The organism is Ruminococcus sp. AF17-22AC (assembly GCF_003460065.1).
GTDB lineage: Bacteria > Bacillota > Clostridia > Lachnospirales > Lachnospiraceae > Blautia_A.
Genome location: NZ_QRXT01000005.1, coordinates 1 through 57,671 on the forward strand (window position 1 = coordinate 1; position 57,671 = coordinate 57,671).

Below are 57,671 nucleotides of genomic sequence, written 5' to 3' on the forward strand. Positions count from 1 at the left end.
CGCTTTTTTCAAAACTTTTCAAATTGTTTGTTCAGAAGAAACAATTCTTCGTGACAGCTTATTTAGAATAACACTTTCTAACCGGGCTGTCAACACCTTTTTGAAGTTTTTTACAAAAACATCGACATGTATCAACAAAAGGTACCATAGACCTTTTCGGATCCATGGCACCTTTATTAATCATATATTAATTCAGAAATGTAAAATCTTATTCTGCCGTTTCTTCTGCTGCTACATCATCTGTTGTTTCTGTCACTCTGAGTGAAATAAACAGATTCTGTGCAATTTCTGCATTCTCATCAGAAATCTCACCCATCTGTACATTATACATAATTCCATTGTCATCCAGGAAAGCAAGGCCATATGTAACGTCGGTATTAAACACAACTGCCTCGATTCCGTTGATGATTACTTTTTCGATATCTGTATATCTTTCTTCTGTTTCAAGTTCCGCTTTCATCTTGTCTGTATCGTAGTCTTTACCGATATCGGTAGCTGTCACTACCATATTGTCGCCACTGTCATCCGGTGCTTTTGCCTGGAACATCAGTCCATGTTCTTTTTGATCTTCTTCAGAAACTTCAAGAACTTCCCAGTCTGACGGAACATAAAGATCGAATCCAGGTTCAAAAGAAAGCCAGGTACCTTCATATGCCTCTTTTTCCAGCATATCATAAGTATACTCGGTAACTTCTGCTGCTTCTGCCGCAGTCTCTGTATCATCAGGCCCATACAGGAGCTGATGCTCCGCTGATCATTGCTGCTGTACACACCATTGCCATAATTTTTTTCAAAATTTCGAAACTTTTCGGTATTCTTTTGGTGTGATTCCATATCGTTTCTTAAACTGTCGGTTAAAATTTGACAAATTTGCAAAACCAACATCCTGTGAAACAGACAATATTTTATCATCGGTTCGGCGCAATGCTTCTGCCGCATTTGCAAGCCGACGATCATTTATATAAGAAGCAAAACTATCCCCCGTCATTTTTTTGAACCAGCGCATGAAATGACTCTCACTCAATCCGCAAAATTTTGCCATATCCGAAACATTCAGACTCTGATTGATCTTCTCACCAATCTCCTGAAGCACTTCTTTCAGCCGTTCCCGATCAGGAGAGGAAATTTCTTCTATAGAAGGATATTTTCTGATCAGCAGGAAAATCATCTGAAGTACGGCAGCTTTTACTCCCAGTTCATAGCCTTTCTCCTTTTTTTCACATAACTCTTCCATCTGGACAAGACACCTTTTGAGTGCTTCATAGTGCTCCTCCCCCTTCCGAATACATGCAGGAGGAAGCAGGCGGCCCGATGCAAGCGGCACTAAAAACTCTCCTGCACAGAGATCTGCTGCACCTTCTCCGAGAAAATCCATCTCAAAGATAATATTTTCGTACTCCATGGCATATCCTTTTATTCTGTGAATGGAATGCAGCGTACCCGGAGTCACCACAAAAATATCACCGGGATTCCCCTCATAATTCTCAGTTTCGAGTTGAATCTGCCCTTTTCCTTTTTTTACGTAGATCAATTCCATCTCTTTATGCCAGTGAAGTGAAACAACCGGAAAATCTAGCGGGATCGTACATGGATATATATTAAATGGAAACAGGCGACTTCCATGTTGTTTCGTTTCCTGATACTCTGCGCTGTTTTGTTTTTCTCTCATGTGTCCGGTACCTCCTGTAACCGATTTTTCAAGTCCAAATGATAGGATAGTATCATTTCCTGCAAGCTTTTTACAAGAAATGACGAACGACATATGCTATAATCATAATAACTTCTGAAGTTAGAACAATTTCAACTTTTTATATAAAGAAAGGAGCGACTCTTATGAGTAAATCCATGAAAGCAACTCTTACTGATCTTTGTCAAAAAGAAATCTCTACGGCTACAGATGCCGAACTTTATACTGCCCTTTTGAAGCTTGTGCATGAAAAGAGCCAACAGCAGGTCAAACCTGTCACCGGAAGAAAACTGTATTATATTTCTGCTGAATTTCTGATTGGCAAACTACTGTCCAACAATCTGATCAATCTCGGTCTTTATGACGATGTGCGTGATACACTTGCCGAAGCAGGTAAATCTCTTGCTGATATTGAAGAACAGGAACCGGAACCAAGTCTCGGAAACGGCGGACTCGGTCGTCTTGCTGCCTGCTTCCTGGACAGCCTTGCAACCTTAAACCTTCCCGGCGACGGTGTCGGCCTTCGTTATCACTGCGGACTGTTCCATCAGAATTTCAAAAACAATGTCCAGAATGAAACACCTGATTTCTGGCTGACTGATCAGTGTGCTGCCAAAGCGACCGATACAGTCTTCCCTGTTTCTCTTGCCGGAAAAACATATTCCGCAAGACTTTATAAACTTCCGGTGACAGGATACGAAGGGCGCACCAATACCTTAAATCTCTTTGATCTCGATACTGTCGATGAGTCTGTGATCGGTGACGGTATCTCTTTTGACAAAAAAGATATTGCCAAAAACCTGACACTGTTTCTTTATCCGGATGATTCCGATGAAGATGGTCGTCTGCTCCGCATCTATCAGCAGTACTTTATGGTTTCTGCCGGTGCACAGCTGATTCTTGATGAATGCATGACCCGAGGCTGTAACCTGCACGACCTCGCAGATTATGCGGCAATCCAGATCAACGATACTCATCCGAGCATGGTAATTCCGGAACTCATCCGTCTTCTCGGACTGCATGGAATCGAATTTGAAGAAGCTGTTCAGATTGTTACTGACACCTGCGCGTATACAAACCACACAATTCTGGCAGAAGCACTTGAAAAATGGCCGCGTCATTATCTTGACACCGTTGTACCGCAGCTTATGCCGATTATCGAAAAGCTGGATGCAATTGCAAAAACACGTACTGATAATGCCGCACTTGCTATCATCGACCAGAATCAGGTTGTACACATGGCACATATGGATATTCATTTTTCCCATTCCACAAATGGTGTTGCCACACTGCACACTCAGATTCTGAAAGAAAGTGAACTCGCCGGATTTTATCAGATGTATCCTGAAAAATTCAACAACAAAACAAACGGTATCACTTTCCGACGCTGGCTTTTAAAATGCAACCCTGCATTAACCAGTGAAATTGAAAACCTGATCGGAGACGGATTCAAAAAAGATGCCTCTGAGCTCAAAAAACTCCTTGCTTATACCGATGATACCGAGGTACTGTCCAAAATCCGCACAATCAAAAAAGATAATAAAAAACAGCTTGCAGCATGGCTCGCTGACAAACAGGGACTCCAGCTGAACACAGATGCAATGTTTTCTATCCAATCCAAACGACTTCACGAATACAAACGCCAGCAGCTGAATCTTTTATTCCTGATTCACGAATATCTGGAGATCAAAGCCGGTCATGTGCCTGCCACCCCACTTGTCAGCATTTTCGGTGCCAAAGCAGCACCTGCTTATATCATTGCAAAAGATATCATCCACGGTCTTCTGACTCTGTCTCAGGTAATCAGCGAAGATCCGCAAGTTTCCAGATGGCTTCAGCTTGCATTTGTGGAAAACTATAATGTATCTGCCGCAGAAAAAATGATTCCGGCATGCGACCTTTCCGAGCAGATCAGTCTTGCTTCCAAGGAGGCATCCGGAACCGGAAATATGAAATTTATGCTGAATGGCGCACTGACACTCGGAACTATGGATGGCGCCAATGTCGAAATCGCAGAAGCAGTCGGAAATGACAACATCTACATCTTCGGCCAGAGCAGTAAACAGGTCATCCACCATTATGCTGCTGCCGATTACTGTGCCCGTGACTGGTATGAAGCTGATCCGAATCTGCGCCGTGCTATCGACTTCCTCACAAGTGAGGAAATGTTGAAATATGGCGATGAAGAACATCTGAAACGACTTCAGCATGAATTGATCAATAAAGACTGGTTCCAGACTCTTCCGGATTTCAACGCTTATGTGGTTCGCAAAGAACAGGCGATGAAAGACTATGCAGTCAACCCGGAAGACTGGAGCCGCAGAACACTGATCAATATTGCAGAAGCAGGATTCTTCTCATCAGACAGAACGATTGCCGAATACGATCAGGATATCTGGCATCTGGGAAAATAAGTAACCCGATACATTCAGAAAATCACTCACCGGGGTTGGAGCGACGGATCTGTTCCGTCAGCTCCTCACCACCCTGCTCATACCATTCTTTTACAAACGTATCAAAATAAGAAACCGGCTTCACGCCCATAATAATCTGGATGAACGAATCTTTTTCAAGCTGCTGCAGAGATTTCGGCAACTCACCATCTGTATCATCCAGATACTTCTGCTCCTGTGACTGATAGCCGCCATCTATAAGGAGTCCCACTGCGGAAATTCTTGATTTGTAGGCAGCCCAGTCTTCCGGAGTCGATGATTTGCCGTGAAGATAATTCTCACATGCGATATAGTAAGATTTTTCTAAGCCCCATAAACTTTCTTTTTTGTCTGTACCATTCTGAACCGCACGTATATCCTTTGTAATCTGAAATGTTGCTTCTTTATAATCGACATTGATGACCAGTGGTCTCGCTGTCGGCTCTACATTCAACGCAGAATATTCATTGACGTCATCTGCATCTTCTGCTTCATATCTTGTATAATCAAACAATACACTGATGATTTTCATCACAATTTCCGGATGCTCATACCCCTTACGCACAACCACATATTTATTATCACGAAAAGAAGCATACACATTATCATGTTCCGGCTGCTGCAGATAGTATGGTTCCCAGTCTGCATTTTTATCTTTTTCATATACATCCATTAACGGATTATTCGGTGTCCACCATAGTCCGAAAAATGCTCCACATTTTCCACTTACCACAAGATCACGCAGATTGTTCTGGGCACGCAGTGCAAAATTTTGATCAATGACACCTCTTTCATATAACTCATGAAGATAGCTCAATGCATTTTTGGTCTGCTGTGTCACGGAACCATATACAATCTCACCATTTTGATTTACCCAGCGTTGCGGGCTCGCATGATACCTGTCAAACACCGGCTCTACCGAATAACTGGAGCTGGTACTTCCGACAAGATTTGTGTCGCATACCAGCCCCACCGGATCTTCACCCTCTTCTGCTCCCATCCCGTTTTCCACAAATGCTTCGATAATTTCAAAGGCATCGTCCAGCGTCTTCGGTTCGTCAAGCCCAAGTTCATCCATCCAGTCTTTTCGAAGCCATAGAAGTCTCGGACCATGATCGATCACAGTTTCCGGGATTGCCATCAGCTTTCCGTTGAACTTCCCCGCATCCAGAAGGTCACTGCCATAACTCTCGAACATCTCCTTGATTCTTGTCGTTGTACAGCTTTCATAGACATCCGACAGGTCTTCTACAAGATCATTTTCTACCAGTTCTTTAAGTGTCTCTCTGTCAGAAACAACAAGTACATCCGGCAGTGTCTGGTCTTTTACCAGAATATTGATAAACTCATCATAACGGTCTTCCCGTTCCATATATGCGTTGTCGTTCTGGATATTCAACATCTTCCGAAGATATCTCGTATAGACATTATCTTCGTAGGTGTCTCCATCCGGGAGGTTTGAATTGTTTACCCCGCTCATCTGACCAAGTGTATAGCTCACCAGTTCAGGATATGCTGCATATGGACTCTCTTCTGCTTTTTGCCATGCTTCTGTGTCCCCGGCAGCATCTGCACTCTGCGTTTCCTGTGTCTGCTCTTTGTCCTGCCGGCCTGCACCACCACATCCACTCAATGCAAAAGCGCAGGAAAGTATCAGTGCTGTTATTTTTTTATACTTCATCTTTCCTGCCCTCCTTCGGAAATCTCATCACAACTGTCGTCCCCTCATCCGGTGCACTTAAAATCCTTATTCCATAATTTTCTCCATATAAAATCCGGATGCGGTCATTGACGTTTTTAAGTCCATAGCCTTTTGCCTGATAAGTTACAAGCGTCTCTGCTTTTTCCTGCGGCATTCCCATTCCATTATCCCGGACTGTGATTACTACATCATCACCATTCCCCCGGAAAGACAGGAAGATTTTTTTGTCTCCGTCTTCTTTTTCATCAATGCCATGCTCAATCGCATTTTCAACAACCGGCTGCAGGAGCAGTTTCGGCATTTTTTCATTTTTGATTGTCGGATCAATATCCCAGTCCACTGTAAAATTGTTATCGTGCATAGTTAGCTGGATTTCAAGATATGCCTGCATATTCTGAATACAATTCTCAACCGTAACTACGTCCTCGCCTTTGCTGAGTGCCGTACGGTAAAATGTCGACAAGGCAAGTGTCACCTTGCTGATTTCCATCTGATTGCTGCGGATTGCCATCCAGTTCATCATCGAAAGTGTATTATACAGGAAATGTGGATTAATCTGCGCCTGTAGTGCTTTCAGCTCATATTCTTTGAGCGCAATCTTATTTACATACACTTCATCAATCAAACGGTTGATCTCATCCATCATATTGTGGAAACTATTAATCAGGATACCAACTTCATCTTCAGAATCGCTGCTTACCGTAACTTCGCGGCTTCCATGATTGACCTGATCCATATTTTTTGTAAGTTCTTCAATCTTTCGTGTAAAAATTCTTGAAAAAGAAAGTCCCAGAAACAAAATAATAAAACCACAGGCAATAATCAGCGGAATCTCCTCAAGAAGAATTCTCCGTACAGACCCCGAGATCGCATCCTGACTTTTGTAAAAGTAAAATACCCAGTCATTTTCCTCACTTTCGGTTTGCGTCCAGGTACATGTCTGACTGATTTTACTGAGCAGTTTGTCAGCAGTCTGCGAAGTATCCTTTTTGTTATCGTCGGACAACTTAAGTTCTTTCAAGCCGGTTTTGTTATACAGCACATTGCCATCTTGATCCGCTACAATTCCACCATTTTCATCGGTCAGAATATTCGTCAGCGGCTGAAATATCTTATCATAATCCAACGAAATACAGAGAACCGCATTCAACTTCTGCTGGGCATAGATCATACGTACAGCTACAACTTCTCCCCTCGTCCGATCTACTTTCCACTGAATCCGTACATCATCTTTCAGCCCTTCACTCCACCACTCTTCCTGCATTTCGTCAAGTGGAACAAGTGTATATTCATGTTCGACCTGAATACTGTCGGCAAAAAGCTGAATCCGGTTGATCGCATCGTGATAAGATTTCGGTACGGACAAAAGCGGATCTGCAATCTCCGTATACTTCTCGTAAGCAGTATAATTATCGATATTTTTTTCTTTAATGATCTCTTCAATATCCGGCGAGTACGTCAGATAGTTCAGAAGACTCGCATATACTGCGGTCTGGCTGTCGATACTCTCTTTGGTCTGCTCCATAATTGACTGCATATCTTCCAGTTCACTACTTCGTACCATCGTACTCTGACGGCTGTGACTGTACAGTGCAAGCACCGTCATCGGCACCAGGCTCGTCACGACAAGAAGAATCGTCAGCTTGTGGCGGTATTTCATATTTTTGAATATCTTACGAAGTCTGTTCATCCTCTCCGGTTCCTTTCCTGTATGACTCCGGACTGCTTCCGTAATATTCACGAAAACTCCTGCAGAAATAAGAAACATTTGCAAATCCTACGCGTTCGCTGATCTGAGCCACCTTCATATTGGTACTGCAAAGAAGCTCTTTTGCTTTTTCCATGCGGAACACACGAATGTATCGGTTCAGATTCATGCCTGTCTCTTTCTTAAAAATAAAGCTCAGGTATCCGGACGACAGATAAACTTTCTCAGCCAGCATTTCCAGATTCAGATCTTCTTCATAATGCTGATAGATATAGTTCTTGACTGTTGCCACTTCATTCCTTGATGTGCTCATAGAACGTTCCAGAAAAGCCTCGTACTCTTTGATGTTATCTTCGGTCACTGCAAGGATTTCCATAATATTTTTGCACTTGTACAGTCTTTCTACTTCCTGTTCCAGGCGGTGCTCTCCTGAAAACTGGTTTTCCTGAAAAAGTTCCTGAATGACATTGGAAAATACAAATTTGATATACATTGCAGAATACTGTGTATTATCGTGATATTTTTCTTTGAGGCATTCGAAATGTCTGCGCAACTGCTCTGTATCTTTACGTGTGATATCCTCTGAGATCATCTGCATGATCTGCGAATCCTGCACCTCGCCCACAGATAATTTCAATACATCATCCTCATTTGAAAAAACATGTTTTTCCGGATGATAGAATTTTTCTTCCATCTGCTGTTCCAGCTGTTCCAAAATCTCCGGCAGACATTCACAGCCCTCAAACTTCCTGCTGACTGCCAGATAAAAACTGTCCCTGTACTTTCGCTTCATATAGTTATAAAGATGATTTGCAACAAGCTGATAATCACAGTAAACATCCTGAAACAGAAGCAGTGACTGTCTCGCATTCAGGTTCAGATAAAAATAGACCCTCCGCAGTTCTTTCTGAATTTCATTCTCGAGGTTTTCTTCTGCCGTATCAAAAAAAGCCACATCAGACTCGATCAGGATTCCGCAATGCCAGCCGTTCCATTTGTCAAGGTCGATCATATCCTTTGCTTTTTCCAGTGTTTCTGTCTTTCCGGAATAAAGATAGTTCTGGAGAAAATACTGCTGCAGGAAATTTTTCCCCTTAATCTCCTGGCTTTCTTTTTTCTTCCGGCGGTCAATCTCTTTCTCGGCCTTCTGGATCACTTTGTGGAAATCATCTGGATTAACCGGCTTCAGAATATATTCTGTCACTCCGTAGCGGATTGCTTCCTGCGCAAAACTGAAATCACTGTAGCCGCTGAAGATCACGATCTGTAATGCCGAATTTTCTTCTTTGGCACGTCTCGATAACTCCAGTCCATCCATATGCGGCATCTTGATATCAGTCAGAATAAGCTGAATATCCTCTGTACGGATAATCTGCAGTGCCTGTTTGCCATTCGAAGCTTCAAATACTTTTCGTTCCCCTTCTTCTCTGGACAAAAGGTATTTGAGACCTTCTCTTTCAATTTTTTCATCGTCTACAATCAGAACGTTTGTCATTTCCATACTCCTGTTTTTGAAGTTTTTTATAATTATAGCACGAAGCCTCAGGAAAGAATATCTTCCCGGAGACTTTTTATAAAGGTCTTTTTTATAGTCTGTATCAGCCTTTTACGGCACCGGCTACAACACCTTCAATGATATATTTCTGGCATACAAGGTACACGATGATGATCGGAATGATATCAATCATGATACTTGCCATCATCGGTCCCATCTGTACATGTCCGTAACTTCCTCTGAAGTACTGAACTGCCATTGGAATGGTACGGTATTTCTTAATATCCAGAACCAGTGTCGGCAGGAGGTAATCGTTCCATACCCACATCAGTTCAAGAATTGCTGTAGAAATAATGGTTGGCTTCAAAATCGGAATCAACACTTTGAAATAAACCTGCAATGGACTACATCCATCGATCAGAGCTGCCTCTTCTATTTCAAGCGGAATACCTTTTACAAATCCGGTAAACATAAATACTGCCAAGCCTGCACCAAATCCAAGATAGATGATGCAGATGTTGTACGGATTGTTGAGATGTAAGGTATCTGCTGTTTTTGCCAGTGTAAACATAACCATCTGGAACGGTACTACCATACTGAATACACAGAGGTAATAGAAAACCTTGGATAATGCTCCGTTTACACGAACAATATACCAAGCCGCCATAGAGCAGCACAGCATGATCAGAACAACGGACATGACTGAGATCACAAGACTGTACCAGAAAGATTTGAGAAAATCCATCTGTGTAACACTTGCCACAAAGTTTGCAATGCCGTTCCAGGTTTCACTTGTTGGAAGGCCGAATACACCTGCGGTTGTAATTGCCGTCTCTTTTTTCAGTGAGTTGATCAGAATCAGTACGATCGGATACATCCAGAGGATGCAGATAATTGTCAGTATAATTGTCGCAACAGGACTTTTCTTCTTATTTTCCATTACTGCTGAACCTCCTTAGATGATGTAGCCCGAAGCTGGATCAGCGCGATCACTACAACGAGAATAAAGAATACAACGGCTTTTGCCTGGCCGATACCCTTCCACTGTGGTCCGCTTCTTGCATAGAATGTATCGTAAATATTGAGTGCCAGTAACTGGGACTGTTTTCCCGGATCACCGCCGGTCAGTGAGAGGTTCTGGTCGAACATCTTGAATCCATTTGTCAGTGTCAGGAATGTACAGATTGTAACAGACGGCATGATCATCGGAAGTTTGATCTTAAATAAGATCTGTCTGCTTGTCGCGCCGTCGATCTGAGCAGCTTCGACCAAATCCGGAGATACGTTGTTCAGACCGGCAATGTAAATGATCATCATATATCCGATCTGCTGCCACATCAGAAGAATCAGCATACCGATAAATCCGTTTCTCGCGGAAAGTGAAAGCAGCGGCTGTCCCCATTTGGACAGAAGACCATTTAACAGAGTCTGCCAGATGTATCCAAGTACGATACCACCAATCAGGTTCGGCATAAAGAATACTGTACGGAAAGCATTTGTTCCTTTGTATCCTTTTGTCAGTGCCAGTGCAATAAAGAATGCCAGTACGTTGATCAGAATACTGGATACGAATGCAAATACAACCGTCAGCCAGAAGGAATGGCTGAAAGTATTATCCAGTAAAATCTTGGAATAGTTCGAAAATCCTACAAATGTCACATCCTGTACAGTGGTAAACTTACAGAATGAAAGATAAATGCCCCAGATGAAAGGCCAAAGAAAACCAATTACGAATGCCGCAAAGGTTGGCAGTACAAAAATCGGCCACCACTTTTTGATTGTTCTTCCTACCATGATGAATCTCCTCTTCCCTGTTCCGCAAAAATAATTATTACGGTTTTATGACTGACAGAAGGAGGCAAGAAATTCTGCCTCCTCCTGCTAATTACATGCTATTTTCAAAATCAAATTATTCAGAAAGAGCTTTTTCTGTAGCCCATCCGTCAACGAATGCACTTACAACATCATCCCAGGAACCAGTGCCTGCTGCATATGCGGTAAGAGCTGTTCCAAGACCGTTTTTCCACTCTTCAGACGGCATTGTTGTGAAGTTCCATGATACAGGTGTAAGACCTGCTTCTGTGTACTCAGCATCCTCTTTTACAAATACGTTTGTAGACTCCTGTGCTGTTTTGAAAGGAAGTGTGAATCCCATATCATCTGCCATGGATTTTGTTCCTGTTTCAGAGGTTACACACCAGTTCATGAAATCCAGAGTTGCCTGAATGTCTTCTTCAGATGCATTCTTGTTTACGCACCAGTAGTTCTCTGTACCTGTTGCAAGTCCCTCGTTCTCATCATCTACACCAAAGTAGATCGGGATCATTGCCATTTCATCATCACCGTATGTTTTGGACAGTTCTGCATATTCCCATGTACCATTCTGATAGAATACTGCTTCGCCGTTTACAAATTCGTTTCTGGAGTCATCTGCTGTCTTTGCAGAAAGTTCAGCTCCGTCACAGGTAGAATCTGTGATGTACAGGTCAAACAGGTTCTTGTAGTTGTCAAGATATGTTCCTTTGATTGCCTCTGTATCATCGATTCCGTCTTCTTTGTATTCATAGTAGATCGGAAGGTTTGCAAGATGTGTTTTGAATCTCCAGTCAGAGGAGCCGTCCATACCTGCTGATGTGAAAGCACCTTTTACTCCGAGTTCGTCTTTTCTTGCCTGAATGTCATCAGCTACTTTCTTCAGATCATCATAGCTCTTGATGTCGTCCAGTGAATAGCCTGCTTTTTCAAGTAAAGTCTTGTTTGTAATAAGACCATAGGATTCGATTACGTATGCGATACCATCTACTGCATCTCCGTCTTTCAGTTCGTATGTATCAGATGTAAGACCTTTTGTGATTTCTGCATCTTTCAGATCATAGCAGTAATCTTTCCAGCTCTTAAGTCCAACCGGTCCGTTTACCTGGAACAGTGTCGGTGCATCGCTTTTAGCCATTTCAGACTGAAGTGTTGTCTCATACTGTCCTGATGCTGCAGTTACAACAGTTACTTCTGTTCCTGTTTCTTCTGTGTAAGCTTTTGCCAGGTTCTGCCATGCTTCATCTGCTTCCGGTTTGAAGTTCAGATAATAAACCTTTCCGCCACCGTCTGCCATAACCGGTACTGACGGAATCATTGTTGCTGCCATTAAAGCTGCCATACCCATTGCTGTAACTTTTTTCATTTTCATAGTGATTGTCCTCTCCTTTTCTTGTAAGGTTTGTTCTTTCTTAAGCTGGTTTTATTATAGTTTTTGTTGATTTTTTATACCATGATAAAAAATCAAGATTTATGTTCATTTTTCAATTTTGATATATAAAATTTTTTAATCAAGTCACCATTTTCGGGGTGTCGGTTGATGGAATTAGGATTTACTTTTCTCCAGGTCATCCATTTTCGACAAAATTGGTTTGCTCTTATTCCAGATAGTTCCTACTGAGTCATCCGATTGCAAAATTTTGGTTGTTCTATTTACAACATATAAAAAATCAAGTCACTCTTCAGGCAATTTTCTGATGACCTTAGTACGAGTACCGTAACACTAAGTCACCATGCTCCATCGAAATGACTTGATTCTATTTATTTTCTACTATTCATTTTCTTTCCTACTGTCTTTGCGTTTGCGGGAAATCACATCCAGAAGGCTCTCATCTTTCATATCGGAAAGGTCTTCGTCGGTGATCGTCGGCTGAGATACGGTATAAGCCCCTCTGCCAGCTGGCGGAATGTCTTCCTCTGCCTCAGCGAAAAAATTCTCTGTTTCATCTGACGTTACATCTTCTTCATTTATCTGTGCCGCATCGAGTGATTCCTCCATCCGGGAAACTTCCTCTTCTTCAAAATGTCTTTCTTCTGATGCTGCGTTCTCTGCAGCATCTGCGAAGTCATGCATTTCCTCCGGTGCGTCTTTCTTCTTACGGGAGCTCCACGGTGCGTACTCCGGTTCAGGCTGAATGTCTTTCTCTTCCTGTACAAAATCCTCCGCATTCATGCCATCCACATCACTGTCTGTTCCGTCAGACAGGATTTTTCCATCTGCGTCTACTGCTTCTACATCCTGTTTCAGCTCTTTGAGACCTTTTTTCAGAAGAACCAGATAGATCAGATCAATGATTCCGTTGCACAGGAAAATCCATCCTGCAAAAATTACTGTGTATTTTACCATCGTAAACGGATTGACCACAAGTGAAATACCAAGCGCAATAAAAATCAGGCTTCCAAACAAAAGGAATCTCCATGTATCGACTCCACGTTTCTTGAGTTTGAAGCTGCCCTTGAGTGTCCAGATGCTGTCAACCAGAATAAATGTACCGAGTAAAATCGGGAGAAGTTTGACCACGATCTGTGGATTCATAAACAGGAAAATTCCGAGTACCATCAGGATACCGCCGGAAAACAGATCGAAGATCGTTGAATTTAATTTCTCGGCAACATAGATCAGGATGTGATACAATCCGACCAGAATCAAAAGGATTCCAAACACAAATTTACAGATGACATTGATCATATTAACCGGCATAAATACGAGACATATGCCAAGAACAATATAGATCAGAGAAGTCACGATCTGACCTTTTAAAAAGTTATTGATTTTTTCCCACATTGGTTTCCGCTCCTTTCGCCCAGTGGATATCTAAGGAACAGTATACCGTCTTTTGGGCTGTTCGTCTATAGGACATTCTGTGCCGGATGTCACTAATTCTACCCATACGGCTTCGACTTTTATCAGGTACAGTAACGGAAGGTTTTGTCGGTCAGTATCCTTGCAAAAATCAGTCCGAGCGGCAGTGCTGCGATGATCAGGATTGCTGCTGCAAACCACGATGCCGCAACAGAAAGTGACATCATACCCAGATTATAAATTCCACGGTACAGATAAAGTCCCGGAACCATAATTACAATAGAAGGAACCGTCAGGGAGATTCTCGGGTAACCTGCTTTGTTTTTTATCAGAGAAGCAAAAATCCCCGCAGTCAGTGCGCCGATAAACGCAGCCACTGCCGGTGGCATTCCTGCCAGATCCACAAGTTCGAGACGAAGTGTATTTGCAACTGCACCGATCAGGGCTGCCATCGTTGCAAGGCGCGCCGGACTGTTAAACATGATGGAGAATCCAAACACGCCACAAAAGCTTGCCATAAGGCGGAACAGAATCCACATTTCCACCGGCATGGACACCTTGATAAAGTCAACCGGTTTCAGGTGCAGGATCAGAGCCATGATCCACGCTGACATAGTTGCAACCAGAATGATGATCAGCGCGTACATCAGACGTTCCATCCCAGAGCGCATATCAAGCTTTGCAAGGTCAATTCCGCTGGTAATAAACGGAAAGCCCGGAATGATAAATAACATCGCGCAGATATACCCCGCCTCATGCTGAATGGAAATACCCCACAGCATTTCTCCGATTTTCAGAAATCCTGCATATACCAGACATGCCAGTGAAACGGATGACACAATGCAAAGGAAAAGTGTGAAGTGATGCTTTGTCAGTTTGCAGCGAAGAAAGTTTCCAAAGCCTGCACCGACAAAAGCACAGAACATTTCCACCGGTCCTCCGCCGAGGAGAAATGTAAATCCGCAGCATGCAAGCGCAGCGGCAAATCCAAGGGCAATCGGAGAGTACAGCCCATGAATCCTTTCGATATCATCCAGAAGAGAATGCAATTCTTCTCCTGACATGTCTTTTCCATCAATTTCAAATTCACGGATAAAATTTTCCAGACGATTCAGCTTTGAAGTGTTGACTCCTGTATTTGTCAGGCACAGAGACTGTGTAAATCCGTCCTGTCCGTCAAAGCAGGTATACTCAATGGACATCAGCCCAATATCTGCCGTACAGGTAATTCTCATCACTTCCGCAAGTGTATTCATAGAGCTTCTGACACGCCACGCTCCTGTACCACAGGACAAAAGCATGATTCCGACTCGCCCGATGATGGATGCCTTTTCTGTCAGGCTTGCCTGCGTAACAGGTATATTCCCTCCATTTTCGTCCGTATATTCATGCCACGCAATATCCATGTGGTTTTTTCTGATCATCTGCCGCATATTTTCCACATCCCTGCTGATTTTTCAGCTGTTAAAATCATTTATCCTGCGCCTTCATTTCCGCCAGAATTGCTTCACGGCATCCCAGTCCGATACCGTTTGCAAGCTCAATATTTTTTTCCATTTCACGTTCAAAATGACAGAAGGGAAGAAAGATTCCGAGTGTACTGGTGTGTTTTTCAACGCCATGTTCGTCCCTTTTTCCGTAGTACATAAGCGAACGAGGAAGTTCTTCCTGCAATTTCATCAATGCGTCCCATACTATGCTATATATTTTTTCTTCATTGATCTCAAACTCTACAGATTCCGGGAAATTAAACATCAGAAGGATTCCTCTGTGTTCGGAAATCTTTCTTGTCTCAATTTCTCCCTCCTCACTGTAGAAATGATTTTCTCTGAAACCGTCTGCCATATACATCTGGTAATCCGGAATTTCATCCTGCTGTTCAAATAATTTGCGGAACATTTTGTATTTTTTCTCCCAGAGGTGAAGTTCGGATTCATCGAAAAATTCCCCGTTTTCATCCGTCAATAAGATTGGATTTTCCACACCTTTGTCATTGAAACGGATCGGAATCAAAAAGGAATTCCGAAGCAGATCAAAGACGCTGTTGTTGCATACTGCCATCATAAATGCTGATAAATCTTTGTTTTCGTATGCATTAAATAAAGCTGCTGCAAAAACTGTTCCCGGAATGTCGGTTCCGGCACCTTCGCTTTCTTCCGCAGATGGAATTGCAGCAAAAAAAGTATTTTTCAGGCGGTCGCATGCGCGGGGATTTTTGAGTATCTCATCGAAAATCTGCTCCGCCTTTTCTTCTCTTGGGAATATTGTGCCCATAATAAAGCCTCCTTTTGAGGCTTATTATAGGAGGATGGGTGGGGAATGTAAAATTCATATCTTCTATATTTAATATAATAGATTGATATATAAAAACAGGCCGGGAGTTGTGTCCCGACCTGCTGTGCATCATAAGCTTCTGTGCTGACAGGCACAGAGGCTTACAGGCATGTTGTGTGATTATTTTACAGTTACTGTAATTACAAAGCTTTCTCTTCCTGATCTTACGGTAATCTTCGCAGTTCCTTTTTTGCGTGCTGTGATGACACCATTACGATTTACAACTGCTACATCTCTGTTGGAGAAAGTATAGGTGATTCCATCCTGGGAGGTAACAGGTCCAAGTACCGGTTTCAGTGCCAGTTTCTGACCAACCTTCAGGGTTTCGCTGGATCTCAGGCCGAAAATCTTTGTTGTTATAACTTTTGTAGGCTGTACTTTTACAACCAGGCTTGCCTTCTTGCCGCTCTTGAGTGTTACAGTAACCTTGGCTGTTCCACTTGTTGTACCGGCTGTGATCACGCCTTTGTTGTTAACAGTTACGATCCGCTTATTGCTGGAGGTCCAGGACTTCACGGAATCGCCATTTGCCATTGTGACTTTGATCTTGTTGGTGCTGTGCTTATACTGCAGTCTGATGCCGGTTGCATTCAGTTTGACTGTTGCTGTAAGCTTCTTTCCATAGTTTCTTGTAACTTTCTTACCACATACAGAGCATGTTCCCTGCTGTTTTGCCGGCGCAAATACAGTTGCTTTCGCAATTGTCTTCCATGTATATTTGTGGTCATTTGTCTTTGCAATGGACTCTGTCTTTGTTGTTTTGCAGACTTTACATGTGTAAGTCTTTTCCCCGGCTTCTTTACATGTTGGTTTTTTCGTTACTTTTCCTTCATCGAAGGTATGCTCTTTTGCTGTAAGCTCAGCAAGTGGCGCAACAATATATTTGTGTGATGTCTTTGTAACTGTGAGCTGGTATTTTCCGGCTTTATCAGCTTTTACATTGGCAATTCCTTCATCATTTGTTACAAATTCTGATGTTTCAGCAGTATCAAGGTTTTTCAGTTCAACGGTGCACTCTTTCTCATTCTCTACTGGTGTCATCATTGAAAGACCTTTTACTGTTACTGCAAATTCTTTACCAGCACAGATTTCTTCCGGAACATTTTCAAAATAAATATACTCGTCTGTGTATCCGCTTGTATCTGCCAGCACATAAAGGCTCAGTGTATCGCCATTCTTTAATGCAGTTGTGTTTGCAACGGTTCCCTGTCCGTTTTCGTCTACCGGATATTTATTATTTACATAATAGCCAAAATTTCCGGTAGTATTTTCAAGCATAGCATAAATCCATCCATTTGATCCTACATTAAGATATTTAGACGGATTTTCATCAAATGCATCTCCATACATTGTTTTGTGCAGAACATAAAGTGCATCAGCTACTGTTACCTGATTCTTCATTGCTTCCGGTTTTTCATATCCGTAAGCGGCTGCATCTTTAGATGTAACATCAAATGTTCTCAGCTGTGCCGCTTCACCAGCCATATTTACTCTGACTGTTACAGTCGCAACAGCTGCATTCTGTGCATCTTTGGCTGCATCAATAGCTGCCTGAAGTGCCAGTGTTGCATCACTTACTTCTTTTTCTGTAAGATTTTCTTTGTTCAGGACATCTTTTGCTGTGGCAATTGCCGCCTGAAGTGTTGACTTTGTTCCTTCCGGATACTGTCCCGCTTCTGTCCCTTCTGTCATTCCATCCAGAAGTGTCTGTGCTTCGTTGATCAGCTTCTGAAGTCCCTCTGTTGCCGGTCTGGTTCCCTTGATGGTAACAGTTACGGAAACAGGCTGTTTGTAAAGTTTCTGAAGAACTGTATTTTCCGGATGCTTTGCAGCAGCATCTTTGTAAAGTTCACTGCTGAGTACGGAAGAGATTGTGATCTGTGTGTCTGTTTCTCTTCTGGTAACAACAAGGTTTTCATGCTGTACTACTGCATTGTTGGAAGATTTAAATAATCTGTAACTTGATGCCATTGGATCGTACTCCGGGAAATCATCCGGGATGATTCCTGTACCGGTTCTGTCAGCATTATCATAAATCCATTTTTCGCCTGCTGTCAGTTCCTGGAATGCATGCAGATTTCCGGTGATAGAATCCTTATCTGCATACAGTCCATCGTTGATTCCATCAAAGTAATGTGCTTTTGCATACTCCATCAGATCAAGCTGAGCCTGAACTTCTGCCTCTGTAATGGCTTTGACCGTAACCGGAATCTTCTTGCTTACGGTTACATTATCACGGGTAAAGGTAACAATAAGATTTACAGCAAGATCTTCATTGCTTGCAAAACGGTCTACGGCTGCTCTGTAACCATTAACCTTAATCACATTCTCATTATCTGAAGTTACTGTAATTTCTTTGTTAGCGAATACGTATTTGTTATTGTCGTCCTTTATTTTGGTGTATCTTGGAAGCTGAAGATCATAGGTGCAGTTCTTAAGATCTGCTACCTGACTCTGATCATTGAAATTTTTAATCTGATCTGCTGTATAATATTTATTCAGAATTGCCTGAAGTTCTTCTTCTGTAGGTCCTGTCTGCCCGGTGCCTTTAACAGTTACTTTGAATTCTTTTGTCAGAGTAGCAAAATCAGATACCTTTTCTACATAAGAATTCAGCAATGTGTCATTGGCGTTAAAGGTAGCTGTCAAAGTTACTTCTGTATCTTCCGGCTGTGGTTTGATCACGCCTTCTTTGGCATCGATCAGGGATCCCCATCCTGTATCCTTGAAGCTGATCACACTTTCATTAGAGGACTCCCATGCAATGCTGGACCAGGTTGTTCTTGCACTGGTGCCCATGCACTGTGGAAGTGTCAGATTGGATGTTACCTCTGCTGCATCTGTGTTTGATCCTTTGATCTTGGCCCAGGTAAGACCGTCCTTATCTGCTTGCATCTGCCTGTTAAAGTATTCGCAATCCCATCCAATTGTAGCAGTACGTTCTTTTGTTTCTGCCTTTGCGCCATTCTTCTCAAATACATAGATAAGACTTACATTCTTAACATTAGAACCTGTGGAAGGAGCCTGTGCCCTGTAATGAATGATTCCATCAGTGCCAACCCAGTCTGTATCGCCACTGTATTTAACAGAAACAGTCACACCGGTTGTATCAATATCTGTGTATGCACCAATTCTGGTTTTTACAAACTCGCAAATATTCTTGTCCGTTGCAAACTTCGGACGAAGTGCTCCCATCTCTGCATCAAATTTCGCTTTGATAGCATTTACGGTTTCTACATCTGCCGGATTAATGCTTGATACCATCTTGACATTTAAGGAAATATTCTCATCATCGCCGGACGGTGCGTAAGTATTTTTCACATCATTGTAATCCGGTGCTGTCACAGTGTAAGTGTAAGTAACACCTTTCTGCATGGTGTAGGTTCCATTGTCATTTGCCTTGAGTTCTACAGTCTCTGTTTCATCTTCATCCCACGGATCTTCCTCTTCGTAGGTTACTTTAATGGATGCATTCTCGACTGCTTTATTGTCTTTGTCTACCGGATTAATGGTTACTGTATAATTGCTGATGTTTTTCTCAAGCTGAACATTGATCGTATCGTCTTTGTCCGGGGTGAACTCCTGATTTGAAACGGATTTATAATTTGGAGCTTCTACGCTATATTTATAAGTAGTTCCATCAATCAGATTATAACTTCCGTCTGCTTCTGGTTTTATGGTATCGTACCAGCCTTTTTTGACGGTTACTGTGGCACCATTGACCGGATTGCCGGATTTGTCTGTTACGTTGAATCTGACGTTTCTTGTGATGATCTTCTTCAGTGTAACGGTTTTTACAGTGTTGAGATCTGTCGGATTGAAGGTAAAAGAGCTTTCTTTGTAATCGTTATATCCGTCTTTTTTGACAGTCAGGGTGTAATTTGCACCCTTTTCCATGTCATAAAAACCATCTGCCTTCAAAGAAACAGTATTCCAGCCCTTCTCCAGTGTTACAGTCGCATCATTGATTGGAGTACCATTTTCATCCTGTACCTTGACGGTCATTGTGTAAGCTGGTTCTGCTGCTTCGATTGTGATGGTAAATTCCTGCTCTGCGAGAGCTGCTGTAGCTGCCTGTGCCTCATTGTTGATTACAGAATCAGATGTATCTGCTGAAAACAGTCTCAGGGTTGCCTTAATACTCTTTGGTCCTTCTTCTGCAGTCGGACGCTTAATAATCGGGGTACTTCCTCTCTTCGCTGCTGTCTTGGTGTTAAGATTTAACCATTTTCCTGCTTCCTCGTTGTCAATATACCAGCCGTTCTTGTATGGACTGGTGAATGTCCTGAAAGCTATAGAAGTAATATTACTTCCAGTTCCATTTGTCTTAAGGCCTATGGTATAAGTTAATCCATCTGCACTCTTGGTAACACCGGTTCCACCATTGGTGATTAACTTATTATTCTGATTAGTAAGATAGTTATCCTCAAGCCATTGGGCTGCAGCAGCTTTTGCATCATCTGTACCAGTTGATTCATCCGCAAATGCTGCGATATCTCCATTCTCTGCTGAAAATGAGTCTGCCTCTCCTTCTGCTTCAAATACCTCTGTATCAACGGATGCATCCTCAGAATCTTCTAAAGTTAAATCCTCTCCCATCAGGTCTTCCGCATTGTCCGTGTCCTCGTCCTGAATGGAAATCTCCGCATTGTCTTCCTCATCTGCCTGTACTTCTATTGCTTCCTGTCCGCTATCAGAAAACTCGATATCCGCTGCAAATGCATTGGAAGGAATCATCGTTACGGTCATCATTGCTGACATAGCAAGCGCTGACATACGTTTCATTACTTCTTTTTTCTTCACTTTGCTCCTCCTTTTGTAAAATACTTTTGACAACAAAAAACAGAGCCTCATTATTCGATGAGTCTCTGTCCTTTATAACGTGTTGGCTTGCCGACTAAAAATGACTTCCGCGCTTGACATTAAATACAGCAAATAACAGTTCCGGATTCGCACCGGATTTCCTCAAACTGACTACCAAATCAGACCACGTCTGGTTATCTTGTTGTCTGATTATTATAGCATTTTTACATAACAACGTCAATTATTTTACGGTTACTCTGATCGTATAGTATTTCCTTCCGGATCTTACTGTGATTCTTGCGGATCCTTTTGCCCGTGCTGTAATGACACCTTTGCTGTTTACAACTGCTACATTCCTGTTGGAAGAAGCATAGGTAATTCCCTCCTGAGAGGTGATCGGATTGACCACCGGTTTCAGGGTCAGTTTCTGCCCACGCTTCAGAGTTTCGCTGGCTTTCAGTCCACTGATGCTTGTTGTTATAACTTTTGTAGACTGAACTTTGACATTCAGACTTGCCTTTTTACCGCTCTTAAGTGTTGCTGTGATCCTTGCGGTTCCGTTCTGTCTGCCGGCTGTGATCACGCCTTTGTTGTTGACAGTTGCAATTCTTCTGTTGCTGGATGTCCAGGACTTCACAGAATCTCCATTTGCCATTGTGACTTTGATCTTGTTGGTACTGCGTCTCTGCTGAAGTCTGATGGATGTTGCATTCAGTCTGATCGTTGCCGTAAGCTTCTTTCCATAGTTTCTTGTAACTGTCTTACCGCATACAGAGCATTTTCCCTGCTGTTTCGCCGGTGCAAATACAGTTGCTTTCGCAGTTGTCTTCCATGTATATTTATGGTCATTTGTTTTTGCAATGGTTTCTGTCTTTGTTGCTCCACAGACTGTACAGGTGTATGTCTTCTCTCCTGTATTCTTGCAGGTTGCCTTTTTCGTTACTTTTCCTGAGTCATACTTATGATCATTTGTCTTCGGGATTTCTTCTGTCTTTGTTTCTTGGCAGACTGTACAGGTATAGGTTTTTACTCCTGCTTCTTTACAGGTTGGTTCTGTTGTTACTTTTCCCTCGTCATAAGTATGCTCTTTCATCGGGATTTCTTCTGTCCTGGTTTCATTACAGTAAGTACAGGTATAAAGCTTTTCTCCTGTTGCTGTGCAGGTCGCTTCTGTCTTTACTACGCCTTCATCCCACATATGCTGCACATGATTTCTCTTTGTCAGTTTATCCGCATCTGCTCCAAGAGGATCATCTGTACGGTTATGATTTTTCTTCCAGGTGCACCATTGAACCTTCGGCAGTCCGGTTGTTCCATTGGCTGTATTGAAGTAAGTTGCTCCGCTCTCTGTTTCATGTGTCTCGCAGCTTGTGTCTACGAATGCAACTCCGCCGATACCTTTTGTAGTACCGCAGTCATCATTAAATGTATTTTCTGCAATATCATCGTATGTATTCAGACTTCTGTAATATCCGATGATTCCACCAACGTTTGTTCCATTTGTTGCGTTCACCTTACCGGTAAATGTATTATTTTTAAAGGTATATGCATTCCATGCCTGCGCTACCATGATGTCACCACCAAAGATACCACCAACATTGTCTGCACCGGTAATGGTTCCTGTTGATGTACAGTTATTAACATTCAGTCTGTAAGCATTTGGTGCGGACATTGTATTGTCCATGTAGCCACCAGCAACGATACCACCTGCATTTTGACCGCTGGCTTCTACTGTACCGCCAAATGTACATCCGGTCACATAATTGTCGCCCATAGAATTATCTCTCATACCCATGATACCGCCGACATAGTTTATACCATATACAGTCGCATTACTGGTACAGTTGCTGATAGTTCCATTAAATCTTCCTGCAATAGATCCGATAATACTCTGATCCTTATTATAACCAATTACAACACCATCTTCAATTGTACAGTTCTGTACGGTTGCAAGAAACTTGGCAGAACATCCTCCATACGGATTTGTTGTTATATTAGCACCGAGAAGCCCTGATTTCAGAGTACTTGATCCGCTCTTTAATGTAATATTGTCAAGCAAAACTGCTTTACCGGAGAGTCCGACACCTTCCAGATTATTGATCAGTCCATATCCGGCAATCTTTGTACCATAGATATTCAGATTGCGAACTTCTGCACCCTTTACATATCCCAGAAGCGGAAGTCCACCTTCCGGAACAGTGATGGTGTGATTCTGTCCATCAAGGATTCCACTGAATGCACGAAGATTCTGACCTCTCTTGATGTCATTGGTGCCGTCGATTGTTTCGCCGATCGGAGTCCATCCTTCCGGCAGAGTAATGTCGTCTGTAAGAACAAAATATGTATTTTCAGGAATTTTTGCTGCTTTTACAAGTTTTTTCAGTCTTGTAAGATCTTTTGCTGTTGAAAGCTCATATGGACTTGTTTCTGTTCCCTGACCTTCAAAAGCAGAACCTGTTACATTAAGATAGATACCACCTGGTGAAGAACATATTACATCCGTATGCTCGACTCCCGGCTGTCCCGGAATTCCTACAAAGTATTCTCCATTTGGAATCTTGTCAAGATCAACCTGCAGTTCTCCATTTTCCGTTTCTCCGAGACGTGTCCATGATGCCACATCACCATCCCACATATCAGCAACCGGAATATAATAGAGCTGATAATTTCCAGTCATCTTATTCTGCGTTGTTTCTCCACCATTCATGCCTGCCTGCGCGCGCCAGGTCTGAAACGTAATACTGTCTTTTTTGCCACGATCTACTACAACCTTTGTACGGCTTCCATTCTCATCTGTCAGATAATTAAATCCTGCTCCGGAATCTGAATAGAAATTCCAATCAGAATAATGTGCTAACGTTACAACATCACCATCATGTAATAGTATCTGATCAGCAGTACTTCCCCATCCAGTCGATGCAAGAGGAAATTCATAATTTAAATAATAATTAAGGTTTTGATCCAAGCCCCAGAGATGCTCCATGTACAGAGAGCCTGGAGTTCCTGTAATATTAAGTGTTGCTCCATCATCCAAATACCCTTCATCTTTCAGATATCCCTGTCCGGCTTCGTCATCTCCAAGTCCGCAATACAGAACTTCTGTCGCATAAATTATAAGATGTAATAATGTGACATGATTACGTGCTGTCTCGGCCGTTCCCACCATTCCAGTTGTTCCTTTATCGCTTGAAGAATACTTTTCTGATTTAAAATAAAATTTCTCTAATCCATACCTGGCAAGGTCAAAATACGGAACTGTCAACTGTTTCAACGCAACCGGTTCACTAATTGCTCCATCTTCAAATTCGTCGTCTGCAAATCTGTCATCCTGTGAAAACGAAAAATTGACTGTTACTTTTGCTGTTTCCCCGTCTGATTCGGAATCACCATCACTAAATGCTTCAACGGCATTCTGATCGTCTGCATCACTGAAAACATCTACCTCATCTGCATCAGCTTCCTCTGTGTCCGAATCGTCCTGTGCCTGTGCGTCCTCAATTGTAATGTCATCCTCATCTGTATCCTCGGTATCCCAAGGACCTTCAAATGAAATTTCTGTGTCTGAATCGTCCTGCTGAATTTCTTCTGCGGTTTTCTCATCTGTAACCTGTTCTTCCTGCTGTTCCAGCGCATATCCGTCATCAAAGGATATTTCCTGTGCATACGCAGTTACATTAAGACCTGTACACATCATGATCGCCGCCATCATCCACGCAAGAAGTCTCATACGAATTGATGGTCTTTTGTTGTTTTTCATCTTCTTCCTCCTTTTATAAATTTGGCAACAAAAAACAGAGCCCCAATACTATGAGTCTCTGCCCTATACAACGCGTTGGATACACTGACTTAAAACATTCTACGCATTTAATATTTCATACAGTAAAATAAGTTCCGGATTCGCACCGGATTTCCTCAAACAGATCATACAAATGATCCGACCACGCCTGGTTATTTTGTTGTTAAAATTGTAACATTTCTCCACATTACTGTCAATTTTTATTTTTATAATCTAAAAGCTTTTGGTCTGATCAATCCTGGATCAGTCCGTATTTGCGTTTGATCCGTTCCAGCTTTTCGAGAAGCGGTCTGCTTAAAACCCATAAAAAGATCACAGTAGATGCTGCATGGACCAGATCTACCGGTGCGCCCGAAATATAATTCGCGATCAGGCTCTCTTTTGTTATATATCCATAGGACATCAGTACTCCTGCCGGATTCATGATTCCCCCATAAATCAAAAATACGCTCAAAAATCCAAATACACAGAGATCTGCTTTCCGTGCTTTCAAAATCCCCACGCGATATAATATGCCTGCAAGAAAACCGATCAGGCCAAAAGCAAACATCTGCCATGGTGTCCACGGTCCCTGTCCCATAAACATATTGGACAGCAGCATAATCATACATCCTACCAGGAATCCGGCTTCGCCACCAAAGGAAACCCCTGTAAGAATTACAATTGCCGCGACCGGTTTGAAGCTCGGAAACATAAAGAATGCTGCACGCCCTGCAACGCCGATTGCAGCCAGCACCGATATGACCATAATTTCTCTTGCTTTTGGCTTTCTGCCCTCAAACATCATAAAAAAAGGCAACATCGCGGCAACTACAAGGATCAGGCTGCACAGAAGATATTTTCTGCCATGAAAGATTCTGACAGATATATACAGTAATACCGGTACGATCAAAAGCAGAAGCACAATTGCAAGCCAGGTCCGGCGGCTGACTTTTCCATCTTTTTTCATCTGACGTATGATCAGTCCATCTGACGGAAGAGTGTATTCTTCCAGATCATGATCTTCTTTCTCCTCCTGTACAACCGGAGTACTTCCGGCATCCAGAAACTCGTCCAGAAACTGATCTAATTCCTGCTCTTTAAGCACTTCACCACATCCCTTCCTGTAACCGCCTCCGGAAAGAACTGTCTTGCCATACGGTTCGCTGCTGTCGTATAGAAGCTGTTGCCTGCAAAAAACTCACGTGTTTCTTTGTTTGTGACAATATTTCCCTCGAAAAAAAGTCCGACACGGTCTGCATACTCCGCCACAAACTCCACATCATGTGAGATCATAAAAATCGTAATTCCATGCTGCTGCAATTTCTTCAGAATCTCGCCCAGTTCTTCTTTGTATTCTGCATCCATTCCTTTGGTAGGTTCATCCATCAAAAGAATCTTCGGCCGCAGTAAAAGTACCTTTGCCAGTGCCAGCCTCTGCTGCTCTCCTCCGCTCAGATCATACGGATGTCTCTCAAGAAGTCCTTCCAGATGTGTCAGACTGACAATTCCCTCGATTGCCTTTTCTTTCTTCATATTTATCGGATATTCCGGAGATGTTTTTTCTTTTTTGCCACCTATCACTGAATACAGGTCTTCCAGCACCGTCTTTTTGAGAAAAAGACTCTGCGGATTCTGCGGAAGCACCCCCAGATATCCATTATACAGTTCCCTGTCACTGAATTTGCGGATATCCTGTCCATCCAGTACTATTTTTCCACGATAAGGTGCCCGGATACGGCAAAGCAGGGACAATGTTGTACTTTTTCCGGTTCCGTTTCCACCGACAACTGCATAAAATTCGCCTTTTTTTACCTGAAAGGACAGATCCCTGATAACATCTGCACTTTCCCTTTCATAACGGAACCATACTTCTTTTACTTCTATGGCAGGCTTTTCTTTTTTATTTTTTCCCTGTTTCCTGTTTTTCGTCTCTTCTGCCTGTGCTTCCCGGATTTCCGTTCCCCGAACAACTTCCGGATGAAGGTTCAGATATTCCTGCATCCACATTCTTCCGTCACTTACTGTAAGTGGACAGGCAAGATCACTGTCTACCGACGCAAAAATCTGCATAGGCACCGGCATAGATAAAAACATGCCATGTTCACGTCTTTTCAGCTCCAGACCGATCTCCCCCGGTGTTCCCTCTGTGATCAGTTTTCCCTGATCCATCACAAATACTTTATCTGCAAACGGAATGATATCCTGCAGTCGGTGTTCCGTAATGATGACAGTTGTTCCGATATCCCGGTTTATTTTTTTGACCGTTTCCAGAAAATCAGACGCAGCAATCGGATCAAGCTGAGAAGTTGGTTCATCAAGGATCAGAAGCGACGGATGCATTGCCATGATAGCAGCCAGATTCAATAACTGTTTCTGACCGCCGGACAGCTCCTTTACCTCACGGTAAAACCAGCGGTGGATTCCAAAATAGCTTGCCATTTCTGCTACACGTAACCGAATTGTGGCATTGTCATACCCCAGACTCTCGAGTCCAAACGCAAGTTCATGCCACACTTTATCCGTAACGATCTGGTTATCCGGATTCTGCATGACAAACCCGATTTCTTTACTCTGTGTTCTGTACTCCAGCTCAGCCAGCGGCTTTCCTTTGTATAAAATCATTCCCTTTTTCTCACCATGCGGTGCCAATACGCTTTTCATTTGCCGGAGAAGTGTACTCTTTCCACATCCGCTTCTTCCACAAATGACATTCAGCGTACCTTCTTTTATATCTAAACTGATTTCTGTAAGTGCCCGCTTCTCCTGATCCGGATAGCTGAAACTGAAATCTCTGATTTCCAATATATTCATGAATACTGTTTCTCCTGTTCCAGTTCTTCATATATTTTTCTGTACGTATATCCTATTTCTGTTCCGACTGCTTTCTGGCTTCGGGCAAGTGCAGCCCGCTCTGCCAGGTTCAAAAATACCGGAAGGAAACAAAATACGGCAAATGCAAGATACGTTATCACTGCCAGCACCGGTCCACAGCCGGAGTAAGCATGATTTATACCCGCCAGTTGAATCTTCGGATCATAAACAGCAAAGGCGGCCCCCTTCACGCATCCAAAAGCAAATACTGCTGCCAATATGGCAAACGCGCCGGTAAGCCACCTGTCTCTTTTTGTATATCTGTATATTGAAAAGGCTGTGCGTCCATGCAGCCCATATCCTCTGCTTCTCATGGAATCTGAAGTTTCTATTGCATTTTCCAGTGCCCATGTAACCAGAATAGAAAGTATATTCATTCCATGCTTCGCCTTCGCAAGCATACTTCCATTTGTCACATCGCGCCCCATTGCTTTCTGTCCGTTACGAATCACCCTGAGCTGTTCGGTAAATCTCGGCACAAATCTGAGTGCCATAGACAGAACCAGTGACAGTGCCGGTATGAGCCTGCCAAACAGATATACAAATTTGTCTGTTGTCATTACACAGTTGTAACAACTGAACCACTGAATCACAATAAACATCACCGCGCCGAGAACCAGACCATACACCAGTGCTTCCAGTGTGATCCAGTTTCCGCTGGCTTCCACGTAATACAGCATTGTCACACCATAGTGGTTAAACAGTGGGTTTAATAATGCCACGATCAGAAGTCCCGGCAGCGTTACAAGCAGATTCTGTTTTAATGTTTTTTTCCATCCGTTCAGAAGGAAGGCATACATCACTGCCGCGATATATGAAATCAACAGAAATACCGGATGCTGATTGAACATCGTAAACAGAAGTACCACTGCGAAGTAAAAAAAGTTCAGAAAAGGATGGCATCCTGAAAAGGCATCGTTTACTTTGTCATTCATTTTGCCATCCTCCTTCTGTAATAATGCTGTGCTCTGATCCAGAAGATCATGTATGCAGTTCCCAGCCCTGCAACCAGTATCAGAATCCAGACATGAAGCGGTATCGTCTTCGCCTCTGTAATTACAGTTTCCACCGGACTTCCATCTGTATTCGAAGAAGTCGTTTCAACTGCTTCTCCATCGGTGGTTTCTGTCTTTTCATTTTTATCTGTTTTTTCGCTGTCGCCGGTATCTTTTTTGCCGGATTTTGATTCTTCTTCTTTTGTTTTTTCAGATTCTCCTGCTTTGGCTGTCTTTTTGGAAGTGTCTTTCGTTTTTCCTGACTGTTTTTGACCGTCAGACGCTCCTGATGAATTGCCGTTTTCGTCCTTTGTGCCATCGCCGCCTGAACCATTTCCATTTACCAGTTTCAGGTTTGCTTTTGAGCCCTCTCCATCTGAACCTTTACCCGGAGTTGTCGCCTCTGATTTATGACCGCCGCTTCCCGGACGTGCCGCTATATTATTCTTGTTGTTGTCTTTCCCGTCATTATTTGCATTACCCGGATTCTGACCTTTTTTCTTCACATCCGGGATGCGGATAACAAGCTGGTCACTCACATTTCCGGTGCTGTCTTTGACAACGATCACCAGATCTTTTTCACCTTCAGTCAGGCCTTTCAGCATAATGGTATCCGTTCCTGCCTGAATCTCGGTTCCCTTTCCTTTGGTATTCAGCTTCGGAATTTTCTTCCCTGCATCCACAACCTGATAGTAGCGATATCCTTTTTCACTGGATTTGTATACTACAGATGCTTTGTCCACGGAAAGTCTGCTGGCACTGACTTTTTTCAGTACCGGTGCCGTAATGTCGGTAAGCTTCAATGTCACGTAATAGTTTTTCTTCGTGCCGTCTTCCGCAGTTACCTGTATTCTGACTTTTGCCTCTTTTTCTCCGCTGGCAAAAAATATCTTCCAGAAAGCATGTCCGCCTGCCGCAGTACTCTGACTGATGGTTTCATCTTTCTGTACTGTCGAGCCCCGGATGCCAGCCAGTGCATATACCCGTATCGATGCTTTTTTATTAGCTGTCTGTGCCCATATATTCAGGCTCTGTCTCTCTGTACCGTAAACGGCGGTGTACTTTGTTTCCTGCTTCTTAAAAGCCGGAGTCAGCTTCTGTATTCCCTTACCATACGTATCTGAACTGGATACATACAGATTTTTCAATGATGCATCGGAATTCATTGTTGATTTCAGAGAATATCTGTATTCTGTCTTTGTTTTTTCTGCTGCAACTGTTTCATTCAGCGTTTCATAACCGTCCCGGGATATAGTGATCTGATATGTATTTCCGACAATAAACGGATATTTTTTGTTCTTCGGAGCAATCTCCTGTCCATCCTGATTGACCACCTTTATCTCTGCATCAGAAGGAGTCACCTTTATTGCCACATTTATTCCTGCATAGACATGTATCGAAATGGCATATGGTGCTTCCATAATGTTTCCGTTTTCATCCTTCGCCAGTATGTACAGGACTTTTTCTTCTTTGTCCGGAACTGTCAGATCCAGCGTATTTTCTCCCTGCGCCATTGTCTCCGTAAAATCTCCGGTAAAGGATGGCGTTTCTCCAGCCTTTCCAAGCACATAAGCATAACTGCCTTTTTCGTTGGCGGTGAAAGTCACTCTTATCTTGTTATTTTCATAACGCACTGCTTTTTTGCCTGAAAGGACAGGCGGATAAACATCTGCTCTTCTGAGTAATACCTGATAAACTTCGGTCTTTCCGGTTCTGGTCTGAACGGTTACTTTTACCAGTGCCTCTGACTCATCATCTCCAAAATACACTGCAATTCTGTGTGCTTTGCCGCTTCCGGAGGTTTTGCCATAATTTGTGATTTTTTTGATTCCCCGGATACCTTCTGCTGTCACAGATGCGCTGTCTTCTTCCGGCAATGCAAAAATATTGATCCTGTTGCTGTTTCCGTCATATACTTCTGTCGTATATTCTTTCTGTTCCGGAGTAAATTCCGGTTCCAGCCCGATCCTGCTTCCACCATCCGTATAAGCATTACTTGTACTTACCGTCAGATTCGACAATAAAGGACTGCTGTGATCTCCTGTAACCGTAAAAGTATATTTCGTGCTTTTGCCGTTTTTGGACACTACTGCAGTAACCGGAACGTCATCACCCTGAAAGCTGACACTGAATGTTCCGTCACAGGTTTTGCCGTTCACTGTCAGCGCTGCGCCCTGTGGTATTCCGAATTTAAACGTTGCCTTTTTTGTTCCGTCCTCACAGGATAATTCATATGCAGATCGCTCCTTACGGTAACTTCTGTCCCATGTTACTTTCCCATGGTCTGATGTAACTTCCACACTGCGCAGGCATGCGACATTTGTCTCAATCGCCATCATATAGTTGGAATCGTTCTTATAATATATGGTTCCGTCTTTGTCTACACAGAGTGTACTGATGCTGTACTGCTGCTGGTCAGTATCCGGCGTAAAGATTTCTTCTGCCACACCTTTTGTCTGTCCGGGTTCATCTTTCAGAAGATAAATTCCACCTGGAAAGGCATTGGCAGTAAAATAAACATAAACCCTGCCATCCGGCTTTCCGTCCCCGTTAAAATCTTCTTTTTCATATGCCGTTGACAGAAGCGGGGCCGCCTGTGGATATCCCGGTACCGAAACAGAATATGCCAGTTTCAGTTCATTGTCTGATTCGGCAATGACATCAAAATGATGTCCGCCGTCGGCATTAAACTGTCCCCCCTGTCCACAGACACCGATATATATCCTGCCTTTATAAACAAGCGGTGTCGCTGTTGCCATACCTCCGAGGTTGTAGCTTAATACCTGTCCGAAGGTTCCGTCATCATTCATTTTTACCCTGTAAAGATATCCGCCCTTTGTGGCAAAATATACATAACCATTGTCAAAAGAAACTGTCGTACGGATGTCTCCATTTACACCTGTCAGTTTATCCAGTAACTGTCCTGTTTTTGTAGAAACAGAGTAAAGAATTGATGTGTTTGTATAATTTCCCATATCTGATCCGTCATCCGAACCAAATACAAGATAATCGCCAGATGCATAGGCTCCTGCCCAGTAAAATCCACCTTTATGGCTGTATTTCCATGTACAGAGTTTTATTTCATCTCCCCTGGACGGATCTTCATCTGTAACAGACAGTGCATAATAAATTCCTGCTGTTGTTTCAGAATTCCAGGTACCTGTATAAATATAACCGTCCCTGTAGGTAATCGGACTAAGAGTCTGGCCGCCTACCGTTTCACTGATCCACAGAGATTTCAGCGTCGTTGCACTGACTGCCTGTATCTGTCCGCCTCCAACCTGTGCAAACAGCATGCCCTCTGCATAGGTAAGCGGATTCAGGGCAAATACCATACTTCCTGCCAGTTCTTCACTTACTGCGACTATCTCACCGGTGTTTCTGTCCATTTTGTAAATAAATTTGCCGGATGCCGCATATAGATATCCACCTAATACCAGTGGCGGTGTGACTGCCGCACTCCAGTCACCGCCCATTTTTACTGCCCATTTCTGAACAGTTTCATCCACATTCGACGGGGTTGCCGCAGAAGTAACTCCGTTATTGGTATCACTGTTTCTGTAGTTGATCCAGTCATTGTCCTCGATATCCGGCTGTCTGGAATCAATCTCTTCAAGATCTGCTGTTATCTCGCTCTGCTCGCCAGCCACAAAACTTCCCTGACATGCTTTATATCCATAACATGACGCTGTCCACTGATATGTTTTACCGATCATCAGTCCCTCATACAGAAGGCTGTTATCTGCCGATGCAGAGACACGCATACCCTTTTCATCGTATACACATACAACTGCATTTGCGGGACTGACTTTGAATTCTGCACCTGCTCCTGCCAGTTTTGATACAATCAGATGATACTCGCTCTCGGTAGTATAAGTCTTTCCCTGATACTCCGGGTCATTATAGCCACCTTCTACCGACATATGGAAGGTAATATCCGTATCACCCTCTTCATTCAGCGGAACCTGTATAGTATTTCGATTCTGCAGTGGAACTCCATTGACGGTCAGTCCGTAATATGCATTAATAGAATACGGTCTTACATTGATCTGTACCGAATCAACGTCCGCAGCAACAGAAGCATGATATGTTCTGTCGGCACTGTTAAATTTTTCACTGATGATATTTGTCGCAAGGTCACTGTCCGTCGGGAGATAACAGCCGATGGACGACAGATCCAGTCTTCGAAGGACAACGATCTTATAGGTCTGCTGGTGTTCTGCATTTCCTGCAATAATCGTATAAACGCCTCTGGATCCACCATTCGTTCCATTTGCAAAAACACGACCGTTCAGACGGTATCTCCGGCCCTCGGAAAATGCTTTACGAGCTATCTCTGTGGTTTTCTGTGCACCATCGACTGTCCAGCCGGACAGCGTCACTTTAGCATCATCCGGAAGAGTATCCAGCAGATCCGCAGATACGTAAAATGCCGTTGCCAGTGCATAGGAACTGTATTCCACTGTGTATACTTTGCCGCCAAATTCTTCATCTAAATCTGTACGTCTTTCCGGATTAAGTGTAACTGCATCCGGTGAGCCGCTGTAACTCGTATATACCGTAAGATTTTCAAGAAAATCGGCTGAATCATCTACTTCGTCTGCACTTTTAGATTCTGCTTCTGTTGTTTTGATATCCTCTGTCGTTTCCTGAGACGGATTTTCTTTGTTTTCGTCTGAAGATATTTCTTCGCCATTCGTATCTTCCGGAGTTTCCGGCTCTTCGTTCTGACTGTCGTCCCCATCCGGATTTTCATCCGGCTCTTCCTCTGTATCTCCGCTGATATCAATATCTTCTCCGGAATCGGCATTATCATCCGGATTCTCCGGCTCCTGATCAGGGCTTTCCGGTTCTTCACCTGGAATTTCTGATTCTCCACCCGGAGTTTCCGGCTCCTGTTCAGTTTCTCCGGAATTTTCTGCAGTTTCCGAAAGTTCAGACTGTTCCGTGATATTCTCTGTATTTGGTTGTGAAAGTATGGCGTCCTCTGCTCCGTAAACCGGGACACTTCCCAGTAAGAGAGCCAGCGACAAAAGTCCTGCCAGAATTTTTTTCATTTACCATTCTCCCCAGGTTTCTCCGTTTTGCCCAGCTCCCACATCAGCACCTGCATAGAGTGAAAATCTGAGTCTGACCACATCTCCGTCTGCCGGGAAATATGCGGACATTCCGTTGTTCATATATTCACCGTTTACAAAATAAAGCCACCCTGAATCCATTGTGAAATCAAATTCGCCCAGCCAGTCATTATCATGCTCTGTCAGCTGGCTGTTTACTTCAGTAAGATGTGCCAGCAGTTCCTCCGGAATCGCCGCCCCGGCTGTCAGTCCACTTCTTCCGATTGACCGCAGATAAAATCCGGAATTGGCTTCCCCGATATTTCTCCAGTCAAAGCCATTTTCATCCAATACTCTCAATAATACCGATGCCATGGATTCTCCCTGATAATATTCGACAGCCTCCGGTCCCAGAAGATTCCCAAGGCCAACTGTTCCCGCTTCTATACTGAGCGTAATCGTTCCTTCCGGTTCCTGCTGCCCATCCTCGCCTTTGTAGATTGTGTATTCCGGAATTGTGGTGCTCCAGCCTTCACTGTCTGTAACTTTTATGCTGACTGTATTGGCACCATCTTCCAGTTCGATACGATAAGAAACTATTCCCTGCGCATCTGTTCCGATGGAATACAGTTTCTCCCCGTTTCCATATACTTCAAGTGCTGACGAGGAAAGCACATTTCCATGATAGTCAGAAGCCTGTACAAAAAATGTCCTGTACGATGCATTGATGGTTTCTCCGTTTTCAAGATCTGTCGCAACAGATGGATATTTATTTTCTTCCGGCGCAGGTTCCGGATCATCATCCTCTGACGGAACTTCTGTATTTTCCTGGTTTCGATCATCATTCTGCTCCGGCTGCGTTTCATTGCCATTTTCGCCGTCATCGTTGTTTTCATCATCATAGTGAACTTCATTCGGAAGGACTTCTTCATCAGTTTCCTGATTACCTTCGGCCTGCTCAGAAGTTTCCTCTGGTTCACCTGCTGTATTATCCACAGTCTGCCTGGAATTGTCCGGATTTTCGGTGATCTGCTGTTCCGGCTCCTGCTCCTCTTCCTCTTCTGTTTCCGGCTCCTCCGGTTCTTCCAGTGTCTGCGCCTGTACCTCTGTACTCTCTGCTCCATTCTGATTATCTGTGTCCGCCCCTGCATATGCAAAGCCTTTTCCCAAATATCCTTTAAAAGAACTGTCTGCGCTTATTCCCTGCACCGGATTTTCTGCTATTTCCGGCTGTTGTCTGCCAAGTCCCCAGACAATCGAGGCACCAAACAAAAGCAAACCTGCTATAAGGAGTACAACTGCCAGCAAATCTTTCTTTCTGTTTTTTTTATTTTGTTTATTATGATTTTTCATCTGGCATCTGCCTCCTCTCTGAATTATTTTTTATCTTTTACAGCAGTCTTTCTATATATTTTATGATCCACATATCATACCATCTGGTTTTTATCTTTAATTCTGTCTTTATATTTTTCACACATTGTTCTGCGGTTTGTCTTTCTTCATCTGAAATGTTATGCGGACTGAACGCAGCTTTCTCCCCGATCTGCCATGTATTCTTATAAGCTTCTGTCAGTTCATCCGTGTATGTTCCATGTGCATAAAGCTTTGCCGCATATCCGGTCATGGCTCTGACCGCAGCTCGGTTATCAGCTGCTGCAAATGCTTTTTTTCGTTTTGCCTCTGCAATGATCCGCAAACCGCTGATCACCAGGAAAAACAGCACGCAGAAAATATCAAACACAAACAGTAAAAGAAGTAAAAATCTCGCCAGCCCCATGATCGCAAGTTTCAAATTCCAATGCGTCTGAATCTCCGGCGGATTATCTGTCTTTGTTTCTGTTTCCGGCAGAGCTGACGCCTTGCTTCCCTCTGCCTCAAGTCCGACGGTCAGATCCGGTTCTTCCATAACTCCATAATATTCCGGAGTCATTTCCACCGGCACCCATCCGAGACCATCTATGTAGATTTCCGTCCATGCGTGACCGTTTTTCCCCGAAATCTGAATACTGTCGCCTTTATTTTTATCTTTTACATCATCCGGTGTGATCAGATACCCTTCTACATAACGTGATGGTATTCCATAATAACGGAACATCAGCGCTGCCGCTGTAGCATAATGAATACTGTGCCCGATTTTGGATTTTGTCAGGAAATTTTTCGTAAAATCTCCGGCTCCGTTATACACATCTGTTGCTGTGCTGTATGTCATATTTTTTTCAAGATATGCACGGATCCTTGAGATGGCAGTGTAATAATCTGTATGTCCCTGCTCTCTGTTTCCGGCATTTCCAAGTTCCTGTGCAAACAGGGCTTCCAAAACCGCCGGAAGTGCAGTATCTTCTTTATAAACAAATGCATTGTAATAGCTTTCGTCTTCTCTCAGATTGCGTGCATCACCTTTTGATAAAACCTGATATCCCTCTGCTCCCAATGTGGTGAAATCTTTCACGAGATTCCCCATAGACTTCAGCGTATAATCACGTTTTCCAAACAATCCGCCTGACCTGAGGGTACTGTCTGTCAGAGATGTTTCTCCGGTATATCCTTCCGGAAGTTCTGCCATCTCGTAAGGTGTATAAAGATATCGGCTGTCCGCATTCTGATTCTGTATCCGGATACTGCCACTTTCCTTTGAAAGCGAGTCGTCTTCTACCACATTTCTTATTCCTGCAATCTGCGTCTGTCCATAGAATCCATCCTGATGCAGCCAGTAAAACAAATCCCGGACTTTCCATGCGTCTGCAGTCGAAATTGATTTCCATTCATCCCCGTCATACACACTGCCTACAAATCCTCTGAGATAAAGCGAATCCGGCTGATCCATCTGTATTGTCAGAGCTGTATCATCAGATGCTGTCCATGCACCCGCTGCTTTCAGTCTGCCATTCGGAAGACTGTTTACCATTCCTGTCTTAAAGCGGAAGCGGTCTGTCTTATCCAGAAATTCCGTTCTGACATTGGCAACAAGTTTGGAACTCTGATATTGCTCCTGTGGAACAATCATTCGAAAGACACCGCCACTCACTGCCACTGTCAGACATACAAGAATTGCTCCTGTCAGAAATACCACAGTATTTTCGGCAGAATTCTGTCCTGTATCTCTTTCGGAATGCATCCAGTTTATCAGCAGAAACGCCGCCAGATAGAAGGCAGCCAGTTTTATCCGCCCCGGCTGAACATTCAGCATAAACATCAGCACCGGAAAGCCCATGCTCCACAGAATCGTAATAAAACGCAGACGCAGTCTGAGTACTGCAAAAGCCACCAGTCCGGTCACCAGTGCCAGTAGCATCCAGAATATAAACTGGTCATTTGCCATATTTTCTTCTGACACGGTATACTGAGTCAGATAAATTCCTGCTTTGCTTCCCAGTACTTCTACCATATGATTCCACAATCCGGTCATTCCATTCTGAACATGAGTATGTAAAACCGTAAACAATGCTGCTGCACATGCAAAACACATCACACCGACCGGTAATCCGAAGCGCTGCCATCTTTCAAGCAGAAGCCAGAGCAGAATACTTCCTCCTGTCAAAGCGACAAACATGACAGGCACATGACTTTTCGTCAGTATATGAAGCATTTCTTCTGTACCCACTCCAAAAACCAAAGTCAACAGAACTGCTTCCAGAAGGATTCCCGGAAACAGTTTTTTATTAAATTTATTTATTTTTTGCTGTTCCTGTGAAATCCATAACTCCATTCATATTCCTCATTCCCAGTTCCTGATGATAATTTTCTTTTGTATAAATGATCTCATCTGTGTTTCGGTCCGGATTCTGTCCACAGCGCAGTACCGTGACCAGGCCTTTCTGTTTCAGATATTGGTCTTCATGGTCTTCCGCTTCCCCCGTAATGTAGATATAATTCGCAAAATTTTTTATTCCGGGATTCTTCATATATTCCCTGACGGTCTGCGCTTCTTTATTTCCGCCGCCATATCTCAGAAATAAGTACATAATATTTTCATATGCCTGCGCAGAATGAATCTTCTCTATATGCAGGCATCCGTTTCTTCCGTCATATACCGCTGCCTGACATGGGATTTTCCTCTCCATGAAGCTCAGAAGCAGTGCTGAAAAAATTTCCACAACGGCTTCTGCTTTCTGCGGATTACTTTCCTTCTGAAACGTTTCCGCAAGAACCAGCACTGCATCATCTACCGGAAAACTTTTTTCGCGGATCACTGTACTGTCTAATTTGCCACTCAGTTTCCAGTGTATCTGTCTAATGCTGTCACCCTGTCGGTATTCACGGATATCATAAGTCTCACCCGGATCATCTCCCGGGCGAAATGTTGAATAGCGGAAGCTTTCCATATCAAAGCCTTCCCTGGTCAGAACTGACAGATCCAGTGTCTGTCTTTCCGGCATGACTACAATATCTGCATGTGCATTTCCTTTTCGTTTCTTACGAAAAATCTGCAAAAAGTCGCCTGTTTTCCATTTCTCAAAAGAAAATCTCAGACATCCGCACCACTGACTGCTTCCTTCAAAAGTACATTTACTTTTCCTTCTGCCCATCAGTGAAAACGGGAGCTGCATGGTTTTTTCTTCTCCGGTAAAGGTATTGTTACATTTTACTTCACCTGTGCCGTAAAAGACCGGCCAAAGGGACTGGTTTTCCAGCTCCAGTTTGCCCTGAAATATGCTGTCCTTTTCTGTCACACGGGGAAGTTTCAGTGTACTCTTTATGCATCTGCCCGACAGCAGACAATAAACTCCTGACATGACAAGCACCACACCGGATACTGCCAGTACGCACACATACAGATATTCTCCCGTATAAAGGGCAGCCAGTGCCATACATATAAACCAAATTACAATAAGAATCCTTTTCTTCATTTATCCCTCTACTTTTGGTGACGGTACTGTCTCAAGGATCTCACCCAAAATCTGTCTTGCCGTTTTTTCTTCATATCTTGCACGTGATTCAAGAACCATTCTGTGTCCTGCCACGTCTTGAAAAACATTTACCACATCTTCCGGCACCATATAATCACGTCCTGCCAGATATGCGGCAGCCTTTGCCATACGGCACAGCGCAAGCGTTCCACGCGGACTTAAACCCAGCATAATCAGTTCATGTTTTCTTGTTGCTTCTGCAAGATCTGCTATATAGGATAAAACTTCATCAGATACATATACTTTTCTGACCTGTGCCTGCAATTCAAGAATTTCCTCACTGTTCAGCACTGCTTTTGCATTCTGAAGTGGATTGACCTCCTGACGGTCACGAAGAATGTCTACCAGACTGCCATGGTCCGGATAGCCCATTGTTGTACTGATCATAAAACGGTCAAGCTGTGATTCCGGAAGCATCTGCGTACCGGAAGACCCTACCGGGTTCTCTGTCGCAATTACCACAAACGGCTTCGGTACCGGATGACTCTCTCCGTCTACAGTTACCATTCCCTCTTCCATGACCTCAAGAAGCGCCGACTGCGTTTTGCTTGAAGTACGGTTGATCTCATCTGCCAGAAGCAGGTTGCACATCACAGACCCCGGACGATAAATAAAACTGTTGCTTTCTTTATCATACATCGTAAATCCTGTTACATCTGACGGTACAACATCCGGTGTAAACTGAATTCTCTGAAATTCCATTCCCATCAGTCGGCTGAGTGCCAGTGCTGTCGTTGTCTTTCCCACTCCCGGAACATCCTCCAGAAGTACATGCCCTTCTGCCAGAACCGCCATAATGATCTTGTCTGTGATCTCACTTTTTCCTTTTATGATCTTTGCCAGTTCTGTTCTGAGTTCTCTGATCTTATCTGCCACAGTTTTTCCTCCTGCTTTCTGCGCTTATTTGCTTTTTATCTGTGATCTGTCATATCGTAAAAAGTATTTTTTTCATCCTGAAGCCTCTCATAGGAAACCAATGCACACAATGCCTGATCTGTTGCCATCGGATCACTTTCACCCTCCGGTGTGTGCGAAAAACTGCCATCCTTCTGACAATACTGCATCAGAATGTCATACAGTCCTTTTCCATCCTTCTGGAAACGTTCATCTTTATTACAGTCAATTCCCACCGTACTTAAAGCAATCATCGTCTGCGATACAGATTCGGAACTTTTGTCTCCATATACGGTATAACCACCATCTGCATCCTGCGCATCTGCAAGAAATTCAATTCCACGATCAATTGTCTGCTGTACATTTTCCTCACTGCTATATGCTTCCAGACACTGTAAAGTCATCGCTGTTATATCGATATCTGCTTCATCTGCATTATCATCCATGGAAAAACCGCCGTCCGTTTTTTCCTGTTCCAAAATGTAGTTCAGATATTTCTGCTGAAGTTCTCCGTCTGTTTCTTCGCTGTCCGCATTCAGCGCCAGTAATGCAAACACTGCACCGTTCAGTCCCTGCGCAGTCACCGTATCAAAATCATCCAGTTTTTCCTTCAGATCATATCCGCCAATATCCGAAGCATCTTCCCCGATTGCATTCAGGGCAAGAATCACTCTGGAATACTCCGTGTATTTATTTTCACTTAAGATTCCATCCTGTTCTTTCAGATATTTTTCTACATTTGCTCTGTATTTTTCAAAATAATTACTGTCTACATTTTCTTCCGAGCGTGCCAGGGCAATTACTGTCCACTCCCCGCCAAGGGAACCCACTGCCGGATCTGTCACCGTTTCCTGTTCATAAGCGGCTGTTTTGTGAATTGCGTCTTTTAACTCAGGAGTTTTCGCACTTCCGCATCCCGCCATTGTAAGCACCAGTACCAACGCAAGTGCTGCCGGAATACCGTTTTGTTTCACTTTTTTATAAAGATCCTTTTTCTTTGTACATATCATTTTTCTGAATCTTTTCCTTTACTTTTTTCATATTTATTTCCGACATCTGCTCCAAGATCGCAGGTGTAACGCCATTCAATCTTATCACCGTCTTTCAGTTTGTACTCTGAACAGCCGTAGTTTGGATATTTTCCGTTTACACTGTACATCCAGCCGGAGTTTTTGCCACAGTCCATTTCATACAACTGGTTGATTCCTTCTATATAATAGCTTTTGTACAACGGAGTATATTTAGATGACATATGGATTCCATTTTCACCGCAGACTTTCTTCAATACATCAAAAACTGTTTCTCCGCCCTGAAAGGCAACCTCTGTTTCTTTAAGTATCCATCCATCTTCCGGAATAAAATCTTCTTTTGTCTTTTTCAGGTTATCCATATTATCCAGAATATTACTGCATTCGATAGAAATCGTACAGTTTCCATTCGGTAATTTTTCTCCGCCAAATGCACAACCGCTGAACCAGCAGCAAATAAGCATAATACAGCAGATAACTGCCAATGCTCTGGTTCTTTTTTCTGATTTTATTTTCAACCTTCTTTTCTCTCCATCATTTCTTCCACATATTCACATTTAAAGCCATATTCCTTTGCATAATGATCTACCTTACTGCCTTTTCGACAGACAAGTGTACAGCTCTTGTTGATGATCCACGGTCCAATCTCATCCGGATCATGCAGAATCTCCAGACGTTCCAGTCTGCTGCATCCGTGAAATGCCCAGCGACCGATTTTCTTCACACTTTCAGGTATGTAAACTTCTCTTAAATGTTTACAGCGGAAAAAGGCACTTTCACCAATTACTTTCAAATTTGGCGGAAGCTCAAGTTTCTCCATCGCGCAGAAATAAAAGGCTTCCTCCCCAATTTCCCTCACCGTAACCGGTAAATTGATTTCCCTGAGCTCTTTACATCTGTAAAATGCCCTGCGCTCAATTACCTGCGTACGGAATGGCAATCTGACAGTTGTAAGGTTTACGCAGGAATCAAACACTGCCTCTGAAATAACCATGCAACGTGAATTATTCGGAAACTTCACGCTTCGAAGTGTATTACACTCCTGATATGCCTGTGCTCCCAGTCTCTCCAGTGACTCCGGAAAAACAACTTTTCGAAGTCTGTGATTTTCCGCAAATGCTCTTTTCTTTATTTCCAGCAAACCCTCTGGAAAATCTACTGCTTTCTGAAACTGGCATCCTTCAAATGCCTGTTTACCGATGATTCGGCATTCCTGTGGCAATACTACCTCATGTACTTTGCCATTATTTAGAAAACATTTATCGCCAATATATCTATATCCGGCAGGAATCCTGCCAGCCTCGCCGCCCCTTCTGTTTCGCTCATTCTGCGCAGTATATGTACGGACATCATATCTTAACTGATTCCACCCGATTTCAGTATTCGGTTTTTCCATGTCTCAATTTTCCCCCTAAAGACAACAAAAACAGAGTCCCATTCATAATGAGCCTCTGTCCTCTGTACAACGTGTTAAATCTGACTTATTATGCAAAAAGCATATTCACAGCAGCTATTTGAACTGTTCCGGATTCTCACCGGATTACGTTAAACTGCCTTTTACGACAGACCACGCCTGGTTATCCAATTTTTCTAAAGTATATCATTTTGATAAATTTATGTCAATAAAGATTGTACACATATCTGTACATCTTCCTTATTCATACATTCAATCGTCCATGTACGTGTCTCCGTCCGCGGCAAATACGAAAGAACTTCTCTCCACGGCAGATTTCCTCTGCCAAGTCCAAGATGAGAATCTCTTTCTCCGGCATTGTCATGGATGTGAACATGGCGGACATAAGGTGCCAGTTCCTTTGCCCACTCAATAACCGAAATATCGGAGTAACAATGTGCATGCCCGATATCAAGGCAGAGTCCGAAGTCCGGATGCTCCACCTGGTCATATACATCACGCAGAAGCCTCCAGTCCTCATCGAGAACATTTTCCATATCAATTTCGAGTCCATCTTTATCTCGCAGGAAATCGTTAAAGAACCGACTCACCTGATTCGCCCAGCCCTGACGGTAATATACGGTAGGGATCATTCCTGAATGGTATACGATTTTTTTTGCGCCAAGTAACTTACCGACCTGATAACACTGCTCAAACCGCTCCATCGTCACACGGCGGATCATGCTGTCAAATGTTGCCGGGATGAGATCCAGAAACGGGCCATGCAGTGTCAGTGGCGGATTTCCCATCTTTACAAGGCGTTCTTTGTATGTTTCTATCGTTTTGTCCAGATGGTCAAGATTTTCCGAAATGGAAAATTCGATACTTTCCACTCCAAGTTCACTGTTTTTTAAAAGTTCCTGCATTTTTTCATCCGGAAGCAGATGGCTGATATAGATCACGTTATTTGTTTGCTCCTTTGACAACAGATTATTCCTGCGTTTTTTTCTTTAAGTTTCTGGTGTTTTTTTCTACCATTTTGCGTGGCACCATGATCATATGTCCGCATCCCATACATTTCAGACGGAAATCAGCTCCCACACGCAGGATCTCCCACTCTTTACTTCCACATGGATGTCCCTTTTTGAGTGTCACAATATCTCCAACATCATAGATAAGTCCCATGCTCTGTCATTCTCCTTATTTCTGATTTACTTTTATCTGTGAAAAGACCTGTCCGATCGGCTCCTTGATCAGAAGATCGGCATTTCTGTCTCTCGGTGTGGAGGATTTATTGATCACTACAAGCGCTTCGCCACGGAAATAGTCAATAAGGCCAGCTGCCGGATATACGGCAAGCGACGTTCCTCCGATGATCAGAATCTGCGCATTCGAAATTGCTCTCACAGATTCTTCGATCGTATTTGTATCCAGTCCCTCTTCATAAAGCACCACATCCGGCTTGATCATACCTCCACATTCGCAGCGCGGCACACCGGTACTGTGTTTCATATATGCGAAGTCAAAAGATTTTCCACAGCGCATGCAGTGATTACGGTAAACGCTTCCGTGAAGTTCCAGTACCTTCCGACTGCCTGCCATCTGGTGAAGATTATCGATATTCTGTGTGATCACTGCTTTGAGTTTACCTGCCTTTTCAAGTTCGGCAAGCTTCAGATGAGCCGCATTTGGTTTTGCGGTATCGCAGAGCATCTTATCACGGTAGAATTTATAAAATTCGTCCGGATGACTTAAGAAAAAGCTGTGACTTAAGATAGTCTCCGGCGGAAAGTCATATTTCTGATGATAAAGTCCATCCTGAGAACGGAAATCCGGTATTCCACTCTCTGTCGAAACACCGGCCCCTCCGAAAAACACGATGTTGTCATGCCCATCGATCAGTTCCTGTAATTTCACGATCTTTTCATCCATGTAAAAACCCTCCCTTATCCTGCGATATCAAGAGATATCTCATCCGTATTTTCCTCATCGGCTGTACTGCCCGTATTCGCCGCAGCACCATCTGCGTCCTCCGCATCAACTCTCTTACCCTGCACAACAAAACGGGTGGATTCATTGCCTGTACAGGTAGACAATGTCACAATCTTATCTTTGATCGTCAGATCTGTATCATCTGTCTGGATTTCGGAGTAACCTTTAATCGTCTCCAGATATTTCTCGAACTCTTCGCCCGGACCTTTAAACAGTGTATAGGTATCGCTGTTTACGCCGGTTGTATATGCAGAAATAATCTCATAACGGTAATTGCGCTCCGGTGTCAGAATCCAGAAATATTTATCCTGCTTATAAAGCCTGTCATCCTCTCTGAATTTCTTCAGATGTCCGAACATCGAACCATTCTTCATATTATGACCATATACAAGTGTATTGCAATCACTGAAATCACCACTGTTTTCATAATCCACAAAAATCGTTCCGGCGAAATTGTAATTTTTCTCATAGGTCTGATGCAGGTATGTCTGGTTATCTTTACCTTTGACAATCGGATAGCTGATATCCGGAAGTGCATCTACATAAATCCATCCCACAACATCCTCATTGACACTCTTGAGTTTGTCAAAATCCACCTCGATCGGCGGTTTTAATTGTGCATTTGGTCCGGCAACTTCGCCACTGTCAGCATCACGCTCGGTAACTGCCATTTCCTCGATCTGATTGTATTCATCTGTACCTTTTTTGTATTCCGTGTAAATATGGTAGAGATTAAATGCCGCGTAGCAGAAAACCGCGATTGCAACGATCAGTGCGATCGTCAACAGCACATCACTCTTCTTTTTTTTCTTTTGTTCAGGCTGTTTCTGAGTGTTGTTTTTGTTTTCTTCCATAATCATACTCCTTAGGCTTAGTTTTATTGCTGCGTACCTTTTCAGGCATTCCAAGAAGAACAATTGCGATCACAGTCAGGAACAGTCCGACAAATTCGATTGCAGTCGGTATCTCTCCAAAACAGAAAATGCCGAATACCATCGCTGCCACCGGCTCACCGGCTGCAAGAATAGAGACTTTTCCCGCATCCATATACTGAAAACCAATCGTATAAAATGTATACGGAAGGACTGCACCACAGATTGCATGAAGTATCATAAATATAGCACCATGCACAGGAGCTTCTGTAAAATACGCTCCAAGGATCTTCCAGTCGGTAAACGGAATCAACGTCACTGCAATCACAACCATACAGTAAAACGTGATCGTCAGTCCGGAATAGCCTCTTTTCATGGCAATTTTGGTAAACAGGCTGTACATGGCATAAAAAACACCGCTTGCCACTCCGAGAAGAGTCCCGTAACCGCTGATTTTCATACCTCCAAGGTTTTCCAGCAATCCGCTTGCAAGACTGCATCCGAAGACTGCAAGTGCTGCACAGCCGGCCTTACGTATAGTGATCTTTTCTTTAAAAAACACTCTCGCAAGAATCAGGACATACACCGGTGACAGGCTCAGAAGTACTGCTGCCAGTGACAGGTGTACATAATTTACTGCTTCATTATAAGTAAGATTTACCCCAAGCATGCCCAGCCAGCTTGCCAGCACAAAGATCCACAGATCCTTCAGACGTATTTTCAGCTGGCTCTTATCAATTACAGCAATCCCTATCAGCATCAGAATCACAGAAATCATCGTTCGTGATCCGACGATCGTCGCAGTGTCCATTCCATAGCCGCTTAAAGACCGTATAAAAATCCCAACGGATCCCCACAGGATTCCTGCTGATACCGGGAAAAACCAGGCAACTTTTTTCATTTGTACTCTCCTCGTCTATATCTCATCTGTTTGTTACTGTTCACTCCGTTCACAGCAACTCTGTTTCTCCCATGATATCACTTTTTCACAAAAATGGCTATGAGATTTTCCCATGATATGTTAAAATGAATTTATTATGGTTACTGTTCGCAGCAATCTAATATTATCCTAATCGGAGGTAGATACAATGGCAAAAAAAAATCTTATTGTCGGTCAGTCCGGCGGACCTACTGCCGTTATCAACAGCAGTCTCTATGGAGTTGTCTCTGAAGGTCTTTCCCATCCGGACACGATTGAGCATGTATATGGTATGGTAAACGGTATCGAAGGATTCCTTAATGACCGTGTACTTGATTTTGAAGAAGCTCTTCCCGGCGAAAAGCTTGAATATTTAACTCATACCCCGGGTGCTTATCTCGGTTCCTGCCGCTACAAACTGCCGGAATCTCTCGAAGATCCGGTTTATCCGGCACTTTTCCGCAAATTTGAAGAACTCAATATCGGTTGGTTCTTCTATATTGGTGGCAATGATTCCATGGATACCGTCAGTAAACTTTCCCGCTACGCGGCAAGCATTGGCAGTTCTATCCGCGTGATCGGCGAACCGAAGACGATTGATAATGATCTGGTAAATACCGACCATACCCCGGGCTTCGGAAGTGCCGCCAAATACGTTGCTTCCACAGTCCGTGAAATCACGACAGATGCCAACGTCTACGAAAAAAAATCCGTCACGATCATCGAGATCATGGGACGTCATGCCGGATGGCTCACTGCTGCCAGTGCCCTTGCGCGTAAATACGAAGGAGACAATCCTCTGTTCATTTACCTTCCGGAAGTTGCCTTTGACCAGGATGCTTTCCTGCGTGATCTTGAAAAAGCTTTTGAGAAAAACTGTAATCTTATCGTCTGTGTTTCCGAAGGTATTCACGATGCTGACGGCACCTTCATCTGCGAATACGACAGTTCTGTAGGTACAGATACTTTTGGTCATAAGATGCTTGCCGGATGCGGCAAATATCTGGAAAATCTTGTGCGCAGCCGCCTTGGTGTCAAAGCACGCTCCGTTGAACTTAATGTCAGCCAGCGCTGCTCTGCTACATTAATTTCCGCAACAGATCAGCAGGAGGCCATTGCCGCCGGAAAATTCGGTGTACAGGCTGCCCTTGACGGAGAAACAGGAAAGATGGTTTCTTTTATCCGCCAGACAGACACAGCAGGATCTTATCAGATGGTTTGCGGACTTGAAGATGTCAACGCCATCTGCAATGAAGAAAAAACAGTTCCTGTTGAATGGATCACCCCGGACGGACACGATGTTACAGAAGATTTTATCTATTATGTCCGTCCGCTGATTCAGGGAAATATCTCTGTTCCACTCGGAGAAGATGGTCTGCCGGAATTTGTATATCGTAAATAATTTTGATTCAGAACATTTAATTCTGATTGATGCAGCATAAACAAAAAGACAGCGGCGAATAATTCGTCACTGTCTTTTTTATTGTATATGATATATACTTCTTAATGCTGTTCAAATTCTTCATGGTCTTTGCGGATACGTTCTTTGACTCTCTTTCTGAGTTTTGCTTCGTGTTTCTTTTCATCACTGCTCTTCGGCAGTATGATGTTCAATATAACTGCGATTAATGTTGCAAGTACGACCGGAGATTTACCAAAAATCGTTGTTACCCACTCCGGAAAGCTTGCAAGTGCTGCGGATGCCTGTGAAACACCCACACCGATTGCTGCTGCAAGACCAACAATTGAAGAATTCCGGTAATCCATCTCTTCAGACGCTACCAGCTTCATTCCGGTCATGGCGATCGAAGCAAATACAGAAACCGTCGCACCACCAAGAACACACTGTGGAATCGTAGTCAGCAGCGCAGAAAACTTCGGTACGATTCCGGCGACACCAAGGATCACGGCTGCCAGCCCAAGCACCCAGCGATTAATAACTTTTGTCGTTGTCACGATACCAACATTCTGACTGTACGTTGCTGTCGGAAGTCCGCCAAGCAGAGCTCCGATTATATTTGTTACTCCATATGCAGTGATACCATTCTGTAATTCTCTGTCTTCCGGTTCACGATCCATAGCACCGATCGTTGTCGCAGAATAATCTCCGATTGCCTGAACAGAGTTGATTGCAAACAGCAGCCCGATTGCCACACAGGCAGAAATCTCAAAATGAATTCCAAAATGCATGAACTGCGGAAACTGAAACATTTTTGCCTGTCCAACACTTGACAGACTGACCATCCCAAACGGAATTGAAACCACGTATCCTACAATGATACCGATTAAAATAGAGGCCAGTTTCAGGATACCCCTGCCAAAATGATTCAGTCCTGTCACAACTGCCAGTGTCAGAAATGCCACAAGCCAGTTTTGCCAGGAACCATAATCCGAATTACTTGTTCCGCCGGCCATATAATTAATTGCTGTCGGATAAAGGGAAAGTCCGATTGTAAATACAACGGTTCCCGTAATCAGCGGCGGGAAAAATGCGCGGATTTTTTTAACCAGAAGTCCCATGATAATTGCCACAATACCGCCAACGATCTGTGCTCCCAGAATCGTACTGATTCCGTACCCTTCTGCGATTGCCTGCATACTCGGTACATAGGCAAAACTTACTCCCATGATCATAGGAAGGCCGGATCCTAAAGTAAATCCCTTCTTCTTTCCGATCGGAAATAACTGGAGCAATGTAGACAGTGCCGATACCACAAGTGATGCCTGAATCAGAATTACTCTGTCTTTTGCACTTAATCCATCACCACCTACAGCTCCGGCTACAATGATCGACGGTGTAACGCAACCCACAATCATTGCAACTACATGCTGCAATGCCAGCGGAAGGGCCTCCTGAAATTTCGGAATGCCGTTCAGTTCAAAAATGCTTCCCCTTTTCATGTTTCCTCCTGACTGGTTTTCAATACGATCTCCTCGTTTGTATATTGAAAATCCAATTTGACTGTTATTTATTGAACAGTCCTATTTTTCTTGTAATTATAACAAATTTCAGGCTCAAAAACAATTCGTGAGGTTTAAAAGTTTTGCCGTCATTGCTACTAAATTTTCACATGCATTTTTGTATACTTTTCTGTGATTTTCTTTATTTTACCAATTCAAAGAAATCTGTCAGATCATCCGTCTCACACTCACCTTTTTCCATCCAGAAATCTGCCATTTTCTGGCTGATTGCATAAATGGAATCAGCATTGCCTTCATCATTCAGCTTTTCATTGTCGTCTTTTCCAAAGAATTTCAAACCTTTTACATCACTGGCAACGTCTTCAGCTGTTACTTCTTCGAATCCGCTTGCCATCTCTTCGTATGCCTTATCCGGATTTTCGTTAAGGAAATCTACAGCTTTGTACCATGCATCCTCTACAGCCGCTACTACATCCGGGTTTTCTTTTGCATAATCGGAATTGACAACCAGTGAATCCAGAATCGTATCCGGATAATCCGCGCTGGTAACCAGTGCGTGTGCTCCGTCTACACTCTCCAGAGCTTCAGAAAGTTCCGGCTCCCACATAATTGCCGCATCCACGGAACCGCTCATGAATGCCAGACCTGCCTCTGTTGTATCTCCCATATCAATCACATTGATATCATCTTCTGTCAGACTGCTTTCGTTCTCCAGTGCAGTCAGGAAAAAATAGTAGGATGAAGCAGATTTATCAAGTGCCACCTTTTTCCCCGCCATGGAGCTACGATTCTGGTCAGAATCCGGAAAATCCAGTCTGTAATCAAACCGATCAGTCCGATCAGAATCAATCCTGCAAAAATAGTATCCGTTGCCAGATATCTCTGAGATTTCAGGATCATATATCCCAGTCCATTGCTTGCTGCGACCATTTCTGCAACCACAAGATAGGTCCATGCCCATCCGATGGTCAGTCTGAAATCATCCATAAGACCCGGAAGCGCTGCCGGGAAAATAACCTCTTTATAAATCTGCCATTTGCCGGCACCCAACGTTTTTGCCGCATTTATCATGTTTCGGTCTACACCGGATACCGTATAGCATACCTACCGGAAGTGCTACGATCACAGACCAGATCCAGCCTACTAAAACTCTGGCTGTGGATTCCCAGCAGTTTGCCCACAGTGAACCGTCTTTCGCCATCTCTATGATTTTCTTTACTACTTCTGTAGGACTTGGCAAAAACAAATCGCTGATCAGTCCCCCGTAAGTTGCTATGCACCAGAATCCAATGATCAGTGCAAAACATATTCCTGATAAAATCTTTCCGTTATCTCTTACTGTCTTTTTCTTCATGTCTGCATTCTTTTCTTTTTCGTTCTACCACGCTACCGTGTTGCAGCAGTGATATGTCAACCTATATTTTCTCAAAAAGCAAGGATTTTTTTCAACGCAAAACATTTTTCCAGAAAAAAAGAACCATCCATGAGTACGGTTTCTTTAAATAATCCGTACTCTGAATGATTCTTTACTTTTTTCTGCTTATATTATAATATCTGTCCGAAACACTCTTATGAGATTTTTCAGATCATTATTTCTTACTGCGGTATGCTTCTGCTTCCCAGTGTGTAATAAAATATGTAATCTCATCTGTCATCTGCAGTGGACCACCAAAACTTTCCGCATATACGGCAAGCTTAATGGCATCTTTTACCAGAAGCTGTGCCTTCGCTGCTTTCTCCTTATCGTCTTCCATGATAAATGCACCTATACCCTGTACAAGGATCAGACGTGGCTCTTTGTCATTCTCTTTCATAAATGCGTCCAGCACTTCTTTTGCCTGATCAATATTTTCTACAAATAACGGATATGGTCCGCAATATACAATGTGATCCGGTGTAAATGGTTTCAGAAGCGGTGCTGCTGATGTTTTATCTTTTACAAAATTATCAGCTTCTGCAGCCGGTACAACTTCTACCGCATGTCCGAGTAACTGAGAAAGCTTCTGTGCCGCCTGCTCTTTTTCCGGTGTAACAGCATCACTTACATCAGCTGTTCTCTTGACCTGTTTTTCTAATTTACTGATCACACTATCAAATAACACACCAATTTCTTCTACTGTATTGGCTGCAACAAAAATTCCGTGATTCTGAAGCAGAAGTATCTGAACATCTTTTCCGTATTTTTCTTTATATGCATTCATTTTTTCGAAGCAAAGACGTGCAAGTGTATAGCCTGGTTTGCAAATATCGATCCAGAGCACTTCCTTACCAAGAAGTTCTTCGCAAAGCGCCTGCGCACCTTTTCCACAGGTCAGTCCATTGATAAGGGTCGGATGAACATGCAGTACGTAAGTATATGCAAATAAATTGTGAAGCAGTGCTTCTACGCTCGGACGCTTTGTTTTGTCATCGTCCGTTACAGCTGCCATTACATCTGCAAGATATGCAGCTTCACGTTCAACATCGTTTTTCGGATATTCCGTCTTCATGATTTCGTTCAGGCGTGCTCTGTCCATTTTGACAAATCCTTCTGCCTTAATTGTGGCAAGCTGTGTGCCGGAACCTTTTACATAAAGTGTCGTATCGTTTTTGACGGAGGTGTTACCACCGCCTGCCAGCACATAAGCCGGGTTACTTCCGTAAGTGTTTGACATTTTTACTAAAGTTGAAAGATCCATAAGTCTAATTCCTCCTCATTTGTCGTTATATAGTTTTCCACTTCTCATTGTACACGATATGAAACGATTTAGCTATGTAAATTTCATTATTTGATATCTGTAATTTAAAATAGATTCTTTGTCTCTCATTTTCTCACGTCAGCAGCTCGAACGTATGATACAGATCCAGTCTTCCATAACCCCATTCCGGATTAGGGTAGATCAGATTCAGATCGCGGACTGCGCCTCTGCTCAGATAATTTTTTACGCTGTTTCCGGTAAAGTAGGGCTCGTTTTCCCGAATCAGTGACCATTCAAATAAAAGCGCCGCCATTCCTGCTGTCTGAGCTGCCGCAAGGCTGGTTCCTGTTGCGGATGCAAATTCTGCACCAGCTCCGATTGAAGCCGTCAGGATATCCACTCCGGGCGCTGCAAAATCCGGTTTTACCACATTTTCTGTATTATATCCGCGGCTTGCCTGCACATACAGGCTGTTGTCCCGATACTGATATGCCGTAACGGTCATCGCATCCGCCGCATCCCCCGGTGATGTAACCGTATACTCTGGCGAGGGTTCCAGAAAATATGTATCATCCGAAATCATTCCACGTACTGGAAGCCACATGTGAAATCGGCTTTCCCCGGGTATTCTCTCTCCCACCAGAAACTTCCATATACCGACAGCCGGATGCAGAAACCGAATAAAAATCAGTGTATTTCCCGTACGCCGCTCAATCGGCACATAATTCACCAACACTTTTGTCTCGACAAATACAAAAGACAGTTCCTGTGTGCTGTTTTTTAAAGAAGTGCTGATCGATAACTGTTCTCCTGTCGGCGACTGGATCGTCATAGAATAAAAATTAGGAGAGTCTCCCCAGAATTCCAACATAAATCCTCGAGTACTCTCCTTTTCGCCCACACGCAGTTCTATTGTATCTTTAATATTCGCTGCGCTCAGTGTCTTCATATAATGGTGTCTTGCTGTGCCTTCGTTTCCGGCAGGCACTGAAACAGCATTCTGACTGAATGCCGCAATACTGTTGATATATTCATTCAGTGGTCCCTCTCCCTGATGCGCTCCCATACTGCTGCCGAGTCCAATACAGATTGACAGCGGTTTCTGATTTTCTGCCGCCACACGCAGGACATACGCAATCGCAAGCATGATATCATCTTCCTGATAAATATCCGCCTCCTGCGGAAGAAGATATAAATCACGCAGATACCGCTTTGCCTGTTTCAGTTTGACAACTACAAGTTCCGCCTCCGGGGCAGCACCGGAAAAGCTTTCTTTTTCGATACTGTAACCTGCCGCCGTGGCAGCTACTTCCGTTCCGTGCCCGCTTTTATCCATTGATGGAACCACTTCCCACGGATTTTCTGCCGAAAGAGCCTGCTCAATCTCCCCTCGGTTAAACTCTCTTCCAAACGGAATCCTCTCCGTCAGGCCACTTTCCAGTTCCTGATCCCAGATACTCAGAATTTTACTGGTCATTCCCCTGTGAAATGCCGGATGCAGATAATCAATTCCGGAATCAATTATTGCCACCAGTGTTCCGCTGCCCTTAAGCTTCAGATATGGATGCCCATGAAGTCTTGTCACCCCTGACGCGCTCAGCGCACCAGTATCCATATATGTATAGCATCTTGGAATAGACGAATAAGAATAACTGTTTAATGCCAGTTCCGGGATTTCCTGTATCGGTACATATAATACCCCAAACAGGTCATTGATGATCTGAAATCTCTCATCCGGCTGATATTCCGGTACTCCCTCTATATTCTGCTTATAACGGATAATAAAATTTTCGTATTGCTGATTCTGTGCCGGTATGCTCATCTTCTCTGCCCCGGTTCTTCTGCTCTTTCCTTACAGCCTATGCAAAAATTTCCTCTTTATGAATCCGTTAAAACCTTATGCATTTTTCTTTTTTGTACGTGTAATCAGAATCGCAATTCCTGCCGCCAGAATAAACAGGCTGATAAACTGTGAAGTCGATAGGCTTCCCACACTTCCACGGATCAAATCTCCACGGAAAAATTCCAGCACAAATCTTCCGATACTGTAAAAAATCAGGTAAAAAGCCGCAACCTGTCCGTCTGCCTTTTTACGTCTTGCAATATACAAAAGAATCCCAAAATGCAGGAAATCAAGAATACTTGAATAAAGCTGTGTCGGAATCAGAGCCACATGATTCGGTGCAAAGTCAGAATTCTGGAAAGTGACGGATATAATACTGTCTGTTTCTCTTCCGTAACAGCATCCTGCCAGAAAACATCCAATTCTTCCAAAGCCCTGTGCCAGTGCTACGGACGGCATCACAAGGTCAAAATATTTCCAGAAATATGCTTTTTTGATCCGGCAATATATCCAGCCTGCCAGAATACCACCGATAATTCCGCCATATACCACAAATCCATCTGCCAGCGTATCAAAGAAAAATCCCGGATCTTCTGCAATGCTTTTCCATTCTGTGATCCAGAACAGAAGCTTTGCAAAGAGAAGACCACCCATCAGGCACCAGAGAACAAGTGAAAACACATGCTCACTGTCCAGATTTTGTTTCTTAGCTCTGTATTCTGTAACGATCCATGCTGCCAGCACACCTGTCGCGATCATAAAGCCATAACCATAAACAGTCAGCGGTCCGATCGTAAAAAGTTCATTTTTCATTCCGAGCCCATCCTTTCAGATGATTTTTGCATTTTCTCCCACAGTCTCAAAATTGCCTCATTCGCGTGATCATTCAAAAAATCCTCGCTGCAGGAATCCATATCACACTCACCGCAGACATCCATTCCAAGTATATTCTGTCGCTCCAGTACAAGCTCAAGAAAGCTCATAAGTTCCGAAAGGTGCATATCCCCCTGGCTCCATGTAGTCGAAGCATCTCCTTTACAAAGAACATCCTTGTCCACCGAAACATACAGTGGCAGATCTTCAGATAGATTATTAAAGAAACCCTCTTTCTCCTCTGTCGTCATCGTACTTAGTTTCTCTCGGGATAAAAAAAGGACTTTTTGCTGCAAATCCGGCTCAACCTGTGTATAAGCGTCTTCATCCGGACCAACAAGAATCACTTCCTGCAGAAGTGGAAGTTCCTCCAGTGATGCCGCAATCCATCCGCCACAGGACAAAAGCCCGCCAAATGCCGGTGGCTGCATATCTGTATGATTGTCAAAAACAAGCAGGCGAAATGGTATCTGCAGTTTTTCCAGCCATAAACGTGTCATATAATGATAGTTTCCAGAATCAATGAAATGAAGCCCCTTTCCTGTAAAAGCCTGAATTTCCTTTCGTATCCGGTCAGACGCCTCAGCGTCACAATAGCAGTTACAGCCGGACAGATCACTTAATTCTGTCCAGGATATTTCTTCTTCTGCATAATTCTTATAAAAGTTCTGATTTTTATAAATCCCGGAGAAATTCGTTATGACTGTTTCTTTAAAATCAATTGTCTGCGTTATTCTGTTATTTTTGTTTTTCTCTGTATTTTTCATCATGACGCTATCTTAACATGAAAAGTTACTGCGAACAAGTCTGTCAGTACACATATATCCTGTATGTCAAAAAAAGGAACCGGTGCCGGGCACCGATTCCTTATGATTCTCCCTAACGGGTATTATGCAATTCTCAGGCTTTTCCAACAGAACCGAAAAGTTCCATTTTTTCTTTAACAGTAGCTTTGATTGCTTCTGTTCCAGGAGCAAGAAGTTTACGTGGGTCAAATCCTTTACCCTGCTGATCTTTGCCTTCTTCGATGTATTTACGTGTAGCTGCTGCGAAGGAAAGCTGGCACTCAGTATTAACGTTAATTTTAGATACACCAAGATCGATTGCTTTCTTGATCATATCTGCCGGGATACCTGTACCACCGTGAAGTACAAGTGGCATATCTCCTGTAAGCTGCTGGATAGCATCCAGAGTTTCGAAACTTAAGCCTTTCCAGTTTGCAGGATATTTACCATGGATGTTACCGATACCTGCTGCAAGGAAATCAATACCAAGATCTGCAACCATCTTGCATTCCTGAGGATCTGCGCATTCACCCATGCCTACAACACCGTCTTCTTCACCACCGATGGAACCAACTTCTGCTTCCAGAGACATTCCATGCTCAGCAACGATCTTAACCAGTTCTTTTGTTTTTGCTACGTTCTCTTCGATCGGATAATGGGAACCATCAAACATGATAGATGTGAAACCTGCTTCTACGCATTTCAGGCATCCTTCATAGCTGCCGTGATCAAGGTGAAGTGCAACCGGAACAGTGATGTTCAGTTCTTCCAGCATACCTTTAACCATACCAACAACTGTTTTGTAACCTGTCATGTATTTTCCTGCACCTTCGGATACACCAAGGATAACCGGGGAGTTGAGTTCCTGTGCGGTAAGCAGGATTGCTTTTGTCCACTCAAGGTTGTTAATGTTGAACTGACCAACTGCATAATGACCAGCTTTTGCTTTTTTCAACATTTCTGAAGCGTTTACTAACATGATAAATTCCTCCTAATCTTTTTGGGCAATATTACCAGACCCAAATTATATGTTTAGTTTAACAGATTAAGTCTGTTTCGTCTACCTTATTTATATAAAAAAAACTGTATACATTGTGATTTATTTCACGAACCCGTACTTCTGTGATATTCTGATGTAAGATGATTGAGAATATCGTCCATATTTTGAGAATTCACTTTTGCCCTCGGAATCTGGGAAAATTCTTTTTTTCTATTCTGCACGGCAGTCAGTATTTCTTCTTCCACTCCCAGCGTCTTTGCCATATTTTTGTATTCTTCCTCACTGTATGACATGGAAAAAGCCGTCAGATACGTTTCCAATGCTTCTGTACTCCGGCCTCCCTCATATGCCCGGCGGAAACACTCTATTGCTTTATCCATCTGGAAAAGATAACTGTATGCACAGCCAAGGTTATGATAAATACATTCTGTCAGACCTTCCCGTATCTCTTCGAGATCTTTTCTGTCAAGTAACTTCTGGTAAACCTGAATCGCATGAACATACATTTTATTTTCCATCAGAGCATCACCTTTGCATTTTTCACGCATCGCCGGTGTTTCTTTATCAAATTTCTGCAAACGAGTATTCAATACTTTCAGTTCTTCATAGGTCAGATAATTGATTTCCTTAAATACCGGATAGACAAGATCCTCGACACTTGCAAATTTTCCCATTTTCGGACGCAGCTTTGCTGCAAGTGCAGGAAGTTTCAATTCCTCTTGGATCCAGTTGCACAGTCCTTCATTAAGGATTGTCTGATCGATCAGATAAAGATTGTGGTCAAGATAATAACACAATTCTTCCAGCGAATAAATATTCATGCTGATATTTTCTATAAAGTAAGGTGCCTCTGCCCTTTCGGTCTGACACAGTATATATCCGCTCACGCAATCCCCTCCTGCCATCTGGTCGTTTCTTTCCATTCTTTCCCTGAAGCCGGAAACATCTCTCCAAATCCAAGGTCTTTCACTGTGATACAGCATTCTTCTGCTGATATATATCGAAGTGATATGCTGAGACGTGTCGTTCTGTTGGGGCGCTGCGGCAGTCCCGGAAGCTTCATCACAATATGCCTTCTTTCGGATTCACGCATATGTTCCACTACAAATACCAGTTCATCGGTATCATCCAGAATCAGTTCGATGTCCGCACTGCTTTCATACCAGTTTCTTCCAGCTTCAATCAATGGATAATAAGTCGGCGCACCCATAACACGCATCTCCATTCCCACACTCGTAAGAACAAGCGAACGGCTCATATATCGATAATCCCGAAGCCCGTGTGTAATAAAACGTTCTGCTCCGGCTGCACATGCACCTCTGGCAAACAGATTGTTTCCATAAAACACCTTACGTTTCTGATAGCAGAGAAGTTTGACTGACTTCTTTGCCCATTCCTGATCAAATCCATCTCCGTTTATCTGAATACTGGAGTAAAGCTCTTTACTCAGTGTATTCTGCACAAAAGCATAAAAATCTGCATCTCTCTGCGTCATATTCTCACTGAGATCTGTCTCCACCGGTGTTTCCAGCATAACAGGAACCGGTTTGTTTCCGCCATTCATAACCATTCTGCGGAATGTCACATGTCGGTCATGGAAACTGTACCAGCCAACGCTCCTGTTCCATGTTTCCATTTTCTGTGTCATCACGTAATAATAGAAGCTTTCCTCGTAATCCTGAAGAATACAGTGTTCTTTCGGGATCCCCAGAAATCCGCATGCTTTCTGCAGATTATCCACTTGTACAGCATCCAGCGTTTCCATAGAAATTACCAGTGCACGGATGTTTTTTTCCACATCGGCAACGCCGAGAAGTTTCATCATCCCGCGAATATAGTATGCCAGCAGCTCCCACGGTTCCTTTTGTTCTTCCGCTACAATGATTCTCTCTCTGCTCTTTGAAACCGCATAGAGATCACTGATCAGAAATCCGCCTTTTTCTCTGGCAAAGTACTCTGCTTCCAGACCAACGCAATAATCCTTCTGCTCCAGTCGCCTGCAGAGACTGGTTGGCATCTCAAACTGACTGCTGCCCACCTTTACCGGAAGTGAGCGCGGTTCATCTGCCTTACGGTCATAGTAACAGA

General features: G+C 43.3%; 42 protein-coding genes (1 of these 42 running past the window's edge). 2 read left to right on the plus strand and 40 right to left on the minus strand.

The window, feature by feature from the left end; translation table 11 throughout:
* Positions 1-208: 208 nt before the first annotated feature.
* Entirely contained in the window at positions 209-670 is a 462-nt protein-coding gene (locus tag DWW86_RS08710) for a DUF4367 domain-containing protein (RefSeq protein ID WP_117942860.1), read from the minus strand.
* Positions 671-790: 120 nt separating this feature from the next.
* Positions 791-1,669 carry an AraC family transcriptional regulator gene (locus DWW86_RS08715; RefSeq protein WP_286187681.1) on the minus strand — a complete coding sequence of 293 codons (879 nt, stop codon included), beginning with the start codon at positions 1,667-1,669 and terminating at the stop codon, positions 791-793.
* A gap of 164 nt (positions 1,670-1,833) precedes the next feature.
* On the opposite strand from DWW86_RS08715, the gene DWW86_RS08720 reads away from it, so the two are divergent.
* Entirely contained in the window at positions 1,834-4,101 is a 2,268-nt protein-coding gene (locus DWW86_RS08720) for a glycogen/starch/alpha-glucan phosphorylase (RefSeq protein ID WP_286187682.1), read from the plus strand.
* 22 nt (positions 4,102-4,123) lie between these two features.
* On the opposite strand, the gene DWW86_RS08725 is transcribed toward DWW86_RS08720, so the two are convergent.
* The 27 genes from DWW86_RS08725 to DWW86_RS08855 all read right to left on the minus strand — a co-directional run bounded on the left by DWW86_RS08725 (position 4,124) and on the right by DWW86_RS08855 (position 45,464).
* Entirely contained in the window at positions 4,124-5,800 is a 1,677-nt protein-coding gene (locus tag DWW86_RS08725; RefSeq protein ID WP_117942862.1) for an extracellular solute-binding protein, read from the minus strand.
* Positions 5,790-7,562: a sensor histidine kinase gene (locus DWW86_RS08730; protein WP_286187683.1), complete on the minus strand. Its 1,773-nt coding sequence runs from the start codon at positions 7,560-7,562 to the stop codon at positions 5,790-5,792. The genes DWW86_RS08725 and DWW86_RS08730 overlap by 11 nt, the downstream gene beginning before the upstream one ends.
* On the minus strand, positions 7,495-9,024 hold the full coding sequence (locus tag DWW86_RS08735) for a response regulator transcription factor (protein ID WP_117942864.1): 1,530 nt from the start codon (positions 9,022-9,024) through the stop codon (positions 7,495-7,497). The genes DWW86_RS08730 and DWW86_RS08735 overlap by 68 nt, the downstream gene beginning before the upstream one ends.
* A 103-nt stretch (positions 9,025-9,127) precedes the next feature.
* On the minus strand, positions 9,128-9,964 hold the full coding sequence (locus DWW86_RS08740) for a carbohydrate ABC transporter permease (protein ID WP_117942865.1): 837 nt from the start codon (positions 9,962-9,964) through the stop codon (positions 9,128-9,130).
* The gene (locus tag DWW86_RS08745; RefSeq protein WP_015542389.1) at positions 9,964-10,818 is read right to left on the minus strand and encodes a carbohydrate ABC transporter permease; all 855 of its coding nucleotides are present in this window, start codon (positions 10,816-10,818) and stop codon (positions 9,964-9,966) included. Before DWW86_RS08745 ends, DWW86_RS08740 begins: the two co-directional genes overlap by 1 nt.
* Positions 10,819-10,933: 115 nt before the next feature.
* Positions 10,934-12,202 (minus strand): ABC transporter substrate-binding protein, encoded by a 1,269-nt coding sequence (locus tag DWW86_RS08750; protein WP_502696639.1) that lies wholly within the window; start codon positions 12,200-12,202, stop codon positions 10,934-10,936.
* Positions 12,203-12,607: 405 nt separating this feature from the next.
* Positions 12,608-13,621, minus strand: a complete 1,014-nt coding sequence (locus DWW86_RS08755) for an HdeD family acid-resistance protein (RefSeq protein ID WP_117942866.1) — start codon at positions 13,619-13,621, stop codon at positions 12,608-12,610.
* A 122-nt stretch (positions 13,622-13,743) separates the two neighbouring features.
* The gene (locus DWW86_RS08760) at positions 13,744-15,072 is read right to left on the minus strand and encodes a threonine/serine exporter family protein (protein WP_117942867.1); all 1,329 of its coding nucleotides are present in this window, start codon (positions 15,070-15,072) and stop codon (positions 13,744-13,746) included.
* A gap of 37 nt (positions 15,073-15,109) precedes the next feature.
* A complete protein-coding gene (locus tag DWW86_RS08765; RefSeq protein WP_072521591.1) occupies positions 15,110-15,913 on the minus strand; it encodes a DUF4866 family protein in 804 nt (267 codons plus the stop codon).
* Between the two features lie 180 nt (positions 15,914-16,093).
* On the minus strand, positions 16,094-20,776 hold the full coding sequence (locus DWW86_RS08770; RefSeq protein WP_181985333.1) for a carboxypeptidase regulatory-like domain-containing protein: 4,683 nt from the start codon (positions 20,774-20,776) through the stop codon (positions 16,094-16,096).
* 241 nt (positions 20,777-21,017) lie between these two features.
* Positions 21,018-24,533 (minus strand): Ig-like domain-containing protein, encoded by a 3,516-nt coding sequence (locus DWW86_RS08775; protein ID WP_117942869.1) that lies wholly within the window; start codon positions 24,531-24,533, stop codon positions 21,018-21,020.
* Positions 24,534-24,804: 271 nt separating this feature from the next.
* Positions 24,805-25,659 (minus strand): ECF transporter S component, encoded by an 855-nt coding sequence (locus DWW86_RS08780; RefSeq protein WP_117942870.1) that lies wholly within the window; start codon positions 25,657-25,659, stop codon positions 24,805-24,807.
* Positions 25,638-27,365: an ABC transporter ATP-binding protein gene (locus DWW86_RS08785; protein WP_117942871.1), complete on the minus strand. Its 1,728-nt coding sequence runs from the start codon at positions 27,363-27,365 to the stop codon at positions 25,638-25,640. The genes DWW86_RS08780 and DWW86_RS08785 overlap by 22 nt, the downstream gene beginning before the upstream one ends.
* Positions 27,362-28,360, minus strand: coding sequence for an energy-coupling factor transporter transmembrane component T (locus tag DWW86_RS08790; RefSeq protein ID WP_117942872.1), 999 nt, complete (start codon positions 28,358-28,360; stop codon positions 27,362-27,364). Before DWW86_RS08790 ends, DWW86_RS08785 begins: the two co-directional genes overlap by 4 nt.
* Positions 28,357-33,477 carry a cadherin-like beta sandwich domain-containing protein gene (locus tag DWW86_RS08795; protein ID WP_117942873.1) on the minus strand — a complete coding sequence of 1,707 codons (5,121 nt, stop codon included), beginning with the start codon at positions 33,475-33,477 and terminating at the stop codon, positions 28,357-28,359. Before DWW86_RS08795 ends, DWW86_RS08790 begins: the two co-directional genes overlap by 4 nt.
* Positions 33,478-34,830 (minus strand): DUF4430 domain-containing protein, encoded by a 1,353-nt coding sequence (locus tag DWW86_RS08800; protein WP_117942874.1) that lies wholly within the window; start codon positions 34,828-34,830, stop codon positions 33,478-33,480. It abuts the gene before it with no gap.
* Between the two features lie 37 nt (positions 34,831-34,867).
* Positions 34,868-37,183 (minus strand): transglutaminase TgpA family protein, encoded by a 2,316-nt coding sequence (locus DWW86_RS08805; RefSeq protein ID WP_117942875.1) that lies wholly within the window; start codon positions 37,181-37,183, stop codon positions 34,868-34,870.
* Positions 37,143-38,324 carry a DUF58 domain-containing protein gene (locus tag DWW86_RS08810; protein ID WP_117942876.1) on the minus strand — a complete coding sequence of 394 codons (1,182 nt, stop codon included), beginning with the start codon at positions 38,322-38,324 and terminating at the stop codon, positions 37,143-37,145. The genes DWW86_RS08805 and DWW86_RS08810 overlap by 41 nt, the downstream gene beginning before the upstream one ends.
* Positions 38,325-39,260, minus strand: coding sequence for an AAA family ATPase (locus DWW86_RS08815; protein WP_286187684.1), 936 nt, complete (start codon positions 39,258-39,260; stop codon positions 38,325-38,327).
* Between the two features lie 35 nt (positions 39,261-39,295).
* On the minus strand, positions 39,296-40,288 hold the full coding sequence (locus DWW86_RS08820; RefSeq protein WP_117942877.1) for a prenyltransferase/squalene oxidase repeat-containing protein: 993 nt from the start codon (positions 40,286-40,288) through the stop codon (positions 39,296-39,298).
* Positions 40,285-40,824 carry a DUF4430 domain-containing protein gene (locus DWW86_RS08825; protein ID WP_286187685.1) on the minus strand — a complete coding sequence of 180 codons (540 nt, stop codon included), beginning with the start codon at positions 40,822-40,824 and terminating at the stop codon, positions 40,285-40,287. Before DWW86_RS08825 ends, DWW86_RS08820 begins: the two co-directional genes overlap by 4 nt.
* Positions 40,821-41,702 (minus strand): leucine-rich repeat domain-containing protein, encoded by an 882-nt coding sequence (locus DWW86_RS08830; protein WP_117942878.1) that lies wholly within the window; start codon positions 41,700-41,702, stop codon positions 40,821-40,823. The genes DWW86_RS08825 and DWW86_RS08830 overlap by 4 nt, the downstream gene beginning before the upstream one ends.
* Before the next feature lie 218 nt (positions 41,703-41,920).
* Positions 41,921-42,661 carry a sugar phosphate isomerase/epimerase family protein gene (locus DWW86_RS08835; protein ID WP_117942879.1) on the minus strand — a complete coding sequence of 247 codons (741 nt, stop codon included), beginning with the start codon at positions 42,659-42,661 and terminating at the stop codon, positions 41,921-41,923.
* A 28-nt stretch (positions 42,662-42,689) separates the two neighbouring features.
* Complete coding sequence (locus DWW86_RS08840; RefSeq protein WP_015542371.1) at positions 42,690-42,884, minus strand: DUF951 domain-containing protein; 195 nt, start codon at positions 42,882-42,884, stop codon at positions 42,690-42,692.
* 15 nt (positions 42,885-42,899) lie between these two features.
* On the minus strand, positions 42,900-43,631 hold the full coding sequence (locus tag DWW86_RS08845) for an NAD-dependent protein deacylase (protein ID WP_117942880.1): 732 nt from the start codon (positions 43,629-43,631) through the stop codon (positions 42,900-42,902).
* A 14-nt stretch (positions 43,632-43,645) separates the two neighbouring features.
* Positions 43,646-44,545: a class B sortase gene (srtB, locus tag DWW86_RS08850; RefSeq protein WP_117942881.1), complete on the minus strand. Its 900-nt coding sequence runs from the start codon at positions 44,543-44,545 to the stop codon at positions 43,646-43,648.
* Positions 44,508-45,464, minus strand: a complete 957-nt coding sequence (locus DWW86_RS08855) for a DMT family transporter (RefSeq protein ID WP_117942882.1) — start codon at positions 45,462-45,464, stop codon at positions 44,508-44,510. Before DWW86_RS08855 ends, srtB begins: the two co-directional genes overlap by 38 nt.
* A gap of 187 nt (positions 45,465-45,651) precedes the next feature.
* Here DWW86_RS08855 and DWW86_RS08860 point away from each other — a divergent pair, with 187 nt between their 5' ends.
* Complete coding sequence (locus DWW86_RS08860) at positions 45,652-46,884, plus strand: 6-phosphofructokinase (RefSeq protein ID WP_117942883.1); 1,233 nt, start codon at positions 45,652-45,654, stop codon at positions 46,882-46,884.
* Positions 46,885-46,985: 101 nt separating this feature from the next.
* Here DWW86_RS08860 and DWW86_RS08865 read toward each other — a convergent pair whose 3' ends face one another.
* From DWW86_RS08865 to DWW86_RS08910, 11 genes are all read right to left on the minus strand, one after another.
* The gene (locus DWW86_RS08865) at positions 46,986-48,383 is read right to left on the minus strand and encodes a uracil-xanthine permease family protein (RefSeq protein ID WP_117942884.1); all 1,398 of its coding nucleotides are present in this window, start codon (positions 48,381-48,383) and stop codon (positions 46,986-46,988) included.
* A gap of 202 nt (positions 48,384-48,585) precedes the next feature.
* On the minus strand, positions 48,586-49,167 hold the full coding sequence (locus tag DWW86_RS08870; protein WP_181985334.1) for an ABC transporter substrate-binding protein: 582 nt from the start codon (positions 49,165-49,167) through the stop codon (positions 48,586-48,588).
* Positions 49,125-49,475 carry an ABC transporter permease gene (locus DWW86_RS08875; protein ID WP_117942886.1) on the minus strand — a complete coding sequence of 117 codons (351 nt, stop codon included), beginning with the start codon at positions 49,473-49,475 and terminating at the stop codon, positions 49,125-49,127. Before DWW86_RS08875 ends, DWW86_RS08870 begins: the two co-directional genes overlap by 43 nt.
* Positions 49,426-49,758, minus strand: coding sequence for an ABC transporter permease (locus DWW86_RS16970; RefSeq protein WP_147338110.1), 333 nt, complete (start codon positions 49,756-49,758; stop codon positions 49,426-49,428). The genes DWW86_RS08875 and DWW86_RS16970 overlap by 50 nt, the downstream gene beginning before the upstream one ends.
* Before the next feature lie 235 nt (positions 49,759-49,993).
* Positions 49,994-51,082 (minus strand): class II aldolase/adducin family protein, encoded by a 1,089-nt coding sequence (locus tag DWW86_RS08880; RefSeq protein WP_117942887.1) that lies wholly within the window; start codon positions 51,080-51,082, stop codon positions 49,994-49,996.
* 133 nt (positions 51,083-51,215) lie between these two features.
* A complete protein-coding gene (locus tag DWW86_RS08885; protein WP_117942888.1) occupies positions 51,216-52,904 on the minus strand; it encodes a S8 family peptidase in 1,689 nt (562 codons plus the stop codon).
* Between the two features lie 75 nt (positions 52,905-52,979).
* Complete coding sequence (locus tag DWW86_RS08890; protein ID WP_117942889.1) at positions 52,980-53,738, minus strand: prolipoprotein diacylglyceryl transferase; 759 nt, start codon at positions 53,736-53,738, stop codon at positions 52,980-52,982.
* Positions 53,735-54,568, minus strand: a complete 834-nt coding sequence (locus DWW86_RS08895) for an arginase family protein (RefSeq protein ID WP_286187686.1) — start codon at positions 54,566-54,568, stop codon at positions 53,735-53,737. The genes DWW86_RS08890 and DWW86_RS08895 overlap by 4 nt, the downstream gene beginning before the upstream one ends.
* Positions 54,569-54,698: 130 nt before the next feature.
* The gene (gene fba / locus DWW86_RS08900; protein WP_072521614.1) at positions 54,699-55,562 is read right to left on the minus strand and encodes a class II fructose-1,6-bisphosphate aldolase; all 864 of its coding nucleotides are present in this window, start codon (positions 55,560-55,562) and stop codon (positions 54,699-54,701) included.
* Between the two features lie 125 nt (positions 55,563-55,687).
* Complete coding sequence (locus DWW86_RS08905) at positions 55,688-56,470, minus strand: tetratricopeptide repeat protein (protein WP_286187687.1); 783 nt, start codon at positions 56,468-56,470, stop codon at positions 55,688-55,690.
* Positions 56,467-57,671, minus strand: partial view of a DUF5716 family protein gene (locus tag DWW86_RS08910; protein ID WP_117942891.1) — the 3' portion only. 58 nt of this gene lie beyond the right edge of the window; 1,205 of the gene's 1,263 nt are visible here — the last part of the coding sequence; the start codon falls outside the window, past its right edge — the gene reads right to left on this strand; its stop codon occupies positions 56,467-56,469. Before DWW86_RS08910 ends, DWW86_RS08905 begins: the two co-directional genes overlap by 4 nt.

Coding starts and splice junctions, on each gene's coding strand:
- DWW86_RS08875 (WP_117942886.1), bottom strand. CDS start 49,475: ATGATAAATGCGGCAAAAACGTTGGGTGCCGGCAAATGGCAGATTTAT.
- DWW86_RS08740 (WP_117942865.1), bottom strand. CDS start 9,964: ATGGAAAATAAGAAGAAAAGTCCTGTTGCGACAATTATACTGACAATT.
- DWW86_RS08800 (WP_117942874.1), bottom strand. CDS start 34,830: ATGAAAAATCATAATAAACAAAATAAAAAAAACAGAAAGAAAGATTTG.
- DWW86_RS08765 (WP_072521591.1), bottom strand. CDS start 15,913: ATGGGCACAATATTCCCAAGAGAAGAAAAGGCGGAGCAGATTTTCGAT.
- DWW86_RS08775 (WP_117942869.1), bottom strand. CDS start 24,533: ATGAAAAACAACAAAAGACCATCAATTCGTATGAGACTTCTTGCGTGG.
- DWW86_RS08830 (WP_117942878.1), bottom strand. CDS start 41,702: ATGGAAAAACCGAATACTGAAATCGGGTGGAATCAGTTAAGATATGAT.
- DWW86_RS16970 (WP_147338110.1), bottom strand. CDS start 49,758: ATGAAGAAAAAGACAGTAAGAGATAACGGAAAGATTTTATCAGGAATA.
- DWW86_RS08840 (WP_015542371.1), bottom strand. CDS start 42,884: ATGGGACTTATCTATGATGTTGGAGATATTGTGACACTCAAAAAGGGA.
- DWW86_RS08745 (WP_015542389.1), bottom strand. CDS start 10,818: ATGGTAGGAAGAACAATCAAAAAGTGGTGGCCGATTTTTGTACTGCCA.
- DWW86_RS08785 (WP_117942871.1), bottom strand. CDS start 27,365: ATGAATATATTGGAAATCAGAGATTTCAGTTTCAGCTATCCGGATCAG.
- DWW86_RS08790 (WP_117942872.1), bottom strand. CDS start 28,360: ATGAATGACAAAGTAAACGATGCCTTTTCAGGATGCCATCCTTTTCTG.
- DWW86_RS08890 (WP_117942889.1), bottom strand. CDS start 53,738: ATGAAAAATGAACTTTTTACGATCGGACCGCTGACTGTTTATGGTTAT.
- DWW86_RS08710 (WP_117942860.1), bottom strand. CDS start 670: ATGCTGGAAAAAGAGGCATATGAAGGTACCTGGCTTTCTTTTGAACCT.
- fba (WP_072521614.1), bottom strand. CDS start 55,562: ATGTTAGTAAACGCTTCAGAAATGTTGAAAAAAGCAAAAGCTGGTCAT.
- DWW86_RS08860 (WP_117942883.1), top strand. CDS start 45,652: ATGGCAAAAAAAAATCTTATTGTCGGTCAGTCCGGCGGACCTACTGCC.
- srtB (WP_117942881.1), bottom strand. CDS start 44,545: ATGGAAGAAAACAAAAACAACACTCAGAAACAGCCTGAACAAAAGAAA.
- DWW86_RS08810 (WP_117942876.1), bottom strand. CDS start 38,324: ATGAAGAAAAGGATTCTTATTGTAATTTGGTTTATATGTATGGCACTG.
- DWW86_RS08755 (WP_117942866.1), bottom strand. CDS start 13,621: ATGTGGGAAAAAATCAATAACTTTTTAAAAGGTCAGATCGTGACTTCT.
- DWW86_RS08760 (WP_117942867.1), bottom strand. CDS start 15,072: ATGCGGCAGATGATCAGAAAAAACCACATGGATATTGCGTGGCATGAA.
- DWW86_RS08795 (WP_117942873.1), bottom strand. CDS start 33,477: ATGAAAAAAATTCTGGCAGGACTTTTGTCGCTGGCTCTCTTACTGGGA.
- DWW86_RS08750 (WP_502696639.1), bottom strand. CDS start 12,202: ATGAAAAAAGTTACAGCAATGGGTATGGCAGCTTTAATGGCAGCAACA.
- DWW86_RS08820 (WP_117942877.1), bottom strand. CDS start 40,288: ATGATATGTACAAAGAAAAAGGATCTTTATAAAAAAGTGAAACAAAAC.
- DWW86_RS08880 (WP_117942887.1), bottom strand. CDS start 51,082: ATGGATCTTTCAACTTTAGTAAAAATGTCAAACACTTACGGAAGTAAC.
- DWW86_RS08845 (WP_117942880.1), bottom strand. CDS start 43,631: ATGGATGAAAAGATCGTGAAATTACAGGAACTGATCGATGGGCATGAC.
- DWW86_RS08865 (WP_117942884.1), bottom strand. CDS start 48,383: ATGAAAAGGGGAAGCATTTTTGAACTGAACGGCATTCCGAAATTTCAG.
- DWW86_RS08720 (WP_286187682.1), top strand. CDS start 1,834: ATGAGTAAATCCATGAAAGCAACTCTTACTGATCTTTGTCAAAAAGAA.
- DWW86_RS08735 (WP_117942864.1), bottom strand. CDS start 9,024: ATGACAAACGTTCTGATTGTAGACGATGAAAAAATTGAAAGAGAAGGT.
- DWW86_RS08725 (WP_117942862.1), bottom strand. CDS start 5,800: ATGAAGTATAAAAAAATAACAGCACTGATACTTTCCTGCGCTTTTGCA.
- DWW86_RS08805 (WP_117942875.1), bottom strand. CDS start 37,183: ATGGAGTTATGGATTTCACAGGAACAGCAAAAAATAAATAAATTTAAT.
- DWW86_RS08885 (WP_117942888.1), bottom strand. CDS start 52,904: ATGAGCATACCGGCACAGAATCAGCAATACGAAAATTTTATTATCCGT.
- DWW86_RS08855 (WP_117942882.1), bottom strand. CDS start 45,464: ATGAAAAAAGTTGCCTGGTTTTTCCCGGTATCAGCAGGAATCCTGTGG.
- DWW86_RS08715 (WP_286187681.1), bottom strand. CDS start 1,669: ATGAGAGAAAAACAAAACAGCGCAGAGTATCAGGAAACGAAACAACAT.
- DWW86_RS08895 (WP_286187686.1), bottom strand. CDS start 54,568: ATGATGAAAAATACAGAGAAAAACAAAAATAACAGAATAACGCAGACA.